Origin of the sequence: Amycolatopsis orientalis DSM 43388 (assembly GCF_000411975.1) — a bacterium.
Taxonomy (GTDB): domain Bacteria; phylum Actinomycetota; class Actinomycetes; order Mycobacteriales; family Pseudonocardiaceae; genus Amycolatopsis; species Amycolatopsis orientalis_D.
Genome location: NZ_ASXG01000040.1, coordinates 56,144 through 107,858, shown reverse-complemented (window position 1 = coordinate 107,858; position 51,715 = coordinate 56,144). Strand labels below are relative to the sequence as shown.

Sequence of the window (51,715 nt, the reverse complement as noted above, 5' to 3'; positions counted from 1 at the left end):
TGACAAGCACCTCCGCGCCGTGTTTTGGCTTCGTATCGGGGTGCGGGGGTGGTGTGGGTGCCTCGCTGGTTGGGTGCGTCGGTGCCGGTTGGGGTCGGGGGGGCGTGGCTTGGGTGCGTGGTGCGGTGGGCTTGCGGGGGTGCCGGTTGGGTTGCGGGACAGCGCTCGCGGCATTGGGTGCATCGGCGCAGGCGGTCGTGAGGGGAACCGGAGGGAATTGAGTCGTTCAGGGTTCCCGTCACGGATGATCGCGCCGCCGTGAGGGCTGTGAAGGGCTCCTTGAGGGAATCCAAGTCCGTGAAGGGGCCCCTCACGACCGGTGACGGGTTGCGCGGGCCGCTGAGTGCGTCTGAGCCGGTGAGGGTCCCGCGCGAAACCCGGCTCAGTCGAGCAGCGCGCTGGTGGCTTTCAACCGCTCTTGTGCGCTCTCCACGATCCGGGTCACCAGTTCCGCGCAGCTCGGCAGGTCTTCGATGACCCCGACCACCTGTCCGGCCGCCAGCATTCCGGCGCGCGTATCGCCTTCCACCAGGCCGGCTTTGAGCAGCATGGGGGTGTTCGCGGCGAGCATCGTTTGCGTCCACGAGCGGTCGCTGCCGCGTTTCATGCGGAGGCCGTCGGCGATCAGGGACGGCCAGGATTGCCCGCTCAGCCGCTGGTAGTCCTTGGTTCGGCGCAGGGTCCGGGCCATGCGCTGCACGAAGCCTTCCTTCGTGAGGCTCTCGATGAACGGCGTGCGCAGCAGGCGGTGCGGCATGCCGTCGGCCTTGGTGGTGACGACGGTGCCGTCCAAGCCGAAGCTCAGGTAGGTGCGCTTGATCTCGTCCGGGACCGCGCTGTCGCTGGTGAGCAGGAAGCGCGTGCCCATGCCGATGCCAGCCGCGCCGTAGGACAGTGCGGCGGCTAAGCCTCGGCCGTCGAAGAAACCGCCGGCGGCTACTACGGGGATGTCGACTGCGTCCAGTACCGAGGGCAGCAGCAGGGTGGTGGCGGTTGGACCGGTGTGGCCGCCGCCTTCCCCGCCCTGCATCATCACCAGGTCCGCACCCCACGAGGCGACCTTTTCTGCGTGCCGGGCGGCGCCGACGGTCGGCATGACGACCAGGCCGTGGTCCTTCAGCCGGGCAATCAGGTCCTTTTTGGGCGCCAGCGCGAAAGATGCCACCTTGACGCCGTGCCGGATCAGCAGTTCGGCGCGTTCGGCGGCATCGCCCGCGTCGGCGCGCAGGTTCACGCCGAAGGGCTGGTCGGTGCGCTGCTTGACTTCCTTGATGGCGTGGTCAAGCTCGTCGTAGGTCATCGTCGCCGAGGCGAGGATGCCCAGGGCGCCGGCGTTGGCGGTCGCGGAGACCAGGCGCGGGCCGGCGACCCAGCCCATGCCGGTTTGCACGATGGGGTGGGTGACGCCGGTCAGCTCGGTGAGCGGAGTGCGGAGAGGCACGGGTCTCCTCGAGAGGTCAGTCGTTCAGCGGGCGGCCGGTGGCGACGAAAGCGTCGCGGTGTTCGTCGGCGGCTCCGATGAGGTTGAGTTCGAAGGTGTAGCCCTGTTCGTAACGGTAACTGCGATTGACGTCGATCGGGTCGATCCCGTTGAGCGCGGCTTTGGCGGCCCGGATGACGCGCGGGTCCTTCGCGGCTACCTCGGCGGCCAGGGCGAGTGCGGCGTCGGACAAGTCGGCGGCGGGCACGGTTTCCAGCACCGAGCCGTGCTGTACCAGGTCTTTCGCCGCGATGGTGCGACTGGTGAAGTACAGCGTGCGCATCAGGTGCTGGGGGACCAGACGGGCGAGATGGGTCGCTGCTCCCAGGGCGCCGCGGTCGACCTCGGGGACGCCGAAGTACGCGTCGTCCGCGGCGATGATCGTGTCGCAGTTGCCGACCAGGCCGACGCCGCCGCCCAGGCAGAAGCCGTTCACCGCGGCGAGCACCGGCACGGCGCATTCGTAGATCGCCTTGAACGCCAGGTAGCAGCCGCGGTTCGCGCCGACGAGGGCATCGAAACCGGTGGTGCGCTGCATTTCCTTGATGTCGACACCGGCGTTGAAGCCGCGGCCCTCGGCGCGGAGCAGGACGACGTGCACCGCCGGGTCCTCGCCCGCCTCTCGGACCGTTTCGGCGAGGCGGAACCATCCGGCGACCGGCAGGGCGTTCACCGGCGGGTAGTCCATGGTGACCACGAAGGTGCCGTTGTCGTGGAGCTGCGTGGAAATCGTCACGTGCGTTCCTAACCTAGCGATTGCTTGGTAGCCTAACACTTGCTTGGTTTGCGGGGAACCGCCTCGCCGGGCCGGTCGAAGAACGGAGATGATGTGAGCGGGATCTTGGAGGGCCGGGTCGCGATCGTGACCGGAGCCGGCCGCGGACTCGGCCGCGAGCACGCGCTGGAACTCGCCCGGCAGGGCGCGCGCGTCGTGGTCAACGACCTCGGCACGTCGGGTGCGGGCGAAGGGGCGTCGGACGGCCCGGCCGGCGAAGTGGTCGAAGCGATCCGTGCGCTGGGCGGCGAAGCGGTGGCCAACGGCGCCGACGTCGCGGACTTCGCGGCGACGGAAGCGTTGGTGCGGCAGGCGATCGACGCGTTCGGCGGACTGGACATTGTGGTCAACAACGCTGGGTTCGTGCGCGACCGGATGATCGTGACGACCAGCGAGCAGGAGTGGGACGCGGTCGTCGCGGTGCACCTCAAGGGGCATTTCGCGCTGATGCACCACGCCGCCGGTTACTGGCGCGCGGAGGCGAAAGCCGGGCGTACGCGGGCCGCGCGGATCATCAACACCACCTCGGGCGCGGGTCTGCAGGGCAGCGTCGGACAGGGCAGCTACAGTGCGGCCAAGGCTGGGATCGCCGCGTTGACGCTCGTCGGCGCCGCGGAACTAGGCCGTTACGGCATCACGGTGAACGCGCTGGCCCCGGCCGCGCGCACGCGGATGACCGAGGGCCCGTTCGCCGCGCGGATGGCCGCGCCGGAAGACGGGTTCGACGCGATGCATCCGGGCAACGTGTCGCCGATCGTCGCGTGGCTCGCCAGCGAGGACGCCGCGGACGTCACCGGCCGCGTGATCGAGGTCGAGGGCGGCCGGATCTGCGTGGAAAACGGCTGGAGCCACGGCCCGGCCCGGGAACTCGACCGGCGCTGGACCGCCGCCGAAGTCGGTCCGGCCGTGCGCGAACTGCTCAACGAAGCGCCCGAGCCCGAACCGGTTTACGGGGCGCAGTGAACAGCCCCGCGGACTGGAAGGGCCAGGTGCTCGGCGAGCGCACCGTGGCCTATGCCGACCGCGCCCCGATCCTCTACGCGCTCGCCGTCGGCGCGCGGCCGGACGAACTCGACTTGGTGTTCGAGGACCGGCTGCGGGTGCTGCCGCCGTTCGCGCTGACGCTCGCCCAATGGGCCCCGGACGTCCTCGGCGCGGCCGGAGCGTTCGAGGTCGGCAACGCCGTGCACGGTTCGCAGCGGCTGCGGGTCTTGCAGCCATTGCCGCCCGCCGGCGAGGTTTGCATGCGGGCCACGGTTCCGGAGGTGTGGGACAAAGGCAGCGCGGCGGTGTATGACGTGGCTGTCGAATCGGACTACTTTGTCGCGACGTGGTCGTTGTTCTGTCCCGGCATCGGCGGCTTCGGCGGCGAACGCGGCCCCGGCCGTCCGGCGGCTTTGGACCGTCCGGAGTGGACCGCGCCACTGTCCACTGCGGACAATCAAGCGCTGCTCTACCGGTTGCTGGGGGACCGGCACCACATCCACGTCGACCCCGCGGCTGCCGCCGGAATCGGCCAGCCGCGCCCGATCCTGCACGGCCTGGCCACCCTCGGCGCGGGCGCGCTGGTCGCCGCCCGGCAGGTCGGCGCGCATCCGGCGGACCTGACGTCGCTGGAAGGCCGCTTCGCCGCACCGGTGTTCCCTGGCGAAGAATTGCAGGTGGAAGGCTGGTCGTACGGCGGCCTGCGGATCACGTCGGAGCGTGGTCCGGTCGTCGACGGCGGGCGAGTCCACTTCGGATAGCGAATGCGGCGGAAGGTGGCGTGCCGACCTGGTTCGCTCACAAGCGATAAGCCGCCGCTCCCGCTCGCGGCGGGAAGCTGAGGATCCGATGCGCACCACGGGAGGCGACCGATGACCGAACGGGACGACATCGTCGCGCGGCTGACCGCGCCGGGCGCGGAGTTCGAAATCCGGTCGGAACCGGTCGCGGGCCGGCCGGCGAGGGTGTTCGCTCGGCGGCATCGGCGGCTCTCCGAATTGCTGGAGGCGTCTCGCGGGTTCGGCGACCGCGAGTATCTGGTCGCTGGGGACAGCCGGCTCACTTTCGCCCAGCACTACGACCAGGTCGCGGTGCTCGCCTCGGTGTTGCGGACCGAATACGGGGTGGGCCGCGGGGACCGGGTCGCGTTGTGCGCGGCCAACTGTCCGGAGTGGATAGCCGGGTTCTGGGCCGCGGTGTCGCTCGGGGCGATCGCGGTCGGGGTGAACTCGATGTGGGCGGCGCCGGAGGTCGCGCACGGCCTCGACTTGACCACTCCGAAGGTGGTACTCGCCGACGCGGGCCGCAAGCCGTTGGTCGAAGACCGGTACCCGGTGCTGGAATTCGGCAGCCCCGAATACCGCGAACTCCTCGGCCGGCACGAGGGCGCCCGGCTGGAAGCGGAGCCGGTCGACGAGGACGACCCGGCCGTCGTCCTCTTCACGAGCGGCACCTCCGGCCGTCCGAAAGGCGCGACGCACTCGCATCGCAACGTGCTCGCCGCGGTCTGGTTCCACCTGTTCAACGACGCGGTGGCGGCGGAATTCGGCCGTCCGGCGCGCGACCGCCGATTCCTGCTGGCCACGCCGTTGTTCCACATCGCCGCCTTGCACAACCTCGCCGTCGTGCGGCTCGCGGTGGGCGACACGGCTGTGCTGTACCAGGGGAAATTCGACATCCACCGGGTGCTGGACCTCGTGCAGGCCGAGCGGATCACCAACTGGGGCGCGGTCCCGACGATGCTGTCCCGCCTCGTCGAGGCCGATCTCTCCGGCTACGACCTCAGCACGCTCAAGACGGTCTCGGTCAGCAGCGCGCCGTCGACCGCCGAGCTGAAAGACCGGCTGCGGAACGCGCTGCCCGGGGCGGCGGCTTCGCTGAGCACGAACTACGGCCTGACCGAGTCCTCCACCGCGGCGACCCTCGCGACGCCCGCCGAACTCCTCGCCGATCCGGACACCGCCGGGCGGCCCGTGCCGAACATGGAAGTGCGGATCCGCGATGCCGAAGGCCGCCCGGTTCCGGACGGCACCGACGGCGAGATCCACCTCCGCGGGCCGCAGGTCATGCTCGGCTACTTCGACGACCCGGACGCGACGGCGGCCGCGTTCACCGAGGACGGCTGGTTCCGGACCGGCGACCTCGGCCAGCTGCGCGACGGGGCGCTGTACGTAGTGAGCAGGCGCAGCGATCTGATCCTGCGCGGGGCGGAGAACATCTACCCGGCCGAGGTGGAGGAACAGCTCGTCGGACACCCCGGCGTCGCCGACTGCCTCGTGGCCGGGCTGCCGGATCCGGACTACGGCCAGATCGTCGCCGCGAAGGTCGTGGTGCGTGAAGGGTCCGAAGTGGACGCCGCCGGGCTGCGCGAGTATCTCGCCGGCCGGCTCGCCCGGTACAAGGTGCCGACGGCGTGGTTCCTGACCCGGGATCCGTTGCCGCGCAACGCGACCGGGAAGGTGGTGCGGCGGCTGGTGCGGTGGGAGTCGTGAGCCGCCCACTCGTCGGGACGTTCCGTCGCCCGCCGTCCTGCCCAACGTTTGCCCAGTGCGGGATGAGCGGTCTCCGGGCGGGCTTCGCCGAGTTCACCGGTCGGCGGGCCGGTCCTGAAGTCCTCGCCGCCGAATTTCAGCCGTTCGGCCCTCGGGGTGGCGGCAGCAGATGGCGTCGGTCATTCTCGCTGAGGATGCCGTGTTCGATCCGGGTGAGTTCGACGAATTCCGCGCCGCGCAGCCGGATGTCGCTACGAAATGGCGGCTTACGTTCGTGGCGGCCGGGAGAATTCGCTTCCCGGCGCTGATCACCGCGGCGGCAGCCCCTGGGAAATCCCCGCGAAGACCTCGCGCAAGGTCGCCGGTACCGACTTTTCGAGACTCTCGTCCAGAAACCGGTTCAGCACCGTCATCATGGCCGTGATCGCGACGTCGGACACCAGTTGCGGGTACAGTTCGCCGACCCGCCTGCCGGTGCGTTCGGCGATCGCCTGGACGAGGTCGCGGGTGTCCACGCGGGCCAGCGCGCTGCGCATCTCCGGGGTCGCGCTCCACGCCTGCACCGCGCTGAGCTGGTCGGAGGCCGGCTGCCCGAACGGCACTGCGTCCGCGCGCAGGGGTTCGATGAGCGCTTCGGCGAGAGCGGTCCACAGCGGTTCTTCCGCCGGGCGGGCGCGCAGCAGTTCCGCGCTGAGCCGGATCCGGTGCTGCTGCCGGTAGGCGACCGCGTCGTATTTCGTCGCGAAGTAGTTGCTGAACGTGCGCAGCGACACCCCGGCCCGCTCCGCGATGTCCTCGCGGACGACGTTGTCTGGACCTCTCTCGTACATCAGCGCCACGGCGGCGTCGCTCAGCGCTTTGCGCGTGTCGAGCTTCTTGCGTTCTCGCAAGCCGAGCGGTCGTTGGTCAGCCATGCCGACCACGGTATCCAATTGTCCGCCGCATTCGCCGGGCCGACCGGTTTCGTTATGCCGAGCGCCGTGCGGGAACTGTTCGACGGGCCCTCGAGCGATTCCGGCCGAACGACGTCGCCGTTGCGCGGCGTCGCGATTCCTTGGAGCGTTGCCAGCAGCACAACCGCGGTTCGCCGCGGCGGTTCCTCACCCTGCTGCCGGCGATCAGTCGTTCCTCCGCCCGAACGGCGCTTCGGCCACGGAACAACCGACCGGCGTGCAGTTTCCGCTGCCGGTGCCAGCCTGGCGAGTCACCCCGCGCCGGTTTCGGTCAGGAATGCGGTCAGTTCCTTGGCCAGCCGTTCCGGCTGGTCTTCCGGGATCAGCGTGCCGCTGTCCGGGATCTCGACGAGCCGGCCGTCCGGAAACAGGTCGGCGAGGCGGCGTCCGTGCTCGGCGGGCATCATCCGGTCCTTGCCCGCCCAGACGACGAGGACCGGCCGGTCGAACGACCGCAGCCGCTCGGTCCATTCGAGCAGCACTCGCCGCGGCGGGCTGCCGGTGGCGAATTTGACCATGTCCCGGCGGATTTCCCGGTCCCGCAAGGCCGGAGCGAACCAGCCTTCGAGCACGTCGTCCGGAATCCGGCTCTCGCACATCCCGCCGTACGCCGCCTTCGCGTGGCGGTAGAAGGAGGTCCGGGTGGCTTGGGCGTGCAGCCACGGCCCGCCGGGCAGCCGGAGCAGCTTGACCGCCGCGCGCGCGGGCTTGGGCGGGAAATTGTCGAACGCCTCGAAGGCGACGAGCGCGAGCCGGCCGACCCGGGCGACGTGCTCGGCCGGGGCCAGGCCGTCGGCGACGAGGAATTGGCCGCCGCCCCAGTCGTTCAGCACGACAGTCGCGTCACGCAGGTCGAGTGCGGCGAGGAATTCGCCCAGCAGCCGTGCGACGCCGAACTGGGTCAGGTCCGCGTCCGGCCGCATCGGGGCGAGATGCGCGCCGAGCGGCAGCGTGGGCAGCAGGCAGCGGTAGCCGTCCAGCAGCGGGACCACCTTGCGCCACTGCGTGCCGGACATCGGGAAGCCGTGCCCGAACACCAGCGCCGGGCCGGTGCCGCCGGTGTCGGCGTAGTCGATCGGCCCGGCGGAAAGCTCCACGCGCGGCATCGGACCTCCTCGGGCTCACGACTAGAGCGATCTCTCTAATCGCGAGACTAGGCCGGTTCGCGGCAGGCGGTCAACCCGCCCTCACTCGCCGCTGAAGACGACGCGGTTCCCGTCCGGATCGGTGAGCGGCAGAATGCGCGCGCCGCCGCCGGGCTGCGGTCCGTCGTGGGCGGCCCCGGCCTTCGTCGCCTGCGCCGCGGCGGCGTCGAGATCCGTCTCCTCGAAGACGACCGTCGACCGCCCGGCCCGCTCGGGCTCGGACCACACCTGGAGCCCGAACGCGTCGCCGAGGTGCCATTCGAGCAGGCCGGGCATCGGCCGGGAGTCGGGACCGCGGTCGAACAGGGCGGTGTACCACCTCTCGGCGCGCGGGAGGTCGGAGACGGTGCACTGGGCGAGTACTCGGCGGATCATGGCTTCCCCTTCGAAGTGATTGCGATGTGCAAGCACTACTAGGAGACCACGAGTGCTAGCGAAGTGCAAGCACTCGTCCCGCGGCCGGGTGCGGATATCGGCTCCGGTGAACGAATCGGGCGAATTGCGCCGCGTTTCCGCGCCGCTTCGCCGCCAGCGTTCATCTGGTGTTTCTCCGGCGGTTTTCCGGCGTCTTTGTGTGCGGCCTGGAATACGCCGGTCGCCGCGTCGGCGGCAGAGACGAGGAGGACATCCGTGTCGAGAATTCGTTGGCGGGCCGCGATCGCGATGGCGGCGGCCGGCGCCGTCGCGGCGGCGGTGCCCGCACTGGCCGCGCCGGTGCGCGTCGAGCACGTGCTGCTGCTTTCGGTCGACGGTCTCCATCAATCGGACCTGGAGTGGTACACGCGCACCCATCCCGGGTCCGCGCTGGCCGCGCTCGCCGCGCACGGAACCGAGTACGCGCACGCGAGCACGCCGGTGCCGTCGGATTCGTTCCCCGGCATGGTCGGCCAGGTGACCGGCGGCAACCCGGCGACCACCGGGATCTACTACGACGCCACCTACAACCGGGCGTTGCTGCCGGCCGGCACCACCTCGTGCGCGGGCGCGAAGCCGGGGTCCACAGTGGACTACACCGAGGACCTCGACCGGAATCAGGACAGCATCGACGCCGGGCAGGGGCTGCCGAACCTGCCCGACGGCGTGCTCGCGATGACCGGCGACCCGCGCTCGCTGATCAATCCCGCCGCGCTTCCGGTCGACCCCAAGACCTGCGCACCTGTTTACCCGCACCAATACCTGCGGGTGAACACCGTCTTCGAGGTCGCCCGGAAGGCCGGGCTGCGCACCGCGTGGTCGGACAAGCATCCGGCGTACGAAATGCTCAGCGGTCCGTCCGGCACTGGGATCGACGACCTTTTCACCCCGGAGATCAACAGCAAGGCGCCGAATTCCGGCGACTGGACCAAAGACAACGCCGCGACTCAGCGCTACGACGGCTACAAGGCCAAAGCCGTCCTGAACGAAATCGACGGATTCGACCACAGCGGACGGACCCGCGCCGGGGCGCCCGGCGTGTTCGGAATGAACTTCCAGTCCGTTTCGACCGCGCAGAAACTCCCGTCCTCCGGCGGCCAGCCGGGCGGGTACCAGGCCGACGGCACGCCCGGCCCGGTGCTGCGGTCCGCTTTGGACTTCGTGGACCGGCAGCTCGGCGCGTTCACCGCGGAACTGCGGAAACAGCGGCTGGACCGCTCGACCGCGGTGATCTTGTCCGCGAAGCACGGCCAGTCGCCGATCGACCCGGCCGCGCTGACCCGCATCGACGACGCCCCGCTGCTCGCCGGGCTGAACTCGGCCTGGCGGGCCGCGCATCCGGGCGCGCCCGATCTGGTCGCCCAGTCCACCGACGACGACGCGATGCTGCTGTGGTTCACCGACCGTTCGCCGGAGGCCGCCGCGTTCGCCCGGCAGTACCTGCTGGCCCAGTCCGGCACCGGGAACGGCAGCACCGGCGCGCCCAAGCCGTTCACGCACTCCGGCCTGACCTCGGTGTACGCCGGAGCCGACGCCGCTCGGTACTTCCACGCCGGCCAGGGCGACCCGCGCGTGCCGGATCTGGTCGGCATCGCGCAGCACGGCGTCGTGTACACCGGCGGCCACTCGAAGATCGCCGAACACGGTGGCGCGGCGGACGACGACCGCGCGGTGCCGCTGGTGGTCAGCGGCGGGCACGGCGCGCTGATCCCGGCGGCGGTCGAAACGACGCAGATCGCGCCGACGATCCTGCGGCTGCTCGACCTGGACCCGCGTGCGCTGGACGCGGTGCGGGCGGAGGGCACGCGCCCGCTGCCCGGTCTCGGGCGCGACTGACCGCTGGCCCCGGCCCGGGCTTCGGCACCGGGCCGGGGCCAGCCGCGCTGGGTGCTCCGAGCCTGCTCAGCGGCTTATTGTGAGCAAAAGCTCACTGCTGCCGAAGAGGCTGGCGATGCTCGGAAAGCGGCTTCAGCCGCGCAAGGAGCCCCAGCAGGTGCGTGGCGAGCTGACCCGGCAGCGGATCCTCGCCGCGGCCGCGCGGGTCTTCGCCGAGCAGGGGCTATGCCGCGGGCACGACGAACCGCGTCGCGGAGCGGGCGCGGGTGTCGATCGGGTCGCTGTACCAGTACTACCCGAACAAGGACGCCATCCTCGTCGCATTGACGGCGAGGCATCTCGACGCCGGCGCGGAAGCCCTGCGCCGCCACCGGGAAACCGCCGGGCCGCCGGAGACGCTCGAGGACGCGCTGCGTGATGGCCGAACAAGCCCCGCGTTCCGCGGAGCTGCTGGAGCAGGTCGCCCGGCACGAGGAGGAGCAAGTCGGTTACGTGCGCGAGCTGCTCGAGCGGTCCCCGGACGCGCGCGTGTCCGATGTGGACCTGGCGGCGCGGATCATGGCGAACACGGTGGAACTGCTCGTGCACAAACTGATCGCCGGACCGGAACCGGTCGACCTTCCGGCCTTCGAGGCGGAACTCGCGGCCCTGCTCGTCCGGTACGCGACCGCGGGCTCCGAGCGGACCAGCGGGTTGCGCCGCCCGGTCGGCTGCCCCGGTGGCGCCGGTTGTCAAGTGGCGGACATCACTGGGCGCGTCGTGATCGATCCGGTTCCCTGGACCGAGCCCGCCCGCGAGGCGACGAAGACGGGGACAGGCGGGGCGGTTCAACCGGGTAGTCGGCGGTTTCCCGGCCTGGTGCCGCGGCGCGGGAGGGCCGGCCGCCGCGACCGTCCGCGGGTATGACCGTGCTCTCGTCGGACTCGCGGCCGAAAAAGGGGCTCCGGTTGGCTGCCGGACGACCGGCGGCATGGGAGTATCCAGCGCATCTGTACCTGAAGCGGGCGAAGTCGGACCAGGTGGCGACCCAAAACGCCGTCAGGGCCCGGCCGGCGGATCTTCCGCGAACGAGCGGGAAGGAGGCGGCATGCTGATCGGGGTGCTCAAGGAGGCCCAACCGGGGGAGACGCGCGTCGCGGCGACCCCGGAAACGGTGGGCAGGCTGCGCGGGCTGGGTTACGAGGTGGCGGTCGAGCCGGGCGCGGGGCTGGCGTCGGGGTTTTTCGACGAGGCTTTCGCGGAGGCGGGCGCGACGGTCGGGTCGGTCGCGGACGCGGATGTCGTGTTCGGGGTGAACGCGCCGTCGGCGGAGCAGCTGGACGCGGTGAAGCCGGGGGCGACGGTGGTGAGCTTGCTGGCTCCGGCGTTGAAGCCGGAGCTGGTGGAGGATCTGGCGAGGCGACCGATCACGGCGTTGGCGATGGACGCGGTGCCGCGGATCTCGCGGGCGCAGTCGCTGGATGTCTTGAGTTCGATGGCGAACATCGCGGGGTATCGGGCGGTGGTGGAGGCGGCGCACACGTTCGGGCGGTTCTTCACCGGGCAGGTGACCGCGGCGGGGAAGGTCAACCCGGCGAAGGTGCTGGTCGTGGGCGCGGGGGTGGCGGGGCTGGCGGCGATCGGCGCGGCGGGGTCGCTGGGGGCGATCGTGCGGGCGACGGACCCGCGGCCGGAAGTGGCTGATCAGGTGCGGAGCCTGGGCGGGGAGTATCTGTCCATCGAGGACCCGGACGCCGAGGTGTCGGCGACGGGGTACGCGAAGGAGATGGGCGAGGACTACAAGGCGCGCGAGAAGGAGCTGTATGCGGCGCAGTGCCGCGAGGTCGACATCATCGTGACGACGGCGTTGATTCCGGGGCGTCCGGCGCCGCGGATCATCACCGCGGAGATGGTGGCGTCGATGAAGGCGGGTTCGGTGATCGTGGACATGGCCGCGGCGAACGGCGGCAACGTCGAGGGCTCGGTCGCCGGGGAGAAAGTTGTCACGGACAACGGGGTGACGATCCTCGGGTACACGGATCTGGCGGGCCGGCTTCCGGCGCAGGCGTCCCAGCTGTACGGCACCAACCTGGTGAACCTGATGAAGCTGATGACGCCGGAGAAGGACGGCCGGCTGGTCGTGGACTTCGACGACGTGGTGGTCCGGTCGATCACGGTGGTGCGCAACGGCGAGCTGACGTGGCCGCCGCCGCCGGTGCAAGTCTCCGCGGCACCGCAGAAACCCGCGGCCGCGGCGGAGAAGGAGGAGGAGCCGGAGAAGCAGCCGATGTCCTCGGGGCGCCGGCTCGGGATCGTGCTGGGGATCGCGGCGGTGTTCCTGCTGCTGGCGGCGCTGGCCCCGGCGGCGCTGCTGCCGCATCTGACGGTGTTCGCGCTGGCGATCGTGATCGGCTATTACGTGATCGGGCATGTGCACCACGCGTTGCACACGCCGTTGATGTCGGTGACGAACGCGATTTCCGGGATCATCGTCGTGGGCGCTTTGCTGAATCTGGTCAGCGGCAACACGGTGGTCGTCGTGCTGGCGGCGGTGGCGACATTGCTGGCGACGATCAACATTTTCGGCGGGTTCGCGGTGACGCGCCGGATGCTCGCCATGTTCTCCCGCAGCTGACCCGAGAGGCCTTCTTCAGATGACTGTGCACACTGCGAGCCAGGCCGCCTACATCGTGGCCGGGCTGTTGTTCATTCTCGCGCTGGCCGGGCTGTCCCGGCACGAAACCGCGCGGGTCGGAAACTATTTCGGCATCGCCGGGATGGTCGTCGCGCTGATTGCGACCATCGCCCAGGCGGTGTCCGGGGAGATCACCGGTACTTCGCTCGCGTTGCTGATCGTCGCGATGGCGGTCGGCGCGGGGATCGGGCTGCGCCGGGCGGCGGTGGTCGAGATGACCGGGATGCCCGAGCTGATCGCCCTGCTGCATTCGTTCGTCGGTCTCGCCGCGGTGCTGGTGGGCTGGAACGGGTATCTCCAGGTGGAATGCGACCCGGCCGGGGCCGAGTCGCGGCATCTGGAAGCGCTGGGGACGCTGGGGATCCACCACGCCGAGGTGTTCATCGGCGTGTTCATCGGCGCGGTGACGTTCACCGGGTCGATCGTGGCGAACCTGAAGCTGTCGGCGAGGATCAAGTCCGCGCCGTTGATGCTGCCGGGCAAGAACTTCCTGAACCTCGGCGCCGTGGTGCTGTTCGTGGCGTTCACCGTGTGGTTTGTCGTCAGCCCGGCGCTGTGGCTGCTGATCGTGGTCACCGTGCTCGCGCTGGCGCTGGGGTGGCATCTGGTCGCCTCGATCGGCGGCGGGGACATGCCAGTGGTCGTGTCGATGCTCAACAGCTACAGCGGGTGGGCCGCGGCGGCGTCGGGGTTCCTGCTGGAGAACGACCTGCTGATCATCACCGGCGCGCTGGTGGGCTCGTCCGGTGCGTACCTGTCCTACATCATGTGCAAGGCGATGAACCGGTCGTTCATCTCGGTGATCGCGGGCGGGTTCGGGATCGAGGCCGGGCCGAGCGGGGACACCGATTACGGCGAGCACCGGGAAATCACCGCGGAGGGCGCGGCGGAACTGCTGGCGGACGCCTCGAAGGTGATCATCACGCCGGGGTACGGGATGGCGGTCGCGCAGGCGCAGTACGGGGTGGCGGAGCTGACCCGGAAACTGCGCGACAAGGGCGTCGAGGTCCGCTTCGGCATCCACCCGGTCGCCGGACGGCTGCCCGGGCACATGAACGTGCTGCTGGCCGAAGCCAAGGTCCCCTACGACATCGTGCTCGAGCTGGACGAGATCAACGACGATTTCGCCGACACCGACGTGGTTCTGGTGATCGGCGCGAACGACACGGTCAACCCGGCCGCGGCCGAGGACCCGGGCAGCCCGATCGCGGGCATGCCGGTGCTGACCGTGTGGGAAGCGGAGAACGTGATCGTGTTCAAACGCTCCATGGCCTCGGGCTACGCGGGCGTGCAGAACCCGCTGTTCTTCCGCGAGAACTCGGCAATGCTCTTCGGCGACGCCAAGGACCGGGTCAACGACATCCTCTCCGCGCTGTGAACCAGGAGAAACGCATGAAAGCCGTACACATCAAGGATCTCGAAGGCCCGTCGACCGTTTCCGTGGTCGAAGCCGAGGCGCCCGCGCGGGCCGACGACCAGGTGCTGATCGACGTGCACGCGGCCGGAGTGGCCTTTCCGGACCTGCTGCAGACGCGCGGGCTGTACCAGGTGAAGCCGGAGCTGCCGTTCATCCCGGGCGCGGAGGTCGCCGGGGTCGTGGCGGAGGCTCCGGCCGGCGCGGCGGTCAAGGCCGGCGACCGGGTCGCGGCGCTGCCGTTCCTGGGCGGGTTCGCCGAGCAGGTCGCGTGCGCGGCCGACGCGGTGTTCCCGATCCCGGACGACCTGGGTTTCGACCAGGCGGCGGCGATCCCGTTCAACTACCTGACGGCGCATTTCGCGCTGTGCCGCCGCGGCCGGATGGCGGCCGGGGAAACCGTGCTGGTGCACGGCGCGGCCGGCGGAGTCGGGACAGCGGTCATCCAGGTCGCGAAGGCGTTCGGCGCGGGCAAGGTGCTCGGCGTGGTGTCGACGCCGGAGAAGGGCGAGGCAGCGGTCGCGGCCGGGGCGGACGAGTATGTGCTGGCGGACGGCTTCAAGGACGCGGTGAAGGCGGCGACCGGCGGCCGCGGCGTCGACGTGATCGCGGACGTCGTCGGCGGCGACCGGTTCACCGATTCGCTGCGCTGCCTGGCCGCGGACGGGCGGATGCTGGTCATCGGGTTCACCGGCGGGTCGATCCCCGAGGTGAAGGTGAACCGGTTGCTGCTGAACAACTTGGACGTCGTCGGCGTCGGGTGGGGCGCGTACGCGCTGCCGCGGCCGGGGTATCTGCAGGGCCAGTGGGACGAACTGCTGCCGAAACTGGCCGAGGGCGCGATCGTGCCGCCGTTGGGCGGGAGCTACCCGCTGGCGGAGGTGCGGGACGCGTTGGAGGCGATCGAGAACCGGAAGGCGGTGGGGAAGCTCATCCTCGCGGTGCGTCCATAGTGGACGGCTGGGCGGCGAGGCCCTGGAGGTCGTCGAGCGTGGCTTCGGTGCCGAACGCCGGAATATGCAGTGCTTTCACCGGGATTCGCTCCAGTCCGGCCGCCGGGGTGCGGCCCCGCGAGGGTGCGGCGTCCGGGGACGGGGAGCCAGGCGGCGGCTGTCCTGGTGCCGGCGTCACCACGAAGCGAACATCGCGACCGCGGCCTCGACCGGCAACCGCGTTCCGTGCTCGAATTCCGCGGCGAAGGCGGAATCGCCGAGGGCAGACCGGGCGGCTGCGGTGATCCGGTCGACGTCGCCGCGCTCGGCAGGCGGGAGGGGCGCGCCGACACTGCGTCGCGCCGCGTCGGCCGCACCGAGCAGCAACGCCGCGGTTTCCGGAACCGCGGTGCCCGCCAAACCTTCCAACGACAGCGCGAAAGCCCGCGGCTCGTCGAGCAACCGCGCGTATTCCAGGCCTTGCAGGTGGTACTTCTTCGCCTGCACCACATCGCCCCGGAGTTCGGCGATGAAACCGAGTTCCGCGTATAGCAAATGGTCGCCTGCCGTGGAGGAAAAACCGCGGTAGTCGTCGCGGATTCGGGTCAGATGACGTTCCGCGGCGTCGAGGTCGCCGGAGCGGCGCGCACCCAGTGCCAGGCCCATTTCGGCGTGGATCCGGCCGTAGGTGTAGCCGTGGTCGGCGGCGATGCGGAGGGCTTGCTCGTGCAGGTCGCGGGCTCGTTGCCAGTCGCGTTCGAGCAACGCCAGCCGGCCCAGGCCGGACAGCCTCGCGGACACTTCGGCTTGCCAGTCCAGTTCGCGCGCGATGGCGAGTCCTTCGTGCTGGCGGCGCGCGGCTTCGGCGTAGTCGCCCTTGATTTCGGCGAGCGCGGCCAGCGGCGGGATGGTCTGCATCTCGCCCCACCGGTCGCCGAGGCGGCGGAAGATCGCCGCGCTGCGCTGGCCGTCCCGGCCGAGTCCGGCGAGATCGCCGCGGACCAGGCTGAGCATCGCGCGCAGGCCGAGTGCCGCGGCGACGCCCCACTCGTCGTCCTCGGCGGTCGCCAGGGCGAGGGCGCGTTCGTTCATTTCCTGGCTGGCCGCGAGATCGCCGGCGCTGAACAGGCTGTAGGCGCGCAGCCATCGCGCACGCACGCTTTCCGGGGAATCCGGCGGCGCTGGCTCTCCGGTCAGCAGGGCGAAGGATCCATTGAGGACAGTGAGTTCCGGATCCGGCCCGGCGACCCGGGAAACGGCCGACAGCATCCGGCGGCCTTCGGTGAGCCTGCCGCGCAGCAGCCACCACCACGACAGCGCCGTCGCGAGCCGCACCGCGTCGGCGGGCGAATGGCGGACCGCCTCGTCGAGCGCCGCGCGCAGGTTGCCCGCTTCGCTGTCCAATCGGGTCAGCCAGGCCCGTTGGTCGGTGCCGTGCAAGTGTGCGCTCTCGGCGAGTTCCAGGTAATGCCGCAGGTGCCGGCTGCGGGTGGCCGCGGGGTCCGCCAATCGTTCGAGGGCATACGCGGCAACCGATTCCAGCAGCCGGTACCGCACCCCGGCCGACCCGTGCGTGACGGCCACCAGCGACCGATCGACCAGCCGCGGCACGAGATCGACCACGTCACCCGCACCCGCGCAGACGGCTTCGGCGGCGGCGAGATCGAAACTGTCGCGGTGGACGGCCAGTCTGCTGAGGACAGTCCGCTCCGGTTCGCTGAGCAGCTCCCAGCTCCAGTCGAGCACCGCGCGCAAGGTCTGTTGCCGCGCCGGCGCACCGCGCGAACCGCGGTTCAGGACGGCGAACCGGTCGTTGAGCCGGGCGGCCAGCTCCCGCACACCCAACCCGCGCACGCGGGTGGCGGCTAGTTCCAGCGCGAGCGGAAGACCGTCGAGGCGACGGCAGATCTCGGCGATCGTGTCGGCGTCGCCGGCGAAATCCGGGGCGGCGGCGGTGGCGCGCTCAGTGAACAGCCGCACGGCTTCGGCGGGTGGAAGCGGCTCGACGGCGAACACGGTCTCGCCCGGCAGTCCCAGCGGTTCTTGGCTGGTGGCGAGAACGCGCAGGTGCCGGGTGGTGCGGAGCAGGGTTTCGACGAGTTCGGCGGCGGCTTCGACGACGTGCTCGCAGTTGTCCAGGACGAGCAGCGTCCGCCGGTCGCGCAGTGCGGCGGCGAGCCGGTGGACCGGGGAGGCGGAGTCGGCCGAGTCGCGGATCCCGAGCACGGCGGCGACCGTCTCGGCGAGGTCGGCGGCCGAGCCGCGGGCGGAGGCGAGTTCGACCAGCCACGCGCCGTCCGGTAGCCCGCCTCGTGAGTGTTCAAGCCGGTTAGAACCGGAATCAGCACTCACGAGCCCCGCCGCGGCCACCGCCAGCCGTGACTTGCCGACTCCGCCCGGACCGGTCAGCGTGATCAGCCTCGCCGACAGTCCGGCCAGCCGGGCGAGCGCGTCTTCCCGGCCGATCAACGGCGTCAGCGGGCGGGGGAGGTTGCCGCGCGGTTCGGCAGCGAGCCCGGGGTCCTGGCGGAGCAGCGATTCGTACAGCGCGCGCAGCTCCGGGCTCGGGTCGACGCCCAGTTCCTCGGCGAGCCGCGTGCGGAGATCGGTATAGGAGGCGAGGGCTTCGCTTTGCCGTCCGCGCAGGTACAGCGCGCGCATCTGCGCCGCTCGCAAGCCTTCCCGGAGCGGATGCCGCGCGATGACGTCCGCCAGCTCGTCCGCGGGGGAGTAGTCGCCCGCGTCGACCTGGGCTTTCGCCCGTTCCTCGATAGCGGCCAGACGCAGCTCGGACCACCGGTGCGCGGCCGGCCGGGCGAACTCCTCGTCGGCGAAGTCGGCGAACGCCTCTCCTCGCCAGAGGTTCAGGGCTTCGGCGAAACGGGCGGCGCGGGCTCGGGGGTCCGTCGTCGCGCGCGCCTGGGTGACGAGGTCGCGGAACTGGGCGGCGTCGGAGTCCTCGACGCGCAGCCGGTAGCCTGCGGGCTGCCGCTCGACGCCGTCTCGTCCCACGATCCGGCGCAGCTGTGACACCTTGGCCTGCAACGCGCCCGCCGGCTTGCCGGGCGGGTGCTCGCCCCACAGGTCGTGGACGAGCCGGTCCGGGCTGACCGGCCCGCCGTCGTGGGCCAGGAGGCTGGCCAGCAGGGCACGCACTTTCACTTCGGGCACGGTAATCGGCGCGCCGGTGTCGTCCCACACCGCGAGCGGGCCGAGCACCCCGAACCGCATGCGTCGCTCCTGTCGCGTCATCAGGCTACCGTCAGCCGATCGTAAGCATTCCCGAAGCGCCGGTCCGCACTGTGGGCGCATGAGCAACACCTCAGTCGCCGTCCCGCCGACCCAGCGGCTTCCGCTGTTCGCGCTCCTGTCCCTCGCCACCGCGGTGTTCATCACCAGCCTCACCGAGACGCTGCCCGCCGGACTGCTGCCCGCGATGAGCGCTTCGCTGCGCGTCAGCGAATCCGCGACCGGGCAGACCGTCACGGTCTACGCGCTCGGCACCGTCTTGACCGCGATCCCGCTGTCCACGGCCACCGCCGGCTGGCGACGCAAACGGTTGCTCCTGACCTCGATGGCTGGCTTCGCGGCGGCCAATACCGTCACGGCGGTGTCCTCGGTCTACGGCCTGACGATGGTGGCGCGGTTCGTCGCGGGCGTCGCGGCCGGGCTCGCGTGGGCGCTGCTGGCCGGATACGCCCGCCGCCTCGTCGCTCCCGTTCTGCAGGGCCGTGCGATTGCGATCGCCATGGCAGGCATCCCGGTCGCGCTCTGCCTCGGCGTGCCCGCGGGGACCTTCGTCGGCCAGCTCACCGGATGGCGCACCGCGTTCCTCGCCATGACCGTCCTCACGCTCGTGTTGCTGGCCTGGATCGGCGCGGCTGTGCCGGACTTCCCTGGCCAGCGCGGGGAAACGCGCCCGAAAATGCTGCCCGCGCTGCGGATCCCCGGAGTCGCGGCGGTGCTGTTCGTCACGCTGGTGTTCGTGCTGGCGCACACGGTGCTGTACGCCTACCTCGCCACCTTCCTTACCGGCCTCGGCATGGGCGGCCAGACCGACCTGGTCCTGCTGACGTTCGGGCTCGCCTCGATCGCGAGCATCTGGATCGTCGGCGCGCAGATCCACCGGCGGCTGCGGACGTTGATGGTCGTCAGCTCGCTCCTGGTCGCCGTTGCCGCGGCGCTGCTCGCGACCGAACCCGCGCTGGTCTACGCGGCCGCCGCGCTGTGGGGCCTCGGCTGGGGCGGAGTGCCGACCCTGCTGCAAACCGCGGCGGGCGAGGCGGGCGGCGAGTCCGCGGACCCGGTCCAAGCGATGCTCGTGACACTGTGGAACGCCGCGATGGCCGGCGGCGGCGTCGTCGGCGGGGTGCTGCTCGATGCCGCAGGCAGCGGTTCGTTCCCGTGGGCGGTGCTGGCGCTGATGGCACCGGTCTTGGCGGTGGTCCTCCTGGCGCGACGGCACGGCTTCCCGGCGCGGGAAGCTTGACGGCGCACTTGCGGGCGATCCCCGGCCGGGGAGAATCGCTGACCGCAGTTATGGCAGTACACCGCCGCCAAGTCCGGTTTGGACACTGCTTTCCGGCGGTTCCGCTGAACGCGTTCGCGCCCGGCGAAAGCCGTGCCGCTCGCGCTGGTGGCCGTCCTCCGGACCTCACCCGCAAGTCGGCAGAGCGATCGGCTTCCGTTGCCGAGCGCCGTGACGACGGGCGCGCAGACCGCCATCCGGACCGCGGTCGGCGTGGACGCGTTCGCCTTGCTGCGCAACCGAAGCCGCTAAGTCCTCTTCGTCAGGCAAACCGCCCCGCGGATGTGCTTCCCCAGCGGGTTCGCGGGCGGTTCGGTCATCTGGTATCCGGCGCGGCGGTACATCGTCAGGTTCCGCTCGCTGCCCGCACCGGTGTAGAGCACCAGGCTGGAGGCCTCCGGCGGAGCCTGCTGCTCGGCAAAGGCCAGCAGCCACCGGCCGAGGCCCTGCCCCGCGAGATCGGGCGCCACCATCAGACGGCCGATTTCCCAGCGGTCCTCCTCGAGACGGGCGCGCACGGCCGCGACGAGCCGCCCGCCGAGCCGGATCGTCCACGTGCGCGCGGTTTCGATCCAGCCGCGCACGGTGTCCAGGTCCTCGTGCAGGGCGGGGACCTCGAAGGTGTCGTTGGCGATCGCCTCCGGGACCCAGCAGCACCGTTGCAGCACAAGGAGTTCGGCGGCGTCCGAGGGATGGGCTTCGGACAGCTGGGCATCGGCGAGCGGCACGGCGGCGAGGTCGGTCACGTTCCTTGATCTTGCGCGCCACCCGCTGCGTTGTCCACGGAATATCCGTTCGACGGCCAGGGCGGGCCCGGTATCGCGCGGCGCAACGCCGGGGCGACCTCGGCCTGGAACAGCTCCAGCGCCGCGCGGTGTTCCCGCGGCGTCCGGCCGTCGCGGTCGGCGGACAGGTGCGTGACGCGGTGGCCGAACTGTTCGTGGTATCTCAACACCTTCTCGGTGACCTGAGCAGGGCTGCCGATCAGCGCGGAACTGCGTTCGACGAAATCCTCCAGCGTCGGGAAAACCGGTTCCTGTCCGAGCTTGCGCTGCAGGGCCAGCCGGGCCTCGAAGATCGGCCGGTACGTGTCGAGCGCGTCCTGCGACCGGTGCGCCACCTGGAAACCGGCCGTGCCCGCGCCGACCACAGCCTCGGCGGGGGCGTGGCCGTGGAAGGCCCAGCGCTCCCGGTAGTGCCGGATCAGCTCGGCGTACGGTTCGATCGGGTTGTTGACGTTCGCGGAGAACAGCGGATCCCCGTGTTTCGCGGCCAGTTCGACGGATTCGCGGCTGGTGGCGCTGCCGTGCCAGATCCGGATCGGCTGCTGCAGCGGCCGCGGCCACACCTCCGCGGCGGTGAGCGGCGGACGGAACCGGCCGGACCACGTGACCCGGTCCGCCTGCCACAGTTTCCGGAACAGTTCGTAGCCCTCGGCGTTGCGGTCCCACTGGTCCTCGGGGGCGACGTCGAACAGTTCGCGCTGGGCGGAGCCGTTGCCCTTGCCGATGATCAGCTCGAGCCGCCCGCCGGAAAGGTTGTCCAGCATCGAATAGTCCTCGAACGCGCGCACCGGGTCGAGCAGGCTGAGCGTCGTCACCGCGGTGAACAGCCGGATCCGGCGCGTGCGGGCGGCGATGTGGCTGAGCACCACCGGCGGGGACGACGACAGGAACGGCCGCTCGTGCCGCTCGCCCACGCCGTAGCCGTCGAAGCCCAGTTCCTCGGCGAGTTCGGCGTTCTCGACGACCTCCCGCAGCCGCGCGTCGGGGGCGGCGAGCTCGCCGGTGCCCGGGTCGGGGGTGTGCGTGATGAGGGTGATCAGCAGGAACTTCACCGCAGCTCCAGGTGTTCGCGCAGGGTCGAGCCGGAGTACTCGGTGCGGTAGACGCCGCGGTCCTGCAGCTCCGGGACCAGCCGGTCGACCACCTCGTCGATCGATCCCGGCACCAGGTGCGGGCTGAGGTTGAATCCGTCCACGACCCGGTCGGCGGCGTACCGGGCCCATTCGTCGGCGACCTGTCCCGGCGTGCCGACGAACGAGTGATGCCGCGGTTGCACCTCCAGCACCAGCTCGTGGATCGACAGGTGCTTCGCCTCGGTGAGTTCGCGCCACTGCCGGATGCGGTCGAGTTTCCCGGTGCGGTGCTCGATCGAGATCGTGCCGCGAGAGGGGTCCAGTTCGCCTTCGACGGGTTCGATGTCCGGCAGCGGTCCGTGCGGGTCGTAGGCCGACAGGTCTTGTCCCCAATACTGTTCGAGGAACGCGATGGCGCGCTGCGGGTTGATCTGCCGCCGCCGGATTTCCTCCGCGCGTTCCGCGGCGTCCGCCGGCGTATCGCCGAGGACCACGGACGCGCCGGGCAGGATGCGCACCGCGTCGGCGGGCCTGCCGTGGCGCGCCAGCCGGGCGCGCAGGTCGGCCGCGTAGGCGGAGGCTTTGTCGTAGGCGGTGTTCGCGGAGAACACCACGTCGGCGTGCTTCGCGGCCAATTCCCGGCCGCCGGGGGAGTCGCCGGCCTGGAACAAAACAGGCCGGCTCGGCGGGACGGTCGGTTCGGCTCGCAGCCGCACCAGATCGGTGTCCGCCTCGACCGGTCCGGCCCACAGCGCTTTCGCGGCTTCGACGAACTGGGTCGCGCGTTCGTAGCGGCGGTCGTGGGCCAGCCAGCCGCCGTGCCGGAAGTTGGCTCCGGTCCAGGCGTTGTCGGTGGTGACGATGTTCCAGCCGGCCCGTCCGCCGGAAACGTAGTCGAGCGAGGCCAGGCGGCGGGCCAGGTCGGCCGGGTAGTTGTAGGTGGTGTTCTGCGTGGCGACCAGCCCGATCTTCGCGGTGGCCCCGGCGAGCGCGCTCAGCTGGGTGATCGCGTCCGGACGGCCGGCTACGTCCAGCGCGTGCACCCGGCCGCGGTTCTCCCGCACCCGCAGGCCCTCGCCGAGGAAGAACGCGTCGAACAGCCCGCGTTCCATCGTGCGGGCCACCGAAACGTAGGTCTCGATCTCGGTGTGCGCGGCGTTCGACGGGTCGTCCCACAGGAATTGCGGTCCGACGCCGGGGTAGAAGACGCCCAGGTGCAGCTGCGCGGTCATGCGTTTCCCTTCGACGACACGGCGAATCGGTTCTCCGGCCGCGGGAGGCCCAGCGTCGTGCGGAGCGTCGCGCCCGGCTCCGGCGGGCGGCGCCGGCCTCGGCGGCGCAGTTCCGGGAGCACTTCTCGGCTCAGCAGCGGCAGATCGGCCGCGCCGGGGTGCAGGCGCACGCCGTCGAGGTCGAGGTCCGCCAGCAACGCGACCAGACCGGCGGGGGAGCCGGTGTAGCGGGTGCGGCCGTTCGTTGCCGGGGCGGCGGAGCCGAAGCGGACTTCCAGTTCGCCGAATACCAGCGGACCGCCGGAGGGCCGGGACCGCTGGAGGTCTTCGGTGAGCACGATGTCCGGCCGGACGGCGTCGGCGAACTCTTCCGCGGCCAGCACGACGAGGCTGCCCTGCGGCGGCCGAGGGGTGATCAGCGGGCCTTTGACGGAGAAGGTCTTCCCGGTGAAGTCCACGTGGTGGACCTTGTCCGGGTCCAGGTAGCGGCCGGTAGCGAGGTCTTTGACGACCGCGTCGTCCTCCCACGAATCCCACAGCCGCCGCACCGTTTCGACGACGTCGGCCACCTCTTGGCGGAGATCGTCCGGCTCCGCGCGGCCGACCGTCGCGAGCGCTTCGGGAGCGGCGGCGGTGCCGACGATCCAGGCGGCCCGGCCGTGCGTCGCGTGATCGAGGCTGGCCAGCTGGGCGGCCAGGTGGAACGGTTCCGCGGTGAGCACGTGCGACGTCGGCGCCAGGCCGATGCGGGACGTCAGCGTGGCGGAATAGGCCGCGCGGACCGTTGCGTCGATGCGGAATCCGCTGACGGGCGGGACGGGTGCGTCGTCGAAGGTCGCGAACGTGTACCCGGCTCGCTCAGCATCGGCGACGGCGTCCGCCAAGGCGCGCGGACCGGCTTCCGGACGTGTTCCGGCGCTGTCGAGTTCGACGGCGAGATGCAGGGTTTTCGATGAACTCATGCGGGCTTTGCCCCCTCGCTTCGGTTGTGCCAGAGGTATCCGGAATCCGGGGCGCGCCGCACCGCCGCTCAGGATGTGGGCGGCCGCGCGGTGTTGTTCCGCCGCTGTCCACAAAGGACGATTCTCAGCTGGTGGACGCAGGGGAACGACGTGGCGGACCCGCCTACAGTCCTGCGGTCATGAGTTCAGATGCGAAGCCGCGAGGCGCTGCGCGGATCAGCGCCGACTGGGCCGCGGTGCTGGTCGCGGCCGTGCTGGTGGCGTTGGCCGCGTTCGGCGTGCTGCCGACGATCCCGTTCCTCGTCAAATGACCGCCGCGCTGGCGGGCCGCCGCGCGGTGCCCGCGGTCGGGAGATATCTGCCGGGGCTGGTGCTGCTCGCCGCGGTCGGCGTGGTGGGAACACTGGCGCAGAACGGGGTCCGCAGTCTCGGCCACGCGACCGGGACCGCGCTGCCGGACATCGAGTACGTGCTGTGGGCGATCGTCCTCGGACTGGTCATCCGCAACACGATCGGCATCCCCGCGCTGTTCCGGCCCGGGGTCGGAACCTACGAGTTCTGGCTGAAGACCGGCATCGTCCTGCTCGGCGCCCGGTTCGTGCTCGGCGACCTCGCCAAGCTCGGCGGGTTCAGCCTGGGCTTGATTCTCGTCGACATGGCCGTGGCGACCACGGTGATTCTGCTGGTGGGCAAGGCTTTCGGGCTGGGGGGCAAGCTGTCGTCGCTGCTGGCGATCGGCACCTCGATCTGCGGTGTGTCGGCCATCATCGCCGGCCGCGGCTCCATCGACGCCGACGACGAGGACTCCGGATACGCCATCGCCGCGATCCTCGCGCTGGGCGCGGTCGCGCTGTTCACCTTCCCGGCGATCGGCCACGCGCTGAACCTGACCGACACCGAATTCGGGCTCTGGGCGGGACTCGCGGTGGACAACACCGCCGAGACGACCGCGACCGGCGCGGCGTACTCCCCGCACGCACAGGACGTCGCCGTCGCGGTGAAAAGCACCCGGAACGCGTTGATCGGGCTGGTCGTCCTCGGTTACGCGGCGTACTGGTCGACGCGCGGCGGCAAGGCGGTCGGCGGCGGCTTGAAGGGCCGCGCGGGCTTCGTGTGGCGCACGTTCCCGAAGTTCGTCCTCGGGTTAGTCGCGGTGTCCGCGCTGGCGACCGCGCACGTGTTCACCAAGGCGGAGGTCGCCGATCTCGGGAACCTGTCGAAGTGGGCGTTCCTGCTGTGCTTCGCCGGGGTCGGCCTGAACTTCGACCTGCGCCAGATGGCGCGCAGCGGGCTGCGTCCGCTGCTCGTGGCGGCGCTCGGGCTGGTCGTGGTGGCGGTGTGCTCGCTGGGGCTGGTGCTGGTGTCCTCGCAGTGGTTCAGCTTCTAGCCCGCAGCGAAGACCGCGCCGCCGCCAGACCCCGGGCGGCGGCGCGGTCCGCGGTTAGCGCGCCGCCCGGGTAGCGGTGTCGAGCGCGGCCAGCAGGATCCCGGCCGCGGTCCGCACGACGTCCGCGGCGACGTTCAGCGGCGGCAGCAACCGGACGACGCTGTCGCCGCGTCCGCCCAGTTCGACGATGAGCCCGCGACGCAACGCGTGGTTCTGCACCGCCAGCGCGAGTTCCGGCGCCGGTGCTCCGGTGCGCGGGTCGGCCAGTTCGATGCCCCACATCAAGCCGGTGCCGCGCACGTCCGTCACCCACGGATGACTGGCGAGCGGGGAGAGCAGCTGCTCGAACTGGTCTCCGCGTTCGACGACGTTGTCCAGCAAGCCGTCGCGGTTGACGACCTCGATCGCCCGTGCGCCCGCGGCGAAGGCGAGCTGATTGCCGCGGAACGCGCCGAGGCGCGGGGGAGGGACCCAGTCGTCGAGGCGTTCGTCGTAGATGATCAGCGAGACCGGCGAGCCGATTCCGCTGAGGGCTTGGGACGCGACGATCACGTCGGGCTCGATGCCGTAGCGCTCGAAGGCGAACCAGGTCCCGGTCCGGCCGCAGCCGGTCCGCAGTTCGTCGACGATCAGCGGGATGTCCAGCTCGCGGGTCAGCTCGCGCACCCGGTGCACGAAGTCCGCCCGCGCCGGGACAACGCCGCCCTCGCCCTGCACCAGTTCGAGCACCACCGCGCCGGGCAGCGGGTGGTCGGCGTCGAGGTCGTGCAGCGAGCGTTCGAGCAGGTCCGGGCAGGTCGCCGCGCAGGCGTCCGGATCGGGCCCGGCCGGGCAGCGCGGGCACGAGGAATACGGCGGATACCGCACGGCCGGCAGGGCGCCCGCGCCGGGCCGCGGCCCGGACAGTCCCAGCGCGGCGTGCGCGCCCCGGTGGAACCGGCCCTGGAACGACACGACGCCGCCGCGTCCGGTCGCGGTCTTGCACAGCTTGAGCGCGGCTTCGACCGCGGTCGTCCCGGCCGGCCCGCAGAAGTGCAGTTTCATCCTCGGGCGCAGGGCCTCGGGCAGCATCGCGAGCTGGGCCTCGGAGAACTCGTCCTTGGCCGGCGTCGCGAAGTCGAGCGCGTGGGTCAGCTTGCCCAGCTGCGCGGTCATGGCGGCGACCAGTTCGGGATGGTTGTGGCCGAGGGAAAGCACGCCCTCGCCGGCGAGGAAATCGACGAAGACGTTGCCGTCGGCGTCGCGCACGAAACTGCCCGAGCCGTCGGTGATCGCGATCGGCAGCCGCCGCGGGCCGCCGCGGGAGTTCGGTTCCCGCCGGTCCTGCCGGGCGAGGTACTCGGCCGAGCGCGGGCCGGGCAGATCGCAGCGGACGGCGGGGCCGGTGAGCGGTGCGGGATGCTCGAGGGCGGTCATCTGGCCTGTTCTCCCCTGGCAGTGGTGGTGGCGCGGCCGGACCTGGCCGCCGGGGCCCGCCCCGGTGCGCGGCTTCGGAAAGGGCGAACCGTTCCGGCTCGGTGCTCGCGGAGAGCCGCCGGCCGCGCTTCGCCGATAACCGGAGCGGTCGTTCTCGAGGTGTTTGTCCCGGGCGGCGACCCATTTCGGCCCGGGCCCGGGGATGCGTTGTGCTGACGTCGCGCCGCGCGTCCGTCATGCACTCCTCCCTCTTTTTCGCCGGGATTCGCGCACCGCCGGAAACGGACGGCGGCGAGGAAAACGGTTTGCCGCGGGCAGCGACGGGGAGGGCCGCGCTGGAATACCGCGGGCACAGCGTAGCGCAGCCGGTTCCGGCTGACTGGCGCGTCGGGCGGGGCTTCCTTCGGAAAAGGAAGAATCAGGACGGGATCAGGCGAGGCAATGCGCCGGGAGAGTGAAAGCGGCGATTTCGCGGAGTTCGTGGTACTGGGCGGAACGACCGAAACGGCAACGGTGTTCGCGGCGGCGCGAAACGGAACGTGAATATTCACGCGCCGTTTCCGGACGGTGAATCGGGCTCGGCGGACCGCAGGGCGGGGTGTTTTCCGGAGGGTTGCGACCGGGTGCCCGGATATGTCGGATGAGGGAAATGCCGTGGGTTCCGGATCGGTTTGGCCTTTTCGCTGTCCGGGTCCGGTGGCGAGTGCTGTTTCCGCCGGGGACGGCGGTTCCGGCGGGAGGGTGGTTCAGACCACGCTGGTGGTCTGAACCAGTCGTCCGCCGGTTCGGGGTCGGGCGGCGTCCGGGGGGAGCGGTCCTGGTCCGGCGGGGCGCGGCCGGAGTCGGGTGTCGTAGCGCGAGGCGGACGACGTCCACGATGCGGTGTTCATCTCGAACGTCACGTCATCACAGTACGCGATACACCAACTATGAAGACTATGGGAAAATTCCCCATCTACTGTCTCACGGCTGAGGATGAGGAGCAATGGTGCTGAAATTGGCTCAGTTGAGCGGTGATTGATTAACCAAGTGTGTTGCCTGCCGGATGACGCACCGTCGCCTGTCTGCTACGCGCCGAGGCGATCTGTGGTCGATCCCACTGACTCTGTACACCTCGTGTTTCCGTTTCGTAATCTTCTCGCGCTTTCGCGGTGACCTGCGATCTACCCCGAGGATCAGCGACCCGAAGCCGTCGCGTGCCGTCGCGGCTCGTGCCCGGTTCGGGCGCGAGGACGGTGCCGCGGCGAGACAGAGAAGGAGCCCACCCACCGTGGGACGGCACAGCAAACCCAGCAAGACGAAAACCACTCTCCAGCGCACCGGTGCGACCGCGGCCCTCGCGGGCGCCACCCTCGGCGGCATCGGCCTCGCCGGGGCGGGCACGGCCAACGCCTTCCCGGGGCAGGCCGGCATCGTGAAGTGCGAGAGCAGCGGCAACCCGAAGGCGGTCAACAACACCGCGGCGGGCCAGCGCGCGGGCCGCCCGGCCGGCCTGTTCCAGATCGTCACGAAGACGTGGCTGGCCAACGGCGGCGGCCAGTTCGCCCCGACGGCCGACAAGGCCACGCCCGCGCAGCAGCAGATCGTCGCGGACCGGATCTACGCGAAGCAGGGTTCGGCCCCGTGGCAGTGCCGCGGCGGCTCCGGCCCGGCGGCCTACGCGGACTTCGGCGGCGACACCTCCGGCGGCGACAGCTCCGGCGGTTCCGCCGAGGTCGAGGCGGCGGTCGCGAAGCCGAAGGTCGAGGTCAAGGCCGAGGCTCAGGTCAAGTCCGAGGCGCAGGTCAAGTCCGCGCCGAAGCACGCCGCCCCGTCCTCCAACCCGGACGGCAGCTACACCGTCGCGGCCGGCGACACCCTCTCCGGCATCGCGAAGAACCTGAACGTCGACGGCGGATGGCAGCACCTGCAGCAGCTGAACGCGAAGTACATCCCCGACGCCAACCTGATCCTGGTCGGCCAGAAGATCGCCACGAAGTAACCCGCCGAGGCCACGGCCGGGCTCGCGTCGCTTTCCCCCGGGCGACGCGACCCGGCCGGAGGCCGCCGGTGCACGCGCGCGCGAAAGTGCGCTCGGGCACCGCACGCGCGGCCCGGCGGCCGGCGTGCGGGGCGGACGGGCCCGCAATGTGGGAACCCGGACCGGTTCGCGCCGCACGCCCTGCCGCGGGCGGCGGGTGCCTGGGCGCGACGTTCCGCGCTGGCGGAGGTCCTGCTCCGCGGATGGCCGGTTCGTGCGGCAGACCTCGCCGCGCCGGTTGCGGTAGCGAGGTGGCTGGCGGGGTGTTTCGCGGGCCTAGCCGGAAATACTCGGACCAGGCGAGGAAACGCCGCGAAGTCTGGCCGCGCTTGCCGAGCGCCTTACTCGTTGACCCGCAACGGAACGCTCCGCAGCAACGACAGCGCATCGGCGCTGGGGCTGCCCGGTTCAGCCTGATAGACGATCAACTGCTGCCCAGGCGCGCCGCGGACGTCGAAGGCCTGATAGGTCAGTGTCAACGGCCCGACCGCCGGATGCACGAAATGTTTGGGCTCGCGGGTTTTCCCGCGTACCTGATGGTTTTCCCACAGCTTCCGGAACTCCTCGCTGCCCGCGCTGAGTTCCGCTGTCAAGCGCGGCAGGGCCGGATCTCCCGCCGTCGAGCGCAGATTTGCCACGGTGGCCTGCGCGGTCCACTCCCAGCGGGCGAAGAATTCCCGCCCGGCTGGGTCGAGAAATGTCATTCGCGCAAGGTTGTCGGCGCTGCGGAACGGGGAGAACAACGCGTCGGCGAGGGCGTTCGCAGCCAGGAGATCGAGGACGCGGTTGAGCACGAACGCGGGCGCGTGCGGATAACTGTCCATGAGCTGACGCAGTTCCGGGCTCACGCGCTGCGAAACGGCGGACGGCAGGTCCGGCGGAGCGGCGCCAGCCAGGCGGTACAGGTGGTCGCGAGCGTCGGGATCCAGGCCGAGAGCGCGGCTGAGGGCGTCGAGAACCTGCGGTGACGGGCGGGTTTCGCGGCCCTGTTCCAGGCGCGCGTAGTAGTCGACGTTCACTCCGGCGAGCACGGCGACTTCCTCGCGACGCAGTCCCGCGACCTTGCGCCTGCCGGAGTAGTGCACGGCGGCGTCGTCCGGGGAGCGTTGCGCGCGGCGTGCCCGGAGAAAATCGCCCAGTTCCGTACTGCCCATGCGAATCAGGGTAAACGGCGGTTGGGTGGGTGTGGCACGTCCTGTCACCGAGGTCCGTTGCCGCTGAGACTGGTCGGCATGACGAAGGAACTGACGGGAAAGGTCGCCCTGGTCACGGGTGCCGCGCGCGGGGTGGGCGCGGCGACGGTCGCCTGGCTGCGCGAGCACGGAGCACGCGTGCTGGCCACGGACATCCGGCCCGAGGTGGAACGACTCGCCGGCGAAAACGTGGCGGTGCTGGTCGGCGATGTGTCCGAAGAGGACGTCGCGGTGCGGTCGGCGGCCGCGGCGGTCGAGCGGTTCGGCGGGCTCGACATTCTGGTCGCCAACGCGGGTCGTTCGGTGAACAAACCGGTCACCGAAACGACCGCGGCGGACTGGGACGAGCTGATGTCGATCAACGCCCGCGGCGCGTTTCTGCATGCGCGAGAAGCATTTCGGGTGATGCGCGACAACGGCGGGGGAGCGATCGTCACGGTCGGCTCGTTCGCCAGCACAGTGGGAATGGCCGAAGCAGCGGCGTACAGCGCTTCCAAAGGAGCCTTGGCGCAATTGACGAAGGTGCTCGCGCTGGAAGGCGGGCCGCACGGAATTCGCGCGAATGTGGTCGCGCCGGGCGTGATCGAAACCGACCTGCTCGACACTTTCCGCGCCGACAGCCGCGAGTACCTGCGGTCCTTCGGCGACGTCCATCCACTCGGCCGGGTCGCGCAGCCGGAAGAGATCGCCGAGGTGATCGGCTTCCTGGCCTCGCCGCGGTCCGCGTTCGTCACCGGCGCGGTGCTCGCCGCCGACGGCGGTTACACCGCGGCTTGAGTTCTCTCCCAGGAAAGGAATATCCCATGCGGCTCAACGGAAAAGTCGTACTGCTCACCGGAGCGACCGGCGGCATCGGACAAGCGACCGCGGAGTTGTTCGCCCGCGAAGGGGCCAGCCTGGTCGTCACCGACGTCGACCGGGAGGCAGTGGAGAAACTCGCGGCCCGGCTGGAGACCGACGTGCTGGCCGACGTTTTGGACGTGTCCTCGCCGGAAAACTGGCACGAAACCGTCGAACGGACCCGGCAGCGGTTCGGCCGCCTCGAGGTCCTGGTCAATGTCGCGGGAATCGTGGACTGGCCCGGTGTCGAGGAGACCTCGCCGGAAGCCTGGGACCGGGTGATCGCGGTGAACCAGACCGGGACCTGGCTCGGGATGAAGACCGCGATGCCGCTGCTGCGCGCCTCCGGCAACGGTTCGGTCGTCAACACCTCCTCGGTGCTGGGACTGGTCGGCAGCGGCGCGGCGGCCGCGTACCAGGCGTCCAAGGGAGCCGTGCGGCTCCTGACCAAGACCGCCGCCGTCGAATACGCGGAGCGCGGGGTCCGGGTCAATTCGGTGCACCCGGGCGTGATCGCGACGCCGATGATCCAGGACCTGCTCGACGAGCAAGGCGACCAGCAGCCCGACATCGCCCGCACGCCGATGCGCCGCGCGGGCAGCCCCGCCGAGGTCGCGCGGGCGATGCTGTTCCTGGCCAGCGACGAATCCTCGTTCGTCACCGGAACCGAACTGGTCGTGGACGGCGGGCTGACCGCGTACTGACCCGAGCCTGACCGGCGCGGGTGAGGCCGGGTGGACGTGCGCGCCGGGGGTGCGCGACAATCCATGCACGTTTCACTATATGTCAGGACGGTGCGGGGTGAGCGAGCACAACACAGGGCACGGCCACGGCCACGGGGTCGCCGCGGGCGCGGACCGCGCGTGGCTGGTGCGGGCGCTGGTGCTGATCGTCGGGTTCATGGCCGTCGAGCTGGTCGTCGGCGTGCTCGCCGGGTCGCTCGCGCTGATCACCGACGCGGGCCACATGCTGACCGACGCCGCGTCGATCGTGCTCGCCCTGGTCGCGATCCGGCTGGCGGCGCGCCCGGCGAAAGGCGGGTTCACCTACGGGCTCAAGCGCGCGGAAATCCTGTCCGCGCAGGCCAACGGGATCACCTTGCTGCTGCTGACCGCGTGGTTCCTGTACGAGGCGGTGACCCGGCTGATCGCGCCGCCGGAAGTCCAGGGCGCGCTGGTGCTGGCGACGGCCCTGGTCGGGATCGCCGTGAACGTCGCGGCGAGCTGGTGCATCAGCCGGGCGAACCGGTCGAGCCTCAACGTCGAGGGTGCGTTCCAGCACATCCTCAACGACCTCTACGCGTTCATCGCGACCGCGGCGGCCGGCGCGATCGTGTGGTGGACCGGGTTCGCGCGCGCCGACGCGATCGCCGCGCTGGTGGTCGCCGCGCTGATGGCGAAGGCGGGCTGGGGGCTGGTCCGCGAGTCGGGCCGGATCTTCCTGGAGGCCGCGCCCGCGGGGATCGACCCCGAGGCGGTCGGGGAGCAGGTGGCGTCGGTGCCGGAGGTGGTGCAGGTGCACGACCTGCACATCTGGCAGATCACCTCGGGCGAGCCCGCGCTGTCCGCGCACGTGCTGGTGCGGCCCGCCGCCGACTGCCACGCGGTGCGCGCCGGGATCGAGGAGATCATGCGGTCCCGGCACCAGCTCGACCACACGACGCTGCAGGTGGATCACGTGGACGAGGACCGGGCGGAGCATTGCGAGCGGTCGCACGGGCCGACGTACCGGTACACCGGACGGGGCTGAACGGAACCGCCGACCTGGCTGCGATGCGGAACCTCCCCGCCGACGTCGGCGACCCCGAAGGGCGCTGCTGTATTTCGCTCGGTCGGCGTCCGGGCGCGGGAAGCGTCGCGGCGCGGGCTGCGGAAGCGTTCGTGATCGTCGCCGCGACGGTCGGTTGCGGCGGACGGTGGTTGCTGCGTTGAGGATTGCGGGCACCGCCGCCGGTGCGGTGGCGACGGTGTTCGGGCCCGGACACGAGCGGTGCCTCAGCCGCGGGCGCGGCACCGCCGTGACCGGGCTTCTCGCGGACGGCGATTCCTGCCCTGGCTTCGCGCCTGACCGGTATGACTACTATGTCCGGTAGTACGGTGAATGGGGGCAGATCAGGTGCTGGGGAGAAGAACGCAGATCATCGCGGGGATCCTCGCCGGGCTGGCACTGACGGCGGCCTGCACGGCGGCTCCGGACCCCGGCCCCGCGCCCGGCAGCGATCAGAAGACCAGCGCCGCCCCGGCGCCCGCGACCCTCGACCTCGGGCCGAAAGACGGCTCGAACGACGTTGCGCCCGGTGAACCCGTCACCGCGGCGGCCGGAGGCGGCACGCTGAGCGAGGTCACGCTCGCGGCGGCGGACGGCACGGCGGTCCCCGGCGAGATGGATGCCGCGAAGCAGCGCTGGACCAGCAGCAAGCCCCTGGACTACCGCACGAAGTACACGCTCACCGCGCGCTCGGTCGGCGCGGACGGCAACCCGGTGACCCGCACGAGCACCTTCACCACCGCGACCGCGAAGGCACAGGCGTACCCCTCGGTGATCCCGCTCGACGGCGAGACCACCGGCGTCGGCATGCCGATCACGGTCAAGTTCTCCGCGCCGGTCGCGGACAAGGCCGCGGCCGAGAAGATGCTCACCGTCACCTCCGACAAGCCCGCCACCGGGGCCTGGCGCTGGTTCGGCGACGACGAGGTGCACTACCGCACCAAGGAATACTGGCCCGCCTACTCCACGATCACGCTCGACATCAAGATCGCCGGCCGCGCGCTCGGCAACGGGGTGTTCGGCAAGGCCGACCGGAAGATCACTTTCAAGACCGGTCCGTCGATCATCTCGAAGGTGTCCGACCACGAAAAGCAGATGCGGACGTACAAGGACGGCCAGCTCGTCCTGACGTCCCCGGTCAGCCTCGGCAAGCCGTCGGCGCGCAGCGTGTCCGGCACCATGCTGATCATGACCGTGCAGTCGCCGTACACGATGGACTCCAGCACGTACGGGGTGCCCACCGACTCGCCGGGCGGCTACCGCACCACGGTGAAGTACGCGCTGCGGCTCACCAATTCGGGCCAGTTCCTGCACTCCGCGCCGTGGTCGGTCCGGCAGCAGGGCCGCACCAACACCTCGCACGGCTGCCTCAACGTGAGCGTCGAGAACGCGAAGTGGTTCTACGAGAACTCCCATCGCGGAGACGTCGTGGTCGTGACCGACACCGGAGTGGACGTCAAACCCGGCGACGGCTGGACCGACTGGCGCTTCAGCTGGGAGGAATGGCAGAAGAAGGACTGACCCCGCCGAACGGCGCACCGGGGAATGCCGGTGCGCCGCCCGCGCGGATCAGACCGACTGCCGGGTCCGCGGCGAAAGCACGTCCTCGCCGTAGATGCCCTGCAGCCAGTTGGTCTGGTAGATCGTGTCGAGGTAGCGCTCGCCGAGGTCCGGGGCGATGGCCACCGCGGTCAGGCGGTGCGCGTCGTGTTCGGACAGCCACCTGGTGGCCCCGCTGACCACCGTGCCGGTCGAACCGCCGAACAGGAATCCGTTGCGCGCCAGCCGGTGGCACGCCCGGACCGAATCCGGTTCCTCCACCAGAACCACGTCGTCCACACAGGACTCGTCGAGGATCGCCGGGCGCACGCTCGTGCCCAGCCCGGGCAGCATCCGCCTGCCGGCCGGGCCGCCGAAGGTCACCGAGCCGACGCTGTCGATCGCGACGATCCGGACCGGCCGGCGCCACTGCCGGAAGAACCGCGCGCAGCCCATCAGGGTGCCAGTGGTGCCCGCGCCGACGAACAGCACGTCGAGATCCGGGAACGCGGCGGCGATTTCCGGTCCGGTGCGGTGGAAATGCGCTCCCCAGTTGTCCGGGTTGGCGTACTGGTTGAGCCACACGTAGCGGTCGTCGGAGGCGCACAGCGCGCGCACGTGGTCGATGCGCGCCCCGAGGAAACCGCCCTCGGGGGTGGGTTCGGTGATGATGTGCACCTCGTTGCCGAGCGCCTCGATGGCCCGGCGCGTCGCCAGGTTGCAGCGGGAATCGGTGACGCACAGGAACTTGTACCCGCGGCTGGCCGCGATCATGCTCAGCGCGACGCCGAGGTTGCCCGACGACGACTCGACGATGATCGAACCCGGCCGCAGCAGGCCGTCGCGTTCGGCCGCGTCGACCATTTCCGTCGCGGCTTTCAGCTTGATGGAGCCGGCGAAGTTGAATCCCTCGCATTTCAGGTAGAGCGAATAGCCGAAACTCCAGCGGAGGTCGACATACAGCGCCTCCTCGTTGAAAGCTTCGGGAACGGTGATGACTGGCACGGTTTTCTCCTCGTCAGGCAAAGCTCAGTGGCGGACGGCGCTCAGCCATACCGGCGCAGTTCGTGGAAGAAGTCCTCGATGACGTGCAGTCCGCCGGCGTCGGCCACTCTCTCGTGGACGAACGCCCCGACCGCGAGGTCGAGGACGCCGAGCCCGAACGGGGAGAAGATCAACGGCTGGCCGGCGGGCGGGTGCACCCGGCCGGACAGCACGTCGGCCAGCGTGCCGAGCAGGAAATCCCGGTTGCCGGTGCGCTGTTCGACGAGATGCGGCGAGGTGTCGGCCTTGAGGCAGTGGTCCACGTCGTCGACGATGTTCGCCGATGCCAGCAGGACTTCCGGTGCCAGATCGCGCAAGGACACGTGCAGTACCAGTGGATTGTGCGAGAACCACGAGGGATCGTGCACGTGCGGTTCGCCGGCGATCGTCGCGAAGACCACCAGATCGCTGTCGCGGATCAGGCCCTCGGCGGTCTCGTGCACGCTGATTTCGCCGCGGAATCCGGATTGCTCCAGATACCCGCGGAACCCGGCGGCGCTGTCCGGGCGCACGTCGTGCACGTTGATCTTGTCGAATTCCCATCCGGTCCCGGCGAGGAAAGCGTGGATGTAGCGGGCGATCAGGCCGACGCCGAAGAACCCGGCGCGCCGCGGCCGCTCCCGGGTCCGGCTGAGCCAGTCGGCGGCGAGCGCGGCGGACGCGGCCGTCCGGGTCGCGCTGATGATGGAGCTTTCCAGGCAGGCGAAGGGATATCCAGTGGCGAGGTCGTTCAGGATCAGCACCGCCGACGCCCTCGGGATCCCGGCGGCGACGTTGCCCGGGAAGCTGGAGATCCACTTCAGTCCCGCGACGTTCGTCTTCCCGCCGAGGGAGGCGGGCAGGGCGATGATCCGGTCGGCCGGACGGTCGGGGAAGCGCAGGAAATAGGAGGGCGGGTTGACCGAATCGCCGGAGCCGTGCACTCGGTAGGCGGTTTCGACGAGGTCGACGATCTCGCGTTCGCGCCCGGACAGCGCCTGCTGCACCTGCGCGCCGGAGATCACCGCGAACGGCGGGGCGGCCGCCGGTTCGGCGGACGCGGATTCGGCGGCGGAAGCTTGCGTGGTCACTGGATTTCCCCCTCGGAAGCGAGCGAGCAGTCGGAAAGCCGCACCGGGTCGGCCAAGCCGACGAGCACCTCGCGCGGGCCTTCGTAGGCGTCCCGGCTGTGCGCGGTGCGGACGTTGTCGACCAGCAGCAGGTCTCCGGCCTGCCACGGTTCGCGCACGGTGTGCTCCTCGTAGATCTCGTTGAGCAAGTGCACGACGTCCTCGCCGATCGGGTCGCCGTTGCCGAAACGCGTGGTGAACGGAAGCCCGTCGGCCCCGTAGACGTCGACCAGGTATTCGCGCACCTCGGGGGCCATCGTCCACTCGTTGAGGAACGCGATCTGGTTGAACCAGCAGGGCTGCCCGGTGACCGGATGCCCGACGATCGCCCGGCGGCGCTGCCGGGTGCGCAGGCCGCCGTCGGGCTGCCAGGCGAACTCGATCCGGTTGACGCGGCAGTACGCCTCGATCGCCGATCGGTCGTCGGTGCCGAACGCTTCGGCGACCGAAGCCCCGATCTCGTCGTTGAAGCTGCGGGTGAGCAGCCAGCCGTCGCGTTCGAACCGCGCGCGCAGGCCGGCGGGCAGCGAGGCCAGCACGGCGGCGGAATCGCTGACGCCGGTGACGCCGCCGGAGTCCGGCGGGCGGACGCAGGCGAAGAGCAGCAGGCCGGGGAATTCGAGGGTGTAGCTGAGCTCGTGGTGCATGCACATCGGCTGGTTCGGCGGCCATTCCGTCGAGGAATGCACTCCGCCGGGGTAGGCCGTCCGCGGCGCGAAGGCCTCCCGCTCGGTGATCAGCAGGTCGGTCAGCCTTCCGAACACGGCCTCGACCTCGGCCCGTTCGGCGAGCCCGAGACCGCGGACGAGCACCGCGCCGTATTCGGCGACGAGTCTTCGCACCGGCTCCCGGTGCGTGCTCGCCCAGCCCGCCGGGTCGCCGGCCGGCTCGGCCCGCAGCACCGCGGGCAGCCCGGGACGGAAATCCGGCTCGGGCGGGGACGTCTTCGGCAGGGATGTGGACATCGACATCGGGGAATCCTTTCGATTTCCGCGGTTCACGAGGTTCACGGGTTCAGGAGCCGGACCGGCGGTCGATCAGCGCGGCCAGATCGGCGAGCACGGGGTGCCGGGCGACGTCCTTGATCGAGACCGCGCGGTCGAGCGCGATCGCCAGCTTCACCGCGGACAGCGACGTGCCGCCCCGGTCGAAGAAATGGTCCCGGCGGCCGATCCGGCCGTCCCGCACGCCGAGGACCTGCGCCCAGGCCCCGGCGAGCCGCTTCTCGGTTGCGGTGACCGGTTCGGCGTAGTCCTCTTCGGCGGCGTCGAGTTCGACGGCCAGCGCGGTCAGGTGCTTCTTGTCGATTTTTCCGTTGGCGGTCAACGGAAGCTGCGCCCGCCAGTGAAACGCCGAGGGCAGCAGGTACTCCGGCAGCGCGGCGGCGAGGTGCTCCCGCATCAGCTCGGGGTCGAGCTGCTCCGGGCTCGCATAGAACGCGACCAGCCGCTTGCCCTGCTCGCCGCGGTCGGCCACGACCACCGCACCGTCGCGCACGCCGGGCACCCGCAGCAGCGTGTTCTCGATTTCGCCGATCTCGATCCGGAAACCGCGGATCTTGACCTGCGAATCGCGTCTGCCGAGGAATTCCAGCTTGCCCTCGGGAAGCCAGCGGCCGTGGTCGCCGCTGCGGTAGAGCTGGGAGTCCGGCCGGTGCGGGTCGGCGGTGAACGCCCGCGCGGTGCGTTCCGGGTCGTTGACGTAGCCGCGGCCGACGCACACCCCGGAGAACACGATCTCGCCCGGCGCGCCGAGCGGGACCGGCTCGAGCCGCTCGTCCACGACGTACACGCGCACGTTCTGCACCGGCGGCCCGAGCGGCACCCGTTCCCGCTCGGGTGCGCGGTCCATCACCTCGTGATTGGTGTCGTCCGAGGTTTCGGTGAGGCCGTAGGCGTTGACCAGCTTGACGTCCGGCATCGTGGCGAACCAGCGCTGCGCCAGCTCGGTCTTGAGCGCCTCGCCGGTCACCGACACGCAGCGCAGGCCCGGCAGCGCGACCGGGTTCCGGTCCATCGCGGACAGCACGACCTCGAGGTAGGAGGGCACCACCTGCAGCACCGAAACCCCGCCGGCGGCGAGTTCGGCCACGAACCGGTCGGCGTCCAGGATCACGTCCTGCTCGATCAGCAGTGTGGTCCCGCCGACCAGCAGGGCGGAAACCAGCTGCCACAACGAGATGTCGAAGCACTGCGGCGCGACCTGCGCCACCACCGACTCCTCGGTGATGCCGAGGTCGTTGATCTTGGCGCAGAGGTGGTTGACCATCCCGGCGTGCTCGCACATCGCGCCCTTCGGCTCGCCGGTGGAGCCGGAGGTGAAGTAGATGTAGGCGAGCTGGCCGGAGTCGACGGCGATGCCGAGGTCGTCTTCGGAATGGGCCTCCTCGTACGCGGCGTCCACGAACAAGGTGCGCACGCCGGGCAGCGATTCGACGGCCTTGCGCAGCGTCTTCGTGCTGCCCGGCTCGGTCAGCACGAGTTCGCAGCCGGCCCGGCGCAGGGTGGTCGCGATGCGGTCGGTCGGGAAATGCGGCTCGATCGGCAGGTAGACGCCGCCCGCCTTGAACACGGCGAGCACGGCGGCCATCCAGTCCAGATTGCGTGCGGTGACCACCGCGACGACGCTCTCGCGGCGCAGCCCGCGCGCGACCAGCGCCCGAGCTAGCCGGTTGGCGCGCCCGTTGAGTTCCCGGTACGTCCAGCGCCGGTCGCCGTGCACCGCGGCGATCGCGTCCGGGTTGCGGGCGACGCTGCGCTCGAACAATTCGTGGCAGCGCAGGTCCGGCACTTCCACGTGCGGCCCGGCGAGTCCTTCCAGCTGCAGCTTGAGTTCCTCGGCCGACAGGAGAGTCGTTTCGCGATGCGGAGCGTCGACGTCGGTGCGGATCAGCGTGAGCGCGTTCAGGTGGTAGCCGAGGATGCGTTCGGCGGCTTCGGAATCCAGCACCTCGGTGCGGAAGCGCAGCCGGAGCCACTCCAGGTCCGGGGAGGCGTCCAGCCGCAGCACGGTGTCCCCGTCGAGGTCCCCGGCGGTGCCGGTCGGGTCGAGGACCGTCTCGAACGGCGGGGCGGGGACGCCTAGTTCGCCGCGCAGTTCGGCGACCGGGAAGTCCCGGAAGGCTCGGGTCCGGGCGTCGATGTCCGCGGCGTGCTCGATCAGTTCGCGCCAGGTGGCCGCCCCGGTGCCGAGCCGGCAGGGCAGCGGCGCTCCGCCCGGTTCGGCGACCCAGCCGGTGCACACCTCGGTCTCGCCGGACAACGCGGCGAGCACCTTGGCGTGCGCGGCGAGCAGCACCGAGCTGAGCGGCACGCGCAGCTGGCCGGCCAGCTGCCGCAGCGCGGCCGCGCTTCCCCGGGGTACCGGCGTTTCGTGGTCGCCGATCCCGGAGCCGGCCTCCAGCGTCCAGCGCGGAACGCTGGTTCGGCCGCCGACGGTGAGTGCTTCGCGCCAATGCTCGCGAACCGCTCCCAGTCCGGTTCTCATGGGCTTTCCTTCCCGTGGTTGTCGGTCGTCCGTCACGATTTCCCCGCCGGCTGGCGGCGGCCCGCCCGGATCTCGTGCGCGGGGTTTCCGCCCCAGTGCGCGCCGTCCGGGACTTCAGTGCCCTTCATGAGGAAGGAATCGGGGGCAAGCGTCGAACCGTCGCCCATCGTCACGCCGTAATGCACCAGTGCCGCGGTGCCGACAGTGCACCCGTTGCCGATCGAGATGCGGTCCAATTTGAACCCGCCGTCCTCCTGCGAATGGCACTGGACGACGGACCCGACGTTGAGCGTGACGTCGTTTCCGATGCGTACCAACGTCTTCTCGATGATGCCCGCGCCGTCGTCGAACAGCCGCTTGCCGACCCGGACGCCCAGCAGCCGCCACAGCACGCTCTTGAACGGGGTGCCGTCGAGCGCGCGCAGGTGCGCGTTGGTCGCCGCGGCTTTCCAGAACCGTTCCTGGCGCCAGAATCGGCGGTCGTAAATCGAGCACGAGACCGGGCGCAACGGTCGGACGAACACCGTGAGCCGTTCGACGACGGCGAAATAGCCGATGCCGTACAGCAGAAACGCCAGCGTGTCGATCGCGAACAGCGAGGGGCCGATCAGGTCGTAGTAGACGTCCGAGGCCCAGGTCATGAGCAGCAGCCCGTAGAAGAACAGCCATTGCGACAGCGCGTACAGCAGCATGCCCCCGGCGTTGTGCCGCGTCTTGGCGGCCAGCCTGCGCCGGAATTCCTCCGGCGTCTTCGGGTGGTCGAACTGGCTGTCGCGCTCCACCGAGCGCGGGATCTCGAAGCTGGGGAAGCCGAGCAGCCCGACGCCCTCGCGCACCGGGCCGTCGAGCGGCACCAGGACCTTGGTGGCGAGCAGGCAGTTGTCCCCGGTCCTCGCGCCGGCCGGGTAGACGACGTGGTTGCCGAGGAAGTTCCGCGCCCCGACCCGCACCCGGGAAAGCCGGAAGGACGTGCTGGTGTACTCGGCGTTGACGACGGAGAGGCCGTCGGCGACCATCGTGCCCGCGCCGGCCTCGAACAGATACGGGTTCTCGTATTTCTCCTCGAGCCCGAAATTGGATCCGGTCTGTTCCTTCTTGGAGACCTGGCAGCCCAGCGCGCGCAGGAAGTGCACGATGGCCGAGCTGTCGCCGAGGAGGGTCTTGAAGAACCGCGGGTTCGTGAGCATCCGGATGGCACGGTGCGCGGTGTAGCGCAGCGTGTAGAGCCGGTAGACCTCGCCGGGTTTGAGCGCGAGGTTGAGCAGCCGCGGCACCAGGACGACGATCAGGAATCCGGCGAGCCGCAGGCCGAAGTACAGGATGAGGGAGACGACGAGGGCTTTCCAGTAGAACTTCGGGTTGGCGAAGTCGAGGACGGCCGAGCCGAGTCCCAGCGCCGGGCTGAGGTTCGGCAGCGTGAGCAGCACGAAGCTGAACAGGCCGAGCACCAGCGGGGCCAGGAAGAAGACCGCGGTCAGCGCTTGGCGCACGGCGAATAATGCCCGCCGGACACTGCCGCAGGCGCGGGGCTCGACCCGCCGGTAGTGCACGTCGGCGGGAACCGCGGGCACGCCGTGCCAGCTCTGCCCTGGCGGAATCGCCTGCCCGGCGTGCAGGGACGAGGCGTGTCCGAGCTGGGCGCGGTCGCCGATCCGGGTCTCGATGTCGAGGACGGACATCTCCCCGACGTAAGCGTGCGCGCCGAGCACGACCGGCCCGGTCCGGATGAGCCCGTTCTGCGCGCGGTAGGTGGTGAAGTAGGTGTCCTTGCAGACCACCGTGCCTTCCCCGATGGTGAGCAGGTCGGTGCACACCGGGACGTAGCGCGAGAAGACGGCGACGCCCTTGCCGATCTTCGCGCCCAGCGCGCGCAGGTACAGCGAGTAGAGCGGGGAACCGGCGAACAGCGGGACCAGCAGGTTCCGCTGCACGAGGGTCTTCACCAGCCAGAATCGCACGTACCCGAGGCTCCAGACGCGGATTTCCGCCGGTTTCCAGCGGCCGACGAGGAGCCATTTGAGGGCGATCGGGAGGGTGCACAGAATGGCCAGCACCATCGCTCCGAAACCGACCGCGCGCAGATAGGAGTCGAGCACGCCGCTGCCGGCCACGATCCAGCCGGTGCCCACGCCGAGCACCCGGGCCACGAGGTAGGAATACGCCAGGAAGACCGCCAGCTGCAGGATTCCGCAACCGAGGTATTCGAGCCGGCTCGCCCTCTTCGCCGGCTCCGCGGGCGCGGGCCCCGGGTCTTCGGCCGGGAGTTCCTCCGTCCCGGACAACGCGGCGACGAGACTGGCGACGGTCGGGTTCCGGTAAATGTCCTTGATCGAGACGGAGGGCAGGTCGGCGCGTTTGCGCACTCGCGCGCAGAACTGTGCCAGCACGAGCGAGTTGGCCCCGAGATCGGCGAAGAAGTTGCTGTCGGGCGACACGGTTTCGGCCCCGGTGACGTCGGCCATCACCTGGGCGAATGCTTCCTGGGTGTCGGGTGCCGGACCGGGTCGGGCGGTCGGGTACTCGGTGAGATCCATCTGCCTAATGATCGGTATATGTAACGCCGGCGTAACCTACGGACGTCGGTCTTGACAATTTCGTGACCTGTTCGATGCGCGTAGCGATTGACAAATGCGACAGGTGTCGGGATTGAGGTCTAGACCACGTGAACGAGCATTAATCTGGCAAATGGTGTTAATTGTGTGAATGCCCTCTGTTTTTCCACGGCCAGTGGCGGTGGTCGACGGATCCGGGACGGTCCGGTGAAGGTTTCCGGGGAAGTCCGGTCGTCGTCGTGCATTTATCGCAAACCGATCCTCCGCACGGGCGATGGTACCAGGATTTCCCCTCTTTCGGGGCCTGGATTCCCCGGTTGGTGCGCGCGGAACTGGTCCGGTGGGGTGAAATCCGTGGCACGAAGAGTGGTCTGTGGTCGCTGCGCGGAGGGGTTCCCGGCCTCGGATCGACCGTTCGCGGAGGGGTGTCGAGTTACCTTGGTCCTCGAATTGTAATGTGCAAGTGCTGTTTCGCGGGATTGATGGCACTTTCGAGGGAAAATCCGACTCGACTCCCGGTTTTGTGCCATTGAGGTGACCTGGGTGGCAGACGGATGGTTTCGTTGCGCTGTTCGGCAGAGGTTGGGTTGCTCCGCTGGTTTTTCCGCAGGAGTCGCCGCCGTGAAGCTCGCGGGGCCCTTCCGGGCGAAACGGTTGTTTTCGCCCCGGATGTACCGCCGCGGCGAAACGGCGGGCTGGGGCTGGAATTATGGCGCTCTCCGGAGCTCCCCTATCGGTCCCGAAATATTTTCGTGTTGGCTGAATTTTCCCGGACACTTGCTCCGGGGAGTCAAGTGGTGAGTGCGCATGACCGGCGGTCGTCACCGCTGACGCCGCCGGAGCCGCACATCGAGTCACCGTGCACCGGGCTGGCGACTCCGGAGCCCGGCGGCCGACCCGAGCTTCCTCCGGCTGATCCGGTCGCGGGTTTCGCCAGGGAAGGCGCGGCACCGTCCGGTCCGGCCGCGGCTCGCCCGCGCGGAACCGTGCTCCCGTACCGGAAAGATCAACTCGCGCCCGGGGTGTCCGCGACGACGGCTGAGGTGGTTCGCGGCCTCCGGGGAACGCCGCGGCGGGTTGGCCAGAACGGCGCACGAGGTGGCCCGGCCAAAGGCGGCTTCGTGCGGCTCAGTGACAGTTGACCGGGCCGATGGTCGTCCGCCTCGGCTTCGGACCCGGTGCCGATGGGCCTTTCCCGGTCAGTTGTTGCTACCAGTGCCCGAAATGAGCCGCTTCGTTCCACGGCTTCCGATGCTGGGTGGCCGGGGAGGGACTGACCGCCTCGGCTTTCAGGCCCGGTGCCAACGGGCTTTCCCGGTCGGCTGTTCCTACCACTTCCCGAAGTAGACAGTTTCGTTCCATGGCTTCCGGCGGCGGGTGGCCGGGGAGGCTCTGGCTGAGATCTTGGCGTCTGGGGAGCGCCGTGGCGGGCCGGTCTGACGGCGCAGCGTGGTGGCCCGGTCAAACGTGGGGTCGTGCGGCTAAGCGACCGGTCGCCGGGCCGATCGTCGTCCGCGCCGGCTGCCAGGCCCAGCGTCGATGGGCTCTCCCGGGCGGTGTTCCTGCCACTTCCCGAAGTAGACAGTTTCGTTCCATGGCTTCCGGCGGCGGGTGGCCGGGGAGGCTCTGGCTGAGATCTTGGCATCCGGGGAGCGTCGTGGCGGGGCGGCCTGAATGGCTCGCCCAAACGCGGCGTGTGCGGCTCAGTAACCGGGCCGATTGTCGGCCCTCGGCTTCTGGGCCCGGCGCTGACGGGCGGTTGTCGCTACCACTGCCCGAAATGGACAGATTCGTTCCACGGCTTCCGGCGGCGGGTAGCCGGGGAGGCGCCGGCCGAGATCGGGGCGTCGGCGTCGTGGCCGATGGCGATCGCGCCGATCGGTTCGTGGGTGGCGGGCACGCCGAACTCGGTGCGCAGCCGGTCGAAGTCTTCCCTGCCGATGCCGAAATACACCGCGCCGAGCCCTTCGTCGACCGCGGTCTGCAGGATCAGCAGGACGGCCATTCCGGTGTCGATGTGCCAGAACGGCACCGGCCAGTGGTCCTCGCTGCGGTCGGTCCAGCCCTTGTCCGGCTCGGCGTAGCGGTCGAGGTAGGCGTCTTTCACCGAAAACGGGACGACGATCACCGGTGCGGCCTTGGTGTCCTCGCTCACCGTCCAGGATTCGAGCGTGTCGGCGAACCGTCGCACGTCGTCGCCCTGCAGGACGAGGAACGCCTGGCCCTGGGAGAACCCAGCGGACGGACCGCGCAGCGCGTTGCGCATGATCCGGCGGACGCTGTCCTCGGACACGGGTTCGCCGGTGAACTTGCGCACCATCCGCCTGCGCCGCACGACTTCCTGAAACTCCATCGTCGCCCCCTCGAGAAGTCTTCCGGGCCACTGTAGCGGGTTTCCGCTGCCAGCGGCGTATTCCTGCCTCCTCCCGCGGGAAAAAGGACCGCCCGGCCGGAGGCATTCGCCGCCGGCTGGGCGGTTTTCTTCGTGTCGGCACCGAAACTCCGGCGGGGGAGCGACCGCCTCGTCCGGCTTTCCCGGGAAATGCCCGATCCGGGCCCTGCCGAGACCGGGAGCTTATTTCCCGGCGCGCTTTTTCGCGGTGCGCTTGCGCGGTTTCGCCTCCTGCTTGAGGCTTTCCTCGTAGGCCTCGATCACCTCGCGCGGGATGCGGCCGCGTTCGGCGATGGCCCAGTTGTTGTCGAGGGCCCAGGTGCGGATCGCCTTGGAGCGTTCCCGTTCCTCGGCAGTCGGAGCGGCCGCGGCGCGCACGGTCGTCTTGCGTCCGCCGGTCCGGCGCGCGGCGGCGATGAACGGCGCGAGCTCCTCGCGCAGGGAGGCGGCGTTTTCGTCGGACAGATCGATTTCGTACTGGACGCCGTCGAGTCCGAAGGGGACGGTCTGCCCGGCTTCGGACCCGTCGAGGTCGTCGATCATCTCGACGAGGACTTTCTGTGCCATCGCGGCTGCTCCTCCTGGAAACGGGACGTGGTCACCGCAGACCATAACAGGAGTCCACTGTGGCTGGTCGCGGGAGACAATGCGCCACGGCACCGCGCCGGGAACCGCCGCTCCGCGAGCACCGAGTCCGCGGCATTTCCCCGGGCGGGAAGACGGCCGGGAAACTGTGCCGCGAAAAGGTGCGGGCGGGAATCCGCGGGAAGGTTCCGGACCCGGCGCGCATTGATCCGGGACCGGCCGGGTATTCGGAGGGAGAACCCGAAGAAGGGAGCGCCATGTCTGACGTCCGGGAGTATTTGACGGAAGTCGAGTACCCGTGCGAGCGCGACGAGCTTCTTCGCCGGGCCGCCGCGAACGGTGCGGGCGACGACGTGCTCGGGCACCTCGGCAAGCTGCCCGAGCAGCGGTACGAGAACGCCGCGGCGGTGCGCCGGCTGCTCGGCGACGACCTCGATCCGCATGTGTGAGGTCGGCGGGTCGTCTCGGCGGCGGGCTTGATCCGCACGTGTGAGGTCGGCGCATCGCTCCGGCGACGACCTCGACCCGCATGGGTGCGGTCGGCGGGGCGTCTCGGCGGCGACCTCGATTCGCATTCGTGAAGTCAGCGGACTGTCTCGGCGACGACCTCGACCCGCATTCCTGAGCTCAGCAGGCAGCCTCGGCCGCGGCTCGGGCGAGTTCCAGTTCTTCCCGGGAGCGCAGGGTCAGCACCGGCACCTTCGCCCCGGGCGGGCTGATCACCGCGTCGTGGTCGCGGGTCCGCGACAGACCGCCGGCGATGCCCAGCACCCCGAGGCCGCCGGCGATCGCTTCGGCGGTTTCGGGCTGGTCCCAGCCGATGTCTCCGGTGAAGACCAGGGCGTCGATCCGGTCCAGGCTCGTGGCCGCCGCGGCCAGTTCCCGGCGGACGCGGTGTTCGAAGACCGCGAGCGCGAACCGGGCGTCGACGGACCCGTCGCGGACCAGATCCCGGGTGTCGTCGGAAATGCCGGACAACCCCAGCAGCCCGGAGTAGTGGTAGAGGCCGTCTTCCAGTTCGCCGACGGTCAGCTTTCCTTCGCGCAGCAGCCACAGCAGCATTCCGGGATCGACGCTTCCGGACCGTTTGGTCATCATCGCGCCTTCCAACGGCGTGAAGCCCATCGACGTGTCGACGCTGCGTCCGTGCGACACCGCGCAGACCGAGCAGCCGCCGGACAGGTGCGCGATGAGCAAGTTCAGCTCGCCCGACGGCCGGTTCAGGAGTTCGGCGGCGCGCCGGGCCGCCCATCGGAAGGACCAGCCGTGGAAGCCGTACCGGCGCAGCTCCCATCGCGCGCGCCAGCGGGCGGGCAGCGGATAAGCCTGGGCGATCGACGGAAGCGTCTGGTGGAACGCCGTGTCGGGACAGACGACGTGCGTCGCGTCCGGGAGGAGTTCGGTCAGCTCGTCCAGCAGGGCCTCGGTTTTCGGCACATGCTCCGGCGCGAGGGAGCGAGCCTCGGCGATCTTCGCGCGGACACTCGCGCTCGCCTTCGCGGGGTGGACGAGGTCCGGGCCGCCGTGCACCAAACGGTGTGCTACCACGGAAATCGCGGGCTGTCGGTCTACAAAGGACGCAACGTCGTCCGTCGAGGCCGAGCCCAGGACCTCCTCGTCTTCGGTGCGCACGAGGTGCAAGCGAAGACTGCCGGAGCCGGGATTGACGGTCAGGACGTTCATCGCTGCCACCGCCAGCCGGTGATCTCCGCGGGGTCTTGGCCGTCGCGGTAGGCGGCGGCGAGGAGTTCGTCCCGCTGCCGCTGGAAGTCGCGGGCCAGGTCGCCGCCGAGGGAGGACCAGCCGCGGGCTCGGCGGACGGCGTCGGCGGCCAGGTCGTGGCGGGTCATCCGGTTGCTGGCCAGCAGGTCGAACGGAGTGGTCGTGGTGCCTTCTTCGAGGTAGCCGTGCACGTGGAAGCGGTGCGTGGCCGGCCGTCCGTGCAGTACCTCGTGCACGGCGGACGGGTAGCCGTGGAAGGCGAAGACCACCGGGACGTCCTGGCCGAAGCACTCGGCGAACGCCTCGTCGGAGAGGCCGTTCGGGTGCCGGCCGGGCGGGCAGAGCGAGAGGAGGTCGACGACGTTCACCACTCGCACCCGCAGTTCCGGCGCCGCCTCGGCCAGCAGTTGCACGGCGGCGAGGGTTTCGACGGTCGGCGTGGTCCCGGCGCACGCCAGCACCACGTCCGGGGAACCCTCGTGGCTTGCCCAGGGCCAGACGGCGGTCCCGGCGCGGCAGTGCGCGCGGGCCTCGGCCGGAGACAGCCACACCGGGCTGCGCTGCTTTCCGGCGACCACCACGTTGATCAAATCGGTCGAGGACAGGCACCGGTGCATGGTTTCCAGCAGCGTGGCGGCGTCCGGCGGGAAGAAGATCCGCGTGGTGTGCGCCTTTTTCGTGAGCATCTGGTTGATGAACCCCGGGCCCTGGTGGCTGTAGCCGTTGTGTTCCTGCCGCCAGCCGTCGCTGGTGAGCAGGTAGTTCAGGCTCGCCACCGGGGCCCGCCAGCCGACCTCTCCGGACATCTTCAGGAACTTGGCGTACTGGTTCACCATGCTGTCCACAATGGACACGAAGGCCTCGTAGCAGGGGAAGAGCCCGTGCCGTCCGGTGAGCAGGTAGCCCTGCAGCCAGCCTTGGCAGAGGTGCTCCGACAGCACTTCCAGCACCCGGCCGCGGCGGCCGAGATGCTCGGTGTGGCCCGGCACGGCGCGGTCGAACTGCCGGTCGGTGACTTCGAGCAGGGCGCCGAGTTTGTTGGACTGCAGTTCGTCCGGGCACACGACGCGGAAGGTGTCCGGGGCGCGGCGCACCAGTTCGGCGAGCCAGCCGCCGAGCGTTTCCGTCGGGCTTTCCTCCGCGCCGGCGGCCGCGAATTCGCTGACGTCGGGCAGCGGCAGGTCGCGGCGAAGCCGGCCGCCGTTGGCCTGCGGGACGCGGCCGAGCCGCAGCTCCGGGTCCGGCGGCACGGCGAGCAGATCCGGCGCGGGAACCCCGTCGGCGTCGAAGAGCTCTTCCGGCCGGTAGGACCGCAGCCACTGTTCCAGCGCGTCGAGGTGGTCCGGTTCGAGCGGGACCTGGTGGGCGTGGAAGGTGCCTTCCAGCGGAACGCCGTCCGGCGACGTCGCGGGCAGGCCCAAGCCCTTGGTGTTGCGCAGGACGAGCATCGGCGGCGGGCCGGAGTCCTGGCGGTGCGCCCGGGCGAGCGCCTCGGCCAGCGGCGTGTCCGGATCGTCGGTGTCGCGGACGTCGACGAGCAGCGGGGTCCAGCCGCAACCGGTGAAGTAGGCGACGAGTTCGTCGTCCGACATCGCTTCGTACACGGTCGGCGAAGCGATTTTGTACCCGTTGAGGTGCAGGATCGGCAGCACCCGGCCGTCGCCCGGAGCGGTGAACTTCGGGCTGTGCCACGCCGCCGCGGTCGGGCCGGTTTCGGCCTCGCCGTCGCCGATGACGCACGCGACCAGCAGGTCCGGGTCGTCGAAGGCGGCGCCGAACGCGGTGGCGAGGGCGTAGCCCAGTTCGCCGCCTTCGTGGATGACGCCGGGGACCTCGGGGGAGAGGTGGCTGGGAAAGCCGCCGGGCCAGGAGAACCGGCGGACGAGTTCGGCGAGGCCGGAACCGTCGAGGGACAGCCGCGGATCGAACTCGGCGTGCGTGCCTTCGAGCCAGAGGTTCGCGTGGATCGCCGGGGCGCCGTGGCCGGGGCCGGTGACGAGCAGGGTGCGCTGCCGGGTTTCGGCGACCAGGCGGTTCAACGCGGAGTAGACCAGGGTGAGCCCGGGGCAGGTGCCCCAGTGGCCGAGCGGGCGCGGCTTGAGGTGTTCGGGCCGCAGCGGCTCGGCGAGCAGGACGTTGTCCTTGAGGTAGATCATCGCCGCGGCCAGGAAGTCGCAGGCCCGGCGATAGCGGCGGAGAGTGTCGCGCATCAGTCGGCGACGCCCTTCTTCTGGTCGATGTACGTCTGCCGCTCCGGGGTGATCCGCAGGATCACGCGCTCGGACTTGATCGCTTCCGGCGGATACTTGCCGCCGGTGTATTTGCGGGCGAGCTCGTCGACCTGCAGCCGGGCGCGTTCGCCCGTTTCGATGCCGGTCACGCGGCCGCGGACCTCCGCGTAGCGGTACGGGTCCTGCTCGTCGCGGATCAGGACGGTGATCCGGTCGTCTCGCTCGGCGTTGCGGTACTTCGCGCGGTGGGTCTCGGTGTTGAGCACGAGGCGGCCGTGCTCGACGTGCACCCAGATCGTCTGCGTCTGGAGCCGGCCGCTCGGCAGCACCGTGGTGACCGCGGCGAAGTTCTTCCCGGTGGCCAGCTCTTCGGTTTCGGGCAGCAGTTTCGGGCCGTCGGCGGTGCGGGCGGGCACGGCGACTCCTCACGGTCGGCGTCACGGGCCGCTCTGCGGGTAGCCCGGCCGTCGCGCGGGTAAACCCGGCCAGGTCAGAGCCAGACCAGCCCGGCGAGGACGGCGACGCCCGCGAGCAGCCACGCCACGTAGTCGCCGACCTGGCCGGAATGCGCGCGGTGCAGCACCGTGAGGGCTTCGTGCAGCGGTTTCGGCGTGCGGTGCCGCGACCACAGCGCGAGCGCCGCCGCGCCGAGGGTGAGCAGGGCGGTCACCCCTGCGGACAGCAACCCCGGCCCGGTCCACGACAGTTCGGGCGCCGCCGCGGCGAGCGCAGGCGGCAGCGCCGGCAGGACGTCGTGGAGGTAGCCCGCGCGGTCCACCGCTTGTGCCCCGGCGGCCGCGGCGACGTCGCGCAGCCCCGGCACGATCCCGGCGGCCAGCGCGAACCCGAGCAGGACGACGACCGCGGCCAACATCGGGATCGGGGTGCGCTCGATCGGCCGGTCGGTCTCGGGTTCCTCGCCGGAACCGGTCGTCGTGTCCGGGGAATCCTCGGCGGGCGGCCTGCCGAGTCCGAAGTAGACCCGCAGCCCGGCGCGCAGCACCGCCGCGGCGGTCAGTGCGGAAGTCACCGCGAAGACGACTGGCAGCCACTCCGGGCCCGCGTGTTCGGCGGCGTCTTTGCCCAGCGCCAGGCCGAACGGCGGCAGTCCGGCGAGCGCGGCCGCGGCGACCAGGAACAGCACCGCTTCCGTCCGGGAATGCGTTGCGCGGCCGAAGAGATCGTCCTCGTCGACGCTGCCGTAGCGGTCCTTCAGCACACCGGTCAGCAGGAACAGCGCGCCCTTCGCTCCGGCGTGCCCGAGCACCGCGAGCACGAACGCGGCCGTGGCTTCCCCGCCGGTGGCGGCTAGTCCGCACAGGAACAGTCCAATGTGGGCGATGGTCGAATAGGCCAGCAACCGTTTGAGATGCCGCTGGGTGAAGCAAAGCACGGCGCCGAGCACCGCGCTGGCGATTCCGGCGGTGAGGAAGATCCGGCTGACGGTGGCGTCGTCGAGCACGGTGCCGAACACCGTAGTGCGGACGCGGAGCACGCCGTAAAGGCCGAGTTCGACCATGATCCCGGAGAACAGCACGCACACCGGGGTCGGAGCGACGGCGTGCGCGTCGGCGAGCCAGAAGTGGAACGGCACGGTCGCGGCTTTGACCAGCAAGCCGGTGCAGACGAGGACGAATGCGGCGATGACGAGCGCGTCCGCCGGACGGCCGTCGAGCGCGACGCCCAGCTGCGCGAGGCCGAGCTGGCCGCCGCGGGCATACAGCAGGCCGATGCCCATCAGCGTGAAATACGCGCCGAGGGAATTGACCACGCCGAAGTTCAGCGCGCCCTGCACCGAGTCCGCCTCTTCGATCCGGTACCCGGTCAGCGCGTAGGCGACTCCGCTCATCAGCTCGAAGAACACGAAGAGGGTGAACAGGTCGCCAGTGAAGAGGAACCCGATCATGCCGGTCAGGAAGAGCAGCATCATCGCGTGGTAGCGGGCTTCGACGGCTTCGAAGTAGTGCCAGCTGTAGAGGAGCGCGCAGACGGTCAAGAACGCGGCCAGCGCGGCGAACGTCGTGTTCATGCCGTCCGCGACGAGCACGATGCCGACCGAGCGCGTGCCTTCCGGACCCTGCCGCCCGAGCCAGCTGACCACTCGCTCGTGGTCCGCCGCGGTCACGAGAACCACGCACAGCGCGCACACCGCCGCGGCGGTCACCGTGGCCGTCACGTCGACCGCGACGCGGGGGAGTTTGCCGCCGAGACCGAGCAGCAGGCAGGCAGCCAGCAGCGGGACGGCGATGGCGAGTGCGGGCAGGGTCGTCATGGTCAGCCGCGCAGCGCACGCAGTTCGTCGGGATCGACCGTGCCGTGGCGGCGGGAGATCTGCAGGGTGAGGGCGAGCAGGAGCGCGGTGATGGTCGCCGAGACGACGATGTCGGTGAGCGTCATGGCCTGCACCATCGGATCGACCACCGGCTGTGCCTGCCCTTGCGACACGATCGGCGCGGTGGCCTGGTCCTGGTAGCCGATCGCCAGCAGCAGCACGTACGTGCCGGACTGCGCGACCGACAGCGACACCACCGTGTGCACGAGGTGCCGGCTCCGCATGATCCCGGCGCAGCCGAGCAGCAACAGCCAGGCCGCCACGCCGTAGCAAGCCGCCGACACCACGCCCGTCACTTGTCCTCCTCGAGCCCGTGCACGAAGAACCGCGACAGCAGGACGACGAACCCGGCGGCGACCTCGATGCCGATCAGCACGCTCAGCACCGGGACGGTCCCGGAGGAAAGCAGCGAACCGAATTC

43 protein-coding genes (1 of these 43 only partly in view) are annotated in these 51,715 nt (G+C 70.4%); 18 read left to right on the top strand and 25 right to left on the bottom strand.

Features of this window, described 5'->3' with window-relative positions; all coding sequences use genetic code 11:
* Nucleotides 1-382 precede the first annotated feature (382 nt).
* A complete protein-coding gene (locus tag L942_RS07520) occupies nucleotides 383-1,441 on the bottom strand; it encodes an NAD(P)H-dependent flavin oxidoreductase (RefSeq protein ID WP_037356775.1) in 1,059 nt (352 codons plus the stop codon).
* A gap of 16 nt (nucleotides 1,442-1,457) precedes the next feature.
* A complete protein-coding gene (locus L942_RS07515) occupies nucleotides 1,458-2,216 on the bottom strand; it encodes an enoyl-CoA hydratase family protein (RefSeq protein ID WP_037356772.1) in 759 nt (252 codons plus the stop codon).
* 93 nt (nucleotides 2,217-2,309) lie between these two features.
* On the opposite strand from L942_RS07515, the gene L942_RS07510 reads away from it, so the two are divergent.
* The 3 genes from L942_RS07510 to L942_RS07500 all read left to right on the top strand — a co-directional run bounded on the left by L942_RS07510 (nucleotide 2,310) and on the right by L942_RS07500 (nucleotide 5,731).
* Nucleotides 2,310-3,218 carry an SDR family oxidoreductase gene (locus tag L942_RS07510; RefSeq protein ID WP_037356770.1) on the top strand — a complete coding sequence of 303 codons (909 nt, stop codon included), beginning with the start codon at nucleotides 2,310-2,312 and terminating at the stop codon, nucleotides 3,216-3,218.
* A complete protein-coding gene (locus tag L942_RS07505; RefSeq protein WP_037356767.1) occupies nucleotides 3,215-4,000 on the top strand; it encodes a MaoC/PaaZ C-terminal domain-containing protein in 786 nt (261 codons plus the stop codon). The genes L942_RS07510 and L942_RS07505 overlap by 4 nt, the downstream gene beginning before the upstream one ends.
* Nucleotides 4,001-4,111: 111 nt before the next feature.
* The gene (locus L942_RS07500) at nucleotides 4,112-5,731 is read left to right on the top strand and encodes a class I adenylate-forming enzyme family protein (RefSeq protein WP_037356764.1); all 1,620 of its coding nucleotides are present in this window, start codon (nucleotides 4,112-4,114) and stop codon (nucleotides 5,729-5,731) included.
* Nucleotides 5,732-6,039: 308 nt separating this feature from the next.
* Here the strand turns inward: L942_RS07500 and L942_RS07495 are convergent, their stop codons facing one another.
* The 3 genes from L942_RS07495 to L942_RS07485 form a co-directional block, all read right to left on the bottom strand.
* Nucleotides 6,040-6,645, bottom strand: a complete 606-nt coding sequence (locus L942_RS07495) for a TetR/AcrR family transcriptional regulator (protein ID WP_037356809.1) — start codon at nucleotides 6,643-6,645, stop codon at nucleotides 6,040-6,042.
* 290 nt (nucleotides 6,646-6,935) lie between these two features.
* Nucleotides 6,936-7,790, bottom strand: a complete 855-nt coding sequence (locus L942_RS07490) for an alpha/beta fold hydrolase (protein WP_037356761.1) — start codon at nucleotides 7,788-7,790, stop codon at nucleotides 6,936-6,938.
* A gap of 81 nt (nucleotides 7,791-7,871) precedes the next feature.
* A complete protein-coding gene (locus L942_RS07485) occupies nucleotides 7,872-8,204 on the bottom strand; it encodes a VOC family protein (RefSeq protein WP_037356758.1) in 333 nt (110 codons plus the stop codon).
* A gap of 288 nt (nucleotides 8,205-8,492) precedes the next feature.
* Here L942_RS07485 and L942_RS07480 point away from each other — a divergent pair, with 288 nt between their 5' ends.
* The 5 genes from L942_RS07480 to L942_RS07460 all read left to right on the top strand — a co-directional run bounded on the left by L942_RS07480 (nucleotide 8,493) and on the right by L942_RS07460 (nucleotide 15,120).
* Nucleotides 8,493-10,079, top strand: a complete 1,587-nt coding sequence (locus L942_RS07480; protein ID WP_106964821.1) for an alkaline phosphatase family protein — start codon at nucleotides 8,493-8,495, stop codon at nucleotides 10,077-10,079.
* A 417-nt stretch (nucleotides 10,080-10,496) separates the two neighbouring features.
* Nucleotides 10,497-10,985, top strand: a complete 489-nt coding sequence (locus L942_RS45995; RefSeq protein ID WP_063695729.1) for a hypothetical protein — start codon at nucleotides 10,497-10,499, stop codon at nucleotides 10,983-10,985.
* Between the two features lie 181 nt (nucleotides 10,986-11,166).
* The gene (locus tag L942_RS07470; protein WP_037356752.1) at nucleotides 11,167-12,693 is read left to right on the top strand and encodes a Re/Si-specific NAD(P)(+) transhydrogenase subunit alpha; all 1,527 of its coding nucleotides are present in this window, start codon (nucleotides 11,167-11,169) and stop codon (nucleotides 12,691-12,693) included.
* 19 nt (nucleotides 12,694-12,712) lie between these two features.
* The gene (gene pntB, locus L942_RS07465) at nucleotides 12,713-14,131 is read left to right on the top strand and encodes a Re/Si-specific NAD(P)(+) transhydrogenase subunit beta (protein ID WP_037356749.1); all 1,419 of its coding nucleotides are present in this window, start codon (nucleotides 12,713-12,715) and stop codon (nucleotides 14,129-14,131) included.
* A 14-nt stretch (nucleotides 14,132-14,145) separates the two neighbouring features.
* A complete protein-coding gene (locus L942_RS07460; RefSeq protein ID WP_037356746.1) occupies nucleotides 14,146-15,120 on the top strand; it encodes an NADPH:quinone oxidoreductase family protein in 975 nt (324 codons plus the stop codon).
* A 174-nt stretch (nucleotides 15,121-15,294) separates the two neighbouring features.
* On the opposite strand, the gene L942_RS07455 is transcribed toward L942_RS07460, so the two are convergent.
* Nucleotides 15,295-18,330 carry a BTAD domain-containing putative transcriptional regulator gene (locus L942_RS07455; protein ID WP_051165779.1) on the bottom strand — a complete coding sequence of 1,012 codons (3,036 nt, stop codon included), beginning with the start codon at nucleotides 18,328-18,330 and terminating at the stop codon, nucleotides 15,295-15,297.
* A 79-nt stretch (nucleotides 18,331-18,409) separates the two neighbouring features.
* Between L942_RS07455 and L942_RS07450 the strand changes: the two genes are divergently transcribed.
* Nucleotides 18,410-19,588 (top strand): MFS transporter, encoded by a 1,179-nt coding sequence (locus L942_RS07450; RefSeq protein ID WP_037356744.1) that lies wholly within the window; start codon nucleotides 18,410-18,412, stop codon nucleotides 19,586-19,588.
* Nucleotides 19,589-19,875: 287 nt separating this feature from the next.
* Here the strand turns inward: L942_RS07450 and L942_RS07445 are convergent, their stop codons facing one another.
* The 4 genes from L942_RS07445 to L942_RS07430 are packed head-to-tail and all read right to left on the bottom strand — an operon-like array spanning nucleotide 19,876 to nucleotide 23,679.
* Entirely contained in the window at nucleotides 19,876-20,373 is a 498-nt protein-coding gene (locus L942_RS07445; protein WP_051165778.1) for a GNAT family N-acetyltransferase, read from the bottom strand.
* Complete coding sequence (locus tag L942_RS07440) at nucleotides 20,370-21,464, bottom strand: LLM class flavin-dependent oxidoreductase (protein ID WP_037356742.1); 1,095 nt, start codon at nucleotides 21,462-21,464, stop codon at nucleotides 20,370-20,372. The genes L942_RS07445 and L942_RS07440 overlap by 4 nt, the downstream gene beginning before the upstream one ends.
* Entirely contained in the window at nucleotides 21,461-22,717 is a 1,257-nt protein-coding gene (locus L942_RS07435) for an LLM class flavin-dependent oxidoreductase (RefSeq protein WP_037356739.1), read from the bottom strand. The genes L942_RS07440 and L942_RS07435 overlap by 4 nt, the downstream gene beginning before the upstream one ends.
* Nucleotides 22,714-23,679: an LLM class flavin-dependent oxidoreductase gene (locus L942_RS07430; RefSeq protein WP_037356738.1), complete on the bottom strand. Its 966-nt coding sequence runs from the start codon at nucleotides 23,677-23,679 to the stop codon at nucleotides 22,714-22,716. Before L942_RS07430 ends, L942_RS07435 begins: the two co-directional genes overlap by 4 nt.
* 179 nt (nucleotides 23,680-23,858) lie before the next feature.
* Between L942_RS07430 and L942_RS45845 the strand changes: the two genes are divergently transcribed.
* Together L942_RS45845 and L942_RS07425 are read left to right on the top strand one after the other, a co-directional pair.
* On the top strand, nucleotides 23,859-23,990 hold the full coding sequence (locus L942_RS45845) for a hypothetical protein (RefSeq protein ID WP_268745716.1): 132 nt from the start codon (nucleotides 23,859-23,861) through the stop codon (nucleotides 23,988-23,990).
* A complete protein-coding gene (locus L942_RS07425) occupies nucleotides 23,987-25,066 on the top strand; it encodes a YeiH family protein (RefSeq protein ID WP_037356736.1) in 1,080 nt (359 codons plus the stop codon). Before L942_RS45845 ends, L942_RS07425 begins: the two co-directional genes overlap by 4 nt.
* A 54-nt stretch (nucleotides 25,067-25,120) precedes the next feature.
* Here the strand turns inward: L942_RS07425 and L942_RS07420 are convergent, their stop codons facing one another.
* A complete protein-coding gene (locus tag L942_RS07420; RefSeq protein WP_037356734.1) occupies nucleotides 25,121-26,482 on the bottom strand; it encodes an aspartate aminotransferase family protein in 1,362 nt (453 codons plus the stop codon).
* Between the two features lie 1,270 nt (nucleotides 26,483-27,752).
* On the opposite strand from L942_RS07420, the gene L942_RS07415 reads away from it, so the two are divergent.
* Nucleotides 27,753-28,463 carry a LysM peptidoglycan-binding domain-containing protein gene (locus tag L942_RS07415; RefSeq protein ID WP_037356732.1) on the top strand — a complete coding sequence of 237 codons (711 nt, stop codon included), beginning with the start codon at nucleotides 27,753-27,755 and terminating at the stop codon, nucleotides 28,461-28,463.
* A gap of 380 nt (nucleotides 28,464-28,843) precedes the next feature.
* Here L942_RS07415 and L942_RS07410 read toward each other — a convergent pair whose 3' ends face one another.
* Nucleotides 28,844-29,656, bottom strand: coding sequence for a helix-turn-helix transcriptional regulator (locus L942_RS07410; RefSeq protein ID WP_037356730.1), 813 nt, complete (start codon nucleotides 29,654-29,656; stop codon nucleotides 28,844-28,846).
* A gap of 78 nt (nucleotides 29,657-29,734) precedes the next feature.
* Here L942_RS07410 and L942_RS07405 point away from each other — a divergent pair, with 78 nt between their 5' ends.
* The 5 genes from L942_RS07405 to L942_RS07390 all read left to right on the top strand — a co-directional run bounded on the left by L942_RS07405 (nucleotide 29,735) and on the right by L942_RS07390 (nucleotide 33,823).
* Nucleotides 29,735-30,472 (top strand): SDR family NAD(P)-dependent oxidoreductase, encoded by a 738-nt coding sequence (locus L942_RS07405; protein WP_037356728.1) that lies wholly within the window; start codon nucleotides 29,735-29,737, stop codon nucleotides 30,470-30,472.
* A 26-nt stretch (nucleotides 30,473-30,498) separates the two neighbouring features.
* Nucleotides 30,499-31,239 carry an SDR family NAD(P)-dependent oxidoreductase gene (locus L942_RS07400; protein ID WP_037356726.1) on the top strand — a complete coding sequence of 247 codons (741 nt, stop codon included), beginning with the start codon at nucleotides 30,499-30,501 and terminating at the stop codon, nucleotides 31,237-31,239.
* A 97-nt stretch (nucleotides 31,240-31,336) separates the two neighbouring features.
* Nucleotides 31,337-32,284, top strand: coding sequence for a cation diffusion facilitator family transporter (locus tag L942_RS07395; RefSeq protein WP_235078941.1), 948 nt, complete (start codon nucleotides 31,337-31,339; stop codon nucleotides 32,282-32,284).
* Between the two features lie 23 nt (nucleotides 32,285-32,307).
* Nucleotides 32,308-32,466 carry a hypothetical protein gene (locus tag L942_RS44165; protein ID WP_158684436.1) on the top strand — a complete coding sequence of 53 codons (159 nt, stop codon included), beginning with the start codon at nucleotides 32,308-32,310 and terminating at the stop codon, nucleotides 32,464-32,466.
* Nucleotides 32,467-32,635: 169 nt separating this feature from the next.
* A complete protein-coding gene (locus tag L942_RS07390) occupies nucleotides 32,636-33,823 on the top strand; it encodes a L,D-transpeptidase (protein ID WP_037356722.1) in 1,188 nt (395 codons plus the stop codon).
* 48 nt (nucleotides 33,824-33,871) lie between these two features.
* On the opposite strand, the gene sbnA is transcribed toward L942_RS07390, so the two are convergent.
* The 7 genes from sbnA to L942_RS07355 all read right to left on the bottom strand — a co-directional run bounded on the left by sbnA (nucleotide 33,872) and on the right by L942_RS07355 (nucleotide 44,991).
* On the bottom strand, nucleotides 33,872-34,846 hold the full coding sequence (gene sbnA, locus L942_RS07385; RefSeq protein ID WP_037356720.1) for a 2,3-diaminopropionate biosynthesis protein SbnA: 975 nt from the start codon (nucleotides 34,844-34,846) through the stop codon (nucleotides 33,872-33,874).
* 41 nt (nucleotides 34,847-34,887) lie between these two features.
* Complete coding sequence (gene sbnB / locus L942_RS07380; protein WP_037356718.1) at nucleotides 34,888-35,955, bottom strand: 2,3-diaminopropionate biosynthesis protein SbnB; 1,068 nt, start codon at nucleotides 35,953-35,955, stop codon at nucleotides 34,888-34,890.
* Entirely contained in the window at nucleotides 35,952-36,959 is a 1,008-nt protein-coding gene (locus L942_RS07375; protein ID WP_037356801.1) for a TauD/TfdA family dioxygenase, read from the bottom strand. The genes sbnB and L942_RS07375 overlap by 4 nt, the downstream gene beginning before the upstream one ends.
* A gap of 49 nt (nucleotides 36,960-37,008) precedes the next feature.
* The gene (locus tag L942_RS07370) at nucleotides 37,009-39,480 is read right to left on the bottom strand and encodes a non-ribosomal peptide synthetase (protein WP_037356716.1); all 2,472 of its coding nucleotides are present in this window, start codon (nucleotides 39,478-39,480) and stop codon (nucleotides 37,009-37,011) included.
* 32 nt (nucleotides 39,481-39,512) lie between these two features.
* Nucleotides 39,513-42,014, bottom strand: a complete 2,502-nt coding sequence (locus L942_RS07365; protein WP_037356714.1) for a Pls/PosA family non-ribosomal peptide synthetase — start codon at nucleotides 42,012-42,014, stop codon at nucleotides 39,513-39,515.
* 1,783 nt (nucleotides 42,015-43,797) lie between these two features.
* Nucleotides 43,798-44,385 (bottom strand): nitroreductase family protein, encoded by a 588-nt coding sequence (locus L942_RS07360; protein WP_037356712.1) that lies wholly within the window; start codon nucleotides 44,383-44,385, stop codon nucleotides 43,798-43,800.
* Nucleotides 44,386-44,607: 222 nt separating this feature from the next.
* Nucleotides 44,608-44,991, bottom strand: coding sequence for a histone-like nucleoid-structuring protein Lsr2 (locus tag L942_RS07355; protein ID WP_037356710.1), 384 nt, complete (start codon nucleotides 44,989-44,991; stop codon nucleotides 44,608-44,610).
* Nucleotides 44,992-45,266: 275 nt separating this feature from the next.
* Here L942_RS07355 and L942_RS07350 point away from each other — a divergent pair, with 275 nt between their 5' ends.
* Nucleotides 45,267-45,458 (top strand): DUF2795 domain-containing protein, encoded by a 192-nt coding sequence (locus L942_RS07350; RefSeq protein WP_037356708.1) that lies wholly within the window; start codon nucleotides 45,267-45,269, stop codon nucleotides 45,456-45,458.
* A gap of 178 nt (nucleotides 45,459-45,636) precedes the next feature.
* Here the strand turns inward: L942_RS07350 and L942_RS07345 are convergent, their stop codons facing one another.
* From L942_RS07345 to L942_RS07320, 6 genes are all read right to left on the bottom strand, one after another.
* A complete protein-coding gene (locus tag L942_RS07345) occupies nucleotides 45,637-46,692 on the bottom strand; it encodes an acetate/propionate family kinase (RefSeq protein ID WP_326929321.1) in 1,056 nt (351 codons plus the stop codon).
* Complete coding sequence (locus L942_RS07340) at nucleotides 46,689-48,941, bottom strand: phosphoketolase family protein (RefSeq protein WP_037356704.1); 2,253 nt, start codon at nucleotides 48,939-48,941, stop codon at nucleotides 46,689-46,691. The genes L942_RS07345 and L942_RS07340 overlap by 4 nt, the downstream gene beginning before the upstream one ends.
* Nucleotides 48,941-49,378 carry a PPOX class F420-dependent oxidoreductase gene (locus L942_RS07335; RefSeq protein WP_037356702.1) on the bottom strand — a complete coding sequence of 146 codons (438 nt, stop codon included), beginning with the start codon at nucleotides 49,376-49,378 and terminating at the stop codon, nucleotides 48,941-48,943. The genes L942_RS07340 and L942_RS07335 overlap by 1 nt, the downstream gene beginning before the upstream one ends.
* 74 nt (nucleotides 49,379-49,452) lie before the next feature.
* The gene (locus L942_RS07330) at nucleotides 49,453-51,234 is read right to left on the bottom strand and encodes a complex I subunit 5 family protein (protein WP_037356701.1); all 1,782 of its coding nucleotides are present in this window, start codon (nucleotides 51,232-51,234) and stop codon (nucleotides 49,453-49,455) included.
* Nucleotides 51,235-51,236: 2 nt separating this feature from the next.
* A complete protein-coding gene (locus L942_RS07325; RefSeq protein WP_078870357.1) occupies nucleotides 51,237-51,590 on the bottom strand; it encodes an NADH-quinone oxidoreductase subunit K in 354 nt (117 codons plus the stop codon).
* A protein-coding gene (locus L942_RS07320) for an MnhB domain-containing protein (protein ID WP_037356699.1) crosses the window boundary here: on the bottom strand, nucleotides 51,587-51,715 show its end. Its footprint extends 588 nt past the window's final position; 129 of the gene's 717 nt are visible here — the last part of the coding sequence; its start codon lies off the right edge, out of view; the stop codon is at nucleotides 51,587-51,589. Before L942_RS07320 ends, L942_RS07325 begins: the two co-directional genes overlap by 4 nt.

Coding starts and splice junctions, on each gene's coding strand:
- L942_RS07500 (WP_037356764.1), top strand. CDS start 4,112: ATGACCGAACGGGACGACATCGTCGCGCGGCTGACCGCGCCGGGCGCG.
- L942_RS07495 (WP_037356809.1), bottom strand. CDS start 6,645: ATGGCTGACCAACGACCGCTCGGCTTGCGAGAACGCAAGAAGCTCGAC.
- L942_RS07490 (WP_037356761.1), bottom strand. CDS start 7,790: ATGCCGCGCGTGGAGCTTTCCGCCGGGCCGATCGACTACGCCGACACC.
- L942_RS07485 (WP_037356758.1), bottom strand. CDS start 8,204: ATGATCCGCCGAGTACTCGCCCAGTGCACCGTCTCCGACCTCCCGCGC.
- L942_RS07480 (WP_106964821.1), top strand. CDS start 8,493: ATGGCGGCGGCCGGCGCCGTCGCGGCGGCGGTGCCCGCACTGGCCGCG.
- L942_RS45995 (WP_063695729.1), top strand. CDS start 10,497: ATGGCCGAACAAGCCCCGCGTTCCGCGGAGCTGCTGGAGCAGGTCGCC.
- L942_RS07470 (WP_037356752.1), top strand. CDS start 11,167: ATGCTGATCGGGGTGCTCAAGGAGGCCCAACCGGGGGAGACGCGCGTC.
- pntB (WP_037356749.1), top strand. CDS start 12,713: ATGACTGTGCACACTGCGAGCCAGGCCGCCTACATCGTGGCCGGGCTG.
- L942_RS07460 (WP_037356746.1), top strand. CDS start 14,146: ATGAAAGCCGTACACATCAAGGATCTCGAAGGCCCGTCGACCGTTTCC.
- L942_RS07455 (WP_051165779.1), bottom strand. CDS start 18,330: ATGCGGTTCGGGGTGCTCGGCCCGCTCGCGGTGTGGGACGACACCGGC.
- L942_RS07450 (WP_037356744.1), top strand. CDS start 18,410: ATGAGCAACACCTCAGTCGCCGTCCCGCCGACCCAGCGGCTTCCGCTG.
- L942_RS07435 (WP_037356739.1), bottom strand. CDS start 22,717: ATGACCGCGCAGCTGCACCTGGGCGTCTTCTACCCCGGCGTCGGACCG.
- L942_RS07430 (WP_037356738.1), bottom strand. CDS start 23,679: ATGAGTTCATCGAAAACCCTGCATCTCGCCGTCGAACTCGACAGCGCC.
- L942_RS45845 (WP_268745716.1), top strand. CDS start 23,859: ATGAGTTCAGATGCGAAGCCGCGAGGCGCTGCGCGGATCAGCGCCGAC.
- L942_RS07425 (WP_037356736.1), top strand. CDS start 23,987: ATGACCGCCGCGCTGGCGGGCCGCCGCGCGGTGCCCGCGGTCGGGAGA.
- L942_RS07420 (WP_037356734.1), bottom strand. CDS start 26,482: ATGACCGCCCTCGAGCATCCCGCACCGCTCACCGGCCCCGCCGTCCGC.
- L942_RS07410 (WP_037356730.1), bottom strand. CDS start 29,656: ATGGGCAGTACGGAACTGGGCGATTTTCTCCGGGCACGCCGCGCGCAA.
- L942_RS07405 (WP_037356728.1), top strand. CDS start 29,735: ATGACGAAGGAACTGACGGGAAAGGTCGCCCTGGTCACGGGTGCCGCG.
- L942_RS07400 (WP_037356726.1), top strand. CDS start 30,499: ATGCGGCTCAACGGAAAAGTCGTACTGCTCACCGGAGCGACCGGCGGC.
- L942_RS44165 (WP_158684436.1), top strand. CDS start 32,308: ATGCGGAACCTCCCCGCCGACGTCGGCGACCCCGAAGGGCGCTGCTGT.
- L942_RS07390 (WP_037356722.1), top strand. CDS start 32,636: ATGGGGGCAGATCAGGTGCTGGGGAGAAGAACGCAGATCATCGCGGGG.
- L942_RS07375 (WP_037356801.1), bottom strand. CDS start 36,959: ATGTCCACATCCCTGCCGAAGACGTCCCCGCCCGAGCCGGATTTCCGT.
- L942_RS07370 (WP_037356716.1), bottom strand. CDS start 39,480: ATGAGAACCGGACTGGGAGCGGTTCGCGAGCATTGGCGCGAAGCACTC.
- L942_RS07365 (WP_037356714.1), bottom strand. CDS start 42,014: ATGGATCTCACCGAGTACCCGACCGCCCGACCCGGTCCGGCACCCGAC.
- L942_RS07360 (WP_037356712.1), bottom strand. CDS start 44,385: ATGGAGTTTCAGGAAGTCGTGCGGCGCAGGCGGATGGTGCGCAAGTTC.
- L942_RS07355 (WP_037356710.1), bottom strand. CDS start 44,991: ATGGCACAGAAAGTCCTCGTCGAGATGATCGACGACCTCGACGGGTCC.
- L942_RS07350 (WP_037356708.1), top strand. CDS start 45,267: ATGTCTGACGTCCGGGAGTATTTGACGGAAGTCGAGTACCCGTGCGAG.
- L942_RS07345 (WP_326929321.1), bottom strand. CDS start 46,692: ATGAACGTCCTGACCGTCAATCCCGGCTCCGGCAGTCTTCGCTTGCAC.
- L942_RS07340 (WP_037356704.1), bottom strand. CDS start 48,941: ATGCGCGACACTCTCCGCCGCTATCGCCGGGCCTGCGACTTCCTGGCC.
- L942_RS07330 (WP_037356701.1), bottom strand. CDS start 51,234: ATGACGACCCTGCCCGCACTCGCCATCGCCGTCCCGCTGCTGGCTGCC.